The 55,074-nt window shown below is 70.7% G+C and carries 36 protein-coding genes; 14 read left to right on the plus strand and 22 right to left on the minus strand.

Features of this window, described 5'->3' with window-relative positions; genetic code table 11:
* From BL253_RS45415 to BL253_RS40355, 3 genes are all read left to right on the plus strand, one after another.
* Window positions 1-97 (plus strand): sugar transferase (locus BL253_RS45415; RefSeq protein WP_198946302.1); only part of this gene is annotated, 97 nt, incomplete at its 5' end.
* 710 nt (window positions 98-807) lie between these two features.
* Complete coding sequence (locus BL253_RS18205; protein WP_198946303.1) at window positions 808-2,475, plus strand: sugar transferase; 1,668 nt, start codon at window positions 808-810, stop codon at window positions 2,473-2,475.
* A gap of 353 nt (window positions 2,476-2,828) precedes the next feature.
* On the plus strand, window positions 2,829-4,547 hold the full coding sequence (locus tag BL253_RS40355) for a lytic murein transglycosylase (RefSeq protein WP_076818327.1): 1,719 nt from the start codon (window positions 2,829-2,831) through the stop codon (window positions 4,545-4,547).
* A gap of 113 nt (window positions 4,548-4,660) precedes the next feature.
* Here the strand turns inward: BL253_RS40355 and BL253_RS18215 are convergent, their stop codons facing one another.
* The 3 genes from BL253_RS18215 to BL253_RS18225 all read right to left on the minus strand — a co-directional run bounded on the left by BL253_RS18215 (window position 4,661) and on the right by BL253_RS18225 (window position 8,516).
* Window positions 4,661-6,010 carry a UDP-glucose dehydrogenase family protein gene (locus BL253_RS18215; protein ID WP_420801684.1) on the minus strand — a complete coding sequence of 450 codons (1,350 nt, stop codon included), beginning with the start codon at window positions 6,008-6,010 and terminating at the stop codon, window positions 4,661-4,663.
* A gap of 137 nt (window positions 6,011-6,147) precedes the next feature.
* Window positions 6,148-7,212, minus strand: a complete 1,065-nt coding sequence (gene galE, locus BL253_RS18220) for a UDP-glucose 4-epimerase GalE (RefSeq protein WP_076818328.1) — start codon at window positions 7,210-7,212, stop codon at window positions 6,148-6,150.
* A gap of 350 nt (window positions 7,213-7,562) precedes the next feature.
* Window positions 7,563-8,516: a UDP-glucuronic acid decarboxylase family protein gene (locus BL253_RS18225; RefSeq protein WP_076818350.1), complete on the minus strand. Its 954-nt coding sequence runs from the start codon at window positions 8,514-8,516 to the stop codon at window positions 7,563-7,565.
* Between the two features lie 681 nt (window positions 8,517-9,197).
* Between BL253_RS18225 and rfbA the strand changes: the two genes are divergently transcribed.
* Together rfbA and BL253_RS18235 are read left to right on the plus strand one after the other, a co-directional pair.
* Window positions 9,198-10,061: a glucose-1-phosphate thymidylyltransferase RfbA gene (rfbA, locus tag BL253_RS18230; protein WP_076818329.1), complete on the plus strand. Its 864-nt coding sequence runs from the start codon at window positions 9,198-9,200 to the stop codon at window positions 10,059-10,061.
* Between the two features lie 141 nt (window positions 10,062-10,202).
* Window positions 10,203-11,129 carry an SGNH/GDSL hydrolase family protein gene (locus tag BL253_RS18235; protein ID WP_241834906.1) on the plus strand — a complete coding sequence of 309 codons (927 nt, stop codon included), beginning with the start codon at window positions 10,203-10,205 and terminating at the stop codon, window positions 11,127-11,129.
* Window positions 11,130-11,312: 183 nt separating this feature from the next.
* On the opposite strand, the gene BL253_RS18240 is transcribed toward BL253_RS18235, so the two are convergent.
* The 4 genes from BL253_RS18240 to BL253_RS18255 are packed head-to-tail and all read right to left on the minus strand — an operon-like array spanning window position 11,313 to window position 15,129.
* The gene (locus BL253_RS18240) at window positions 11,313-12,035 is read right to left on the minus strand and encodes a NeuD/PglB/VioB family sugar acetyltransferase (RefSeq protein ID WP_081438432.1); all 723 of its coding nucleotides are present in this window, start codon (window positions 12,033-12,035) and stop codon (window positions 11,313-11,315) included.
* On the minus strand, window positions 12,036-12,980 hold the full coding sequence (locus BL253_RS18245; RefSeq protein WP_076818331.1) for a glycine betaine ABC transporter substrate-binding protein: 945 nt from the start codon (window positions 12,978-12,980) through the stop codon (window positions 12,036-12,038).
* On the minus strand, window positions 12,977-13,732 hold the full coding sequence (locus BL253_RS18250; protein ID WP_076818332.1) for a class I SAM-dependent methyltransferase: 756 nt from the start codon (window positions 13,730-13,732) through the stop codon (window positions 12,977-12,979). The genes BL253_RS18245 and BL253_RS18250 overlap by 4 nt, the downstream gene beginning before the upstream one ends.
* Window positions 13,729-15,129 carry a glycosyltransferase family 4 protein gene (locus BL253_RS18255; protein ID WP_241834907.1) on the minus strand — a complete coding sequence of 467 codons (1,401 nt, stop codon included), beginning with the start codon at window positions 15,127-15,129 and terminating at the stop codon, window positions 13,729-13,731. Before BL253_RS18255 ends, BL253_RS18250 begins: the two co-directional genes overlap by 4 nt.
* A gap of 266 nt (window positions 15,130-15,395) precedes the next feature.
* Here BL253_RS18255 and BL253_RS18260 point away from each other — a divergent pair, with 266 nt between their 5' ends.
* The 3 genes from BL253_RS18260 to BL253_RS18270 are packed head-to-tail and all read left to right on the plus strand — an operon-like array spanning window position 15,396 to window position 20,589.
* Window positions 15,396-17,771 carry a glycosyltransferase gene (locus BL253_RS18260; RefSeq protein WP_081438441.1) on the plus strand — a complete coding sequence of 792 codons (2,376 nt, stop codon included), beginning with the start codon at window positions 15,396-15,398 and terminating at the stop codon, window positions 17,769-17,771.
* On the plus strand, window positions 17,771-19,687 hold the full coding sequence (asnB, locus tag BL253_RS18265; RefSeq protein ID WP_076818333.1) for an asparagine synthase (glutamine-hydrolyzing): 1,917 nt from the start codon (window positions 17,771-17,773) through the stop codon (window positions 19,685-19,687). Before BL253_RS18260 ends, asnB begins: the two co-directional genes overlap by 1 nt.
* 26 nt (window positions 19,688-19,713) lie before the next feature.
* Window positions 19,714-20,589: a glycosyltransferase family 2 protein gene (locus tag BL253_RS18270; protein WP_158230373.1), complete on the plus strand. Its 876-nt coding sequence runs from the start codon at window positions 19,714-19,716 to the stop codon at window positions 20,587-20,589.
* Here BL253_RS18270 and BL253_RS18275 read toward each other — a convergent pair.
* The 4 genes from BL253_RS18275 to BL253_RS18290 all read right to left on the minus strand — a co-directional run bounded on the left by BL253_RS18275 (window position 20,563) and on the right by BL253_RS18290 (window position 24,176).
* A complete protein-coding gene (locus BL253_RS18275; protein WP_076818334.1) occupies window positions 20,563-21,081 on the minus strand; it encodes an acyltransferase in 519 nt (172 codons plus the stop codon). The genes BL253_RS18270 and BL253_RS18275 overlap by 27 nt on opposite strands.
* Before the next feature lie 62 nt (window positions 21,082-21,143).
* Complete coding sequence (locus tag BL253_RS18280) at window positions 21,144-22,451, minus strand: O-antigen ligase family protein (RefSeq protein WP_096336033.1); 1,308 nt, start codon at window positions 22,449-22,451, stop codon at window positions 21,144-21,146.
* 122 nt (window positions 22,452-22,573) lie between these two features.
* Window positions 22,574-23,548 (minus strand): hypothetical protein, encoded by a 975-nt coding sequence (locus tag BL253_RS42330; RefSeq protein ID WP_076818336.1) that lies wholly within the window; start codon window positions 23,546-23,548, stop codon window positions 22,574-22,576.
* A gap of 64 nt (window positions 23,549-23,612) precedes the next feature.
* Window positions 23,613-24,176, minus strand: a complete 564-nt coding sequence (locus tag BL253_RS18290; RefSeq protein ID WP_076818337.1) for a hypothetical protein — start codon at window positions 24,174-24,176, stop codon at window positions 23,613-23,615.
* A 620-nt stretch (window positions 24,177-24,796) separates the two neighbouring features.
* Between BL253_RS18290 and BL253_RS18295 the strand changes: the two genes are divergently transcribed.
* The 4 genes from BL253_RS18295 to BL253_RS18310 all read left to right on the plus strand — a co-directional run bounded on the left by BL253_RS18295 (window position 24,797) and on the right by BL253_RS18310 (window position 34,848).
* Window positions 24,797-26,086: a glycosyltransferase gene (locus BL253_RS18295; protein ID WP_131831516.1), complete on the plus strand. Its 1,290-nt coding sequence runs from the start codon at window positions 24,797-24,799 to the stop codon at window positions 26,084-26,086.
* Entirely contained in the window at window positions 26,083-27,972 is a 1,890-nt protein-coding gene (locus BL253_RS18300; protein WP_081438436.1) for a DUF4082 domain-containing protein, read from the plus strand. Before BL253_RS18295 ends, BL253_RS18300 begins: the two co-directional genes overlap by 4 nt.
* A gap of 551 nt (window positions 27,973-28,523) precedes the next feature.
* Window positions 28,524-33,473, plus strand: coding sequence for a DUF4082 domain-containing protein (locus tag BL253_RS18305; RefSeq protein ID WP_131831517.1), 4,950 nt, complete (start codon window positions 28,524-28,526; stop codon window positions 33,471-33,473).
* 124 nt (window positions 33,474-33,597) lie between these two features.
* Window positions 33,598-34,848 (plus strand): glycosyltransferase family 4 protein, encoded by a 1,251-nt coding sequence (locus BL253_RS18310; protein ID WP_076818340.1) that lies wholly within the window; start codon window positions 33,598-33,600, stop codon window positions 34,846-34,848.
* Between the two features lie 61 nt (window positions 34,849-34,909).
* On the opposite strand, the gene BL253_RS39400 is transcribed toward BL253_RS18310, so the two are convergent.
* The 6 genes from BL253_RS39400 to BL253_RS18340 form a co-directional block, all read right to left on the minus strand.
* On the minus strand, window positions 34,910-36,670 hold the full coding sequence (locus BL253_RS39400; protein WP_158230374.1) for a lipopolysaccharide biosynthesis protein: 1,761 nt from the start codon (window positions 36,668-36,670) through the stop codon (window positions 34,910-34,912).
* A gap of 577 nt (window positions 36,671-37,247) precedes the next feature.
* The gene (locus BL253_RS18320) at window positions 37,248-37,886 is read right to left on the minus strand and encodes an acyltransferase (protein ID WP_274535220.1); all 639 of its coding nucleotides are present in this window, start codon (window positions 37,884-37,886) and stop codon (window positions 37,248-37,250) included.
* A gap of 1 nt (window position 37,887) precedes the next feature.
* Window positions 37,888-39,039 (minus strand): DegT/DnrJ/EryC1/StrS family aminotransferase, encoded by a 1,152-nt coding sequence (locus BL253_RS18325; RefSeq protein WP_076818341.1) that lies wholly within the window; start codon window positions 39,037-39,039, stop codon window positions 37,888-37,890.
* 13 nt (window positions 39,040-39,052) lie between these two features.
* Window positions 39,053-40,234: a DegT/DnrJ/EryC1/StrS family aminotransferase gene (locus tag BL253_RS18330; protein ID WP_076818342.1), complete on the minus strand. Its 1,182-nt coding sequence runs from the start codon at window positions 40,232-40,234 to the stop codon at window positions 39,053-39,055.
* Complete coding sequence (locus tag BL253_RS18335) at window positions 40,231-41,280, minus strand: NAD-dependent epimerase/dehydratase family protein (protein WP_076818343.1); 1,050 nt, start codon at window positions 41,278-41,280, stop codon at window positions 40,231-40,233. The genes BL253_RS18330 and BL253_RS18335 overlap by 4 nt, the downstream gene beginning before the upstream one ends.
* Complete coding sequence (locus BL253_RS18340) at window positions 41,277-42,326, minus strand: Gfo/Idh/MocA family protein (RefSeq protein ID WP_076818344.1); 1,050 nt, start codon at window positions 42,324-42,326, stop codon at window positions 41,277-41,279. The genes BL253_RS18335 and BL253_RS18340 overlap by 4 nt, the downstream gene beginning before the upstream one ends.
* Before the next feature lie 452 nt (window positions 42,327-42,778).
* Here BL253_RS18340 and BL253_RS18345 point away from each other — a divergent pair, with 452 nt between their 5' ends.
* Together BL253_RS18345 and BL253_RS42935 are read left to right on the plus strand one after the other, a co-directional pair.
* Window positions 42,779-44,251, plus strand: a complete 1,473-nt coding sequence (locus BL253_RS18345; RefSeq protein WP_076818345.1) for an MFS transporter — start codon at window positions 42,779-42,781, stop codon at window positions 44,249-44,251.
* Complete coding sequence (locus BL253_RS42935; protein ID WP_241834908.1) at window positions 44,248-45,432, plus strand: TolB-like translocation protein; 1,185 nt, start codon at window positions 44,248-44,250, stop codon at window positions 45,430-45,432. The genes BL253_RS18345 and BL253_RS42935 overlap by 4 nt, the downstream gene beginning before the upstream one ends.
* Window positions 45,433-45,457: 25 nt before the next feature.
* On the opposite strand, the gene lysS is transcribed toward BL253_RS42935, so the two are convergent.
* The 5 genes from lysS to BL253_RS18380 form a co-directional block, all read right to left on the minus strand.
* On the minus strand, window positions 45,458-46,954 hold the full coding sequence (gene lysS, locus BL253_RS18355) for a lysine--tRNA ligase (protein WP_076818347.1): 1,497 nt from the start codon (window positions 46,952-46,954) through the stop codon (window positions 45,458-45,460).
* Window positions 46,955-47,299: 345 nt separating this feature from the next.
* The gene (locus BL253_RS39405; protein ID WP_158230375.1) at window positions 47,300-49,990 is read right to left on the minus strand and encodes a glycoside hydrolase family 27 protein; all 2,691 of its coding nucleotides are present in this window, start codon (window positions 49,988-49,990) and stop codon (window positions 47,300-47,302) included.
* Window positions 49,991-50,251: 261 nt separating this feature from the next.
* Window positions 50,252-51,199: a substrate-binding domain-containing protein gene (locus BL253_RS18370; RefSeq protein ID WP_241834909.1), complete on the minus strand. Its 948-nt coding sequence runs from the start codon at window positions 51,197-51,199 to the stop codon at window positions 50,252-50,254.
* 146 nt (window positions 51,200-51,345) lie between these two features.
* A complete protein-coding gene (locus BL253_RS18375) occupies window positions 51,346-54,669 on the minus strand; it encodes a PQQ-dependent sugar dehydrogenase (protein WP_076818348.1) in 3,324 nt (1,107 codons plus the stop codon).
* Between the two features lie 97 nt (window positions 54,670-54,766).
* A partial coding sequence (locus tag BL253_RS18380) for an IS66 family transposase (protein ID WP_158230376.1) occupies window positions 54,767-55,074 on the minus strand: 308 nt, incomplete at its 5' end.

Consider the following 55,074-nt stretch of genomic DNA (forward strand, 5'->3'; position numbering starts at 1 on the left):
CGACCTGCGCTACGTCGAGAACTGGTCGCTCGCCATGGACCTGATCATCCTCTGGCGCACCGTCTTCGCCGTCCTCAAGCGCGAAGGCGCCTACTGAAGCCTCCCCACCGATCCGCCGGCTTGGTGCTTGTCCCATAGGTCCTGGCTGGGAGGGACTCCGGGAGGCGGATCGGCGGGGACCCCTGGCCAACCACTCCTGGAGACCACCCCACGCCGCAGTAGACGTGGCCGCCGAGCCAGGCCGGTCCGAGCCAGGCCGGTCCGAGCCCGGCGAACCAGCCTAGGCGGAGCGGTCAGGGCCGTATCAGGCCGATTGGTGGTGGCCTGACCAGTCGGCGGATGTGGTCCTGCCCACGTGGAGCGGGGATTGCCTGGTCCGGGCCGATGCCGCCGTGACTGGGTCCGGTTTCCGCTGTGTCCTCGCCCGGGCTCTCGCGGGCCTGGCAGGGATGCCTGTCCCGTAAGCCCAAGGGCGAGAGCCGCCGCCGCGACCCGTTCCCTCCAGCCCGATGATGACCGGGCGTGGTCAGCCACGGCGATGTCCGGAAGAAGACTATTTGTCCGCCTACAGATGAAATCCGGGAAGGATGCCTCAACGCCGGGGATCAGTCAGACGTTGGTATTTTCGACGCGCGTGTCACGCCAGCCCCGCAGGCGGCCCGGCGAGGTGCGCGTGGGCTGATGCCCGGGGGCTGCGTTCGGCGGAGGGGTGCGCATGGGTGCGAAGCGGGTCATCCCGCGCGCCGACCCGCGGTCGGCCGCCGCTGGCCGGCCGACCGGCCCAGACAGCCCAGAGAGGACGCACCGGTGACCGCGACGACGACCCGCGGGCCAGCCGGGAACGCGGGCCCCGGCGACGGGAGTGGCAGTGGTGACGGCGAGGCGACGCTACGCGTCTCGATGCGCAACTTCCGGGCACGTCTGGCCGGCCGTCCGCCGGAGCGGCGTGCTCACCCGCATGCCACCACCCGCAGCGCCGCCGAGCTCGCGGTCCTGTCGAACACTCCGCACGAGGGGGTACGCGAGCCGTACCGAGCCCAGCTCACCTGGGAGCGCGACTACGCGCGGGCGGCGGTGTTCGCCGACCTCGCCGCCTGCCTCGCCGGGACCGGTCTCGCCTACCTGATCCGCTTCGGCGGGATCATCGACTTCAGCCAGACGCCGCAGTCGTCGCGTCCCTACCTGTTCTTCACCCTCGGGCTGCCGCTCGTCTGGATCGCCGCGGTCGCCCTCAACCGGGGCTACGAGCACCGTTTCCTCGGCGGCGGGTCGGAGGAGTTTCGCCGCGTCCTGAACGCGGCCGTCCGGCTGACCGCGCTGGTGGCGGTCGCGTCGTACGCGACCAAGGCGGAGTTCGCCCGCTCGTATCTGCTGGTGGCGTTCCCGATGGCGACGCTGCTGACGCTCGTCGGCCGAGCCGTGGCCCGTGCCCGGCTGCACCGCATGCGTCGCGCCGGCGAGTGCCAGCACCGGGTGCTGGTGGTGGGTGCCGGCGAATCGGCCGCGTCGCTGGTACGGATCGCCCGGCGTGACCCCACCGCGGGCTGGAACGTCGTCGGCGTGTGCCTCGACCGGGCACCCGGAATGCACAGCTCCGAACGGCCGGACCGCGCCGGCTTCGACCTGGCCGGCGTGCCGATCGTGGGCACGTCCGACACGTTGGTGGAGGCGATCCGGCGGACGCGGGCGTCGGCCGTCGCGATCAGCCCGCAGATCGACGGTGAGCGGCTGCGCCGAGCGCTCTGGGCGCTGGAGGGCTCCGACGTCGACGTGCTGGTGTCGTCCGCGATCACGGACGTCACCGGGCCGCGCATCCACCTGCGTCCGGTCGCCGGCCTGCCGCTCCTGCACATCGAGGAGCCCGAGCTCTCCGGTGCCCGCCGGCTGATGAAGGGCATGCTCGACCGGAGCCTCGCGCTGACAGGCGTGCTGGTCACGCTGCCGCTGTTCGCGGCGCTGGTGCTGGCGATCCGGCTGACCAGCAAGGGCCCGGCGTTCTTCAGGCAGACCCGGGTCGGCATGAGCGGCCGAGAGTTCACAATGTTCAAGTTCCGCTCGATGTACGTGGACGCCGAGGCGCGGCTGAAGGAGCTGCGGACGAGCAACGAGGGCCAGGGTCTGCTGTTCAAGATGCGCGACGACCCGCGGGTGACCGGGGTCGGGAAGTTCCTGCGCAAGTGGTCGCTCGACGAGCTGCCGCAGCTGTTCAACGTCCTGAACGGCACGATGTCGCTGGTCGGCCCGCGCCCGCCGCTGCCCAGCGAGGTCGCCCAGTACGAGACGGACGTGCACCGCCGGCTGATGGTCAAGCCGGGCCTGACCGGCCTGTGGCAGATCAGCGGCCGAAGCGATCTCGACTGGGAGGAGTCGGTCCGCCTCGACCTGCGCTACGTCGAGAACTGGTCGCTCGCCATGGACCTGATCATCCTCTGGCGCACCGTCTTCGCCGTCCTCAAGCGCGAAGGCGCCTACTAACCGCCCTACCTGGTCCGACGCCCGGCCCACCCCCCGGCCGCACCAGCCACAACGGCGCCAGGGGATCCGGGACGACGGCGGGAGGCGGCCGTCGAGGCGGGCCCATCCTGGTAGCGAGTTCACTCGGCTTCCATATTTCGTACCCATAAGGGTCGTTCCCGGTAAACGAGGTCCGGTACATTCGCCGGGTTGGCGCGGCGCCTCAGGCCCGTCGGCGGCGGTAGGTACGGCTCGGTTGGTACGGCTCGGTCGCACGACTCGGTCGGTACGGCTCGGTCGGCACGACTCGGTCGTCGAGGCCGGCCGTCGCGTGCCCGGACTACGCGCCGGGGGGCGACCGGGACGGGGAGAGAGTGGCGAACCGGACAGGCGGGGCGGCGGGCGATGGCCGGGCGGACGCGGTGAGCGAGGCGCCGGCGGCTTCCTCACCGTCGACGCCGGAGACTCCCGCGGCGTCCACGGCGTCCCCCGCGTCCGCGGCCTCCGCTCGCCCCCGGCACCGGCACCGGCGTGCCAAGCCGACACGGCGGGAGAGGCGTCAGGGCAACCGCGCCCTCAGCCTCACCCGCGTCGTCGCCGTCCCGGCGGTCGGCCTGTTGCTCCTGCTCGGCGGTGGGCCCGCGAGCCCGCACGACGACGAGGCCGCGGCGAGCTCCCCCGGGAACCAGCCCGTACGAGGCAGCGACTACCCCATGCCGCCGCTGACACCGGCCGGCGTCGGCGGCGACGACGGCGGGGTTCTTGTCACCGCGAGCCCGAGCCCCGGCGAAGGCGGCGAGGTCAGCACGGACGCGCTGGCAGCCGCCGCCGTCGGCGCGGGTGACAGCGGCCTGGTTCGTCTCTCCGGCGCCAACAACCAGATACCCGACAGAGTCCTCGCCGCCTACCAGCGGGCCGTGGCGACGATGAGTGGCGAGCTGCCCGGCTGCCACCTGCGCTGGGAGCTGCTCGCCGGCATCGGCAGGGTCGAGTCGAACAACGCGAATGGACGCTCTATCACCGCCGACGGCGTCGTCACGCCGACGATCATCGGTGTCGCGCTGGACGGCAAGGGCGGCCGAGCGCTGATCCGCGACACCGACGGCGGCTCGTTCGACCAGGACAAGGTCTACGACCGCGCGGTCGGCCCGATGCAGTTCATCCCGAGCACGTGGAAGACCAGCGGCCGCGACGGCAACTCCGACGGCCGCAAGGACCCGAGCAACATCAGCGACGCGGCACTCGCCGCCGGCGGCTACCTGTGCGCCCGTGGCCGGGACATCACCGATCCGGCGCGGCTGCGGGCGGCCATCTTCTCCTACAACCCGTCCGACGCCTACGTGCGCGCCGTGCTCGGCTGGATGGACGGCTACATCAACTCCAGCCCCACCACCGTGCCCATCCCCGTCGTCGCCCTCACGCCAGGCCCCGGCGCGAGCAGCTCCCCTGCCCCGGCCGTCACGCTGGCGGCGGGGCTCCCCTCCCCGTCGGCAGGCGCGAGCGCGAGCGCGAGCCCCACCAGCGCGGCCTGCGCCACGATCGCCATCACCGCCAGCAGCCTGGCGGCCAGCGTCAACCAGTCCGCCACCGGCACCGGGCTGGAGGTCACCGGCACTTACACCGCCGCGGCCGCGAACGCCACCGGCAACGTCTCGATCCACGCGGAGGCCCGCGCGTCCAGCGGTGGCACCGTGCTCGCCCAGGGGGACACCAGCGTGCCGGCCCAGCCGGCCGCGGGCTCCACGCCGCTCGCGCGCCTGAGCCTCACGCCGGCCACCGCCAGCTCGGTCACGGTCGCTCTCACCACGACCCCGGCCGGCTGCGCGGCGCGGACGCTGACCACGATCGTCATCACCGGCATCCCCACCGCGACGCCCACACCGACGCCCACACCGACGGCCAGCGCGACGCCGACGAGCAGCCCGACGCCGACCCCGAGCCCGGTGCCCACGACGGCGGCGTCCACCTCGCCGCCGACCGCCAGCCTGGCCCCCTCGCCGACCAGGACCAGCGACGCCCCGGCCTCGGCCAGCACCCCGCCCCCGAGCGCCACTCCCACGGCCGGTACCACCGCGAAGAGCAGCGCCGGCTGACCCGCCAGCAGACCGGCCCAGCAGACCGGCCCAGCCGCGGACCGACAGCGGGCGGACGCCGATCGGGCGGTGCCCGGCCGCCGTGAAGGCGGCGGCCGGCACGCTGTCTCCCGTCAGGCCCGGGAAGTGACCTCGGCCGGGAGCCGCCGGGGAGGGGGAACGGCCACGGTCATGCTGTCGGCCTCCGGGTCCGCCGGCCGGCTCGCGGGCCGGCCCGGGGCCAGGTAGGTCCATCCGGCGTCTCGCCACCTGACCGGGTCGAGGGCATGCCGCCCGTCGACCACGCTCCGGCGCGCGACCACCTCGGTCAGCGCCACCGGGTCGAGGTCGCCGAACTCGGCCCACTCAGTGAGCAGGACCGTGACCTCGGCTCCTTTCATGGCCCTGAGGGCCGAGGTCTCGTAGCGCAGCCGCGGGTTCGCCCGGCGCGCGTTCTCGACCGCCATCGGGTCGTAGACGGTGACGGTGGCGCCCTCGCCGGCGAGCAGCCCGGCGACGGCGAGCGCCGGGGAGTCCCGGATGTCGTCCGAGTTGGGCTTGAACGCGGCGCCGAGGACGCCGACCGCGCGGCCGGTCAGGCTCCCGCCGGCCGCCTGGCGCGCGAGCTCGACCATCCGGTGGCGACRCCGGATGTTGATCTCGTCGATCCCGCGCAGGAAGCTCAGGCTGTGCCCGATGCCGAGCTCGTCGGCACGAGCCACGAACGCCCGGATGTCCTTGGGCAGGCAGCCGCCGCCGAAGCCGACGCCGGGGCGCAGGAACTTCGCGCCGATCCGCTCGTCGAGCGACAGGGCCCTGGCCAGGGTGGTCACGTCGGCGTCGACGGCCTCGCAGACCTCGGCCATCGCGTTGATGAACGAGATCTTGGTGGCCAGGAACGAGTTGGCCGCTACCTTGACCAGCTCGGCCGTGGCGAAGTCGGCGACGATCACCGGAGTGCCATACCGGTCGATGACCGGCGCGTACACGGCGCGCAGCGCCGTCTCCCCCGCCGCGGAGGCGACGCCGAAGACCAGCCGGTCCGGGCAGAGCGTGTCGCCGACCGCGAAGCCCTCGCGGAGGAACTCGGGGTTCCAGGCGAGCTCGACGCCCTCGGCCGGAGCCTCGGTGGCCAGCCGGGAGGCGAGGACGGCGGCGGTGCCGACGGGAACGGTCGACTTGCCGACCACCAGGCTGCCCGGGCGCAGGTGCGGCGCGAGGGCGCTCACCGCGCTGTGCAGGTAGGAGAGGTCGGCGCCCTGCCCGCCGGGCAGCTGGGGAGTGCCGACGCAGAGGAAATGCACGTCGCCGAAGGTCGCGGCCTCCTCGAGGGAGGTGCTGAACCGCAACCGGCCGGCGGCGAGGCTGGACCGCAGCAGGTCACCGAGACCGGGCTCGAAGAACGGGACCTCTCCCCGGGCGAGCCGGTCGATCTTCGACTGGTCCACATCGACGGCCAGTACCTCGAAGCCCAGCTCGGCCATGCAGACCGCGTGCGTGGCACCGAGGTAACCGGTCCCGATCACGGTCAGCCGCGGCCGGCCGTCACCGGCACCATCACCGGTCCCGGGCGGCCAGGCCCCTTCGTCAGCCCCGGTCGCCCCTTCGTCAGCCCCCGTCGTCACTTCCCTGTCCCCCCGCTGTCTGTGTCGTCGTAGCCGTCAGGGTTGAGTCGTTGGAAGTTCCAGGCGTCCCGGCACATGTCGGCCACGTCGCGGGTCGACTTCCAGCCGAGCAGCGCGGCCGCCAGTGACGGATCCGCCACCAGCTCGGCCACATCCCCGGGACGGCGCGCGACCACCTGGCTGGGCAGCCGCCGTCCGCACGCCGCCGAGAACGCGGTCAGCAGCTCCCGCACCGATGTGCCCCGCCCGGTCCCCAGGTTGATCACACGGTGGCCGGGGGCCTCGTCGAGCCGTTCCAACGCCAGCCGATGCCCCTCGGCGATGTCCACCACATGGATGTAGTCCCGGATGCCGGTGCCGTCCGGCGTCGGATAGTCGTCCCCGAAGATCGACAGCTCCGCCCGCCGGCCCACCGCGACCTGCGCGATATACGGCAGCACGTTGTTCGGGATGCCGCGCGGGTCCTCTCCCAGCAGGCCCGACGGGTGCGCGCCGGCCGGGTTGAAGTACCGCAGCGACGTCACATGCCAGCTCGGGTGGCGATGACAGATGTCGGCCAGGATCTGCTCGCACATCCACTTCGTGCGGGCGTACGGGTTCGTCGGCCCCGCCGGCGCGTCCTCGCGCAGCGGCACGGTCCTGGCGTCCCCGTAGATCGAGCACGACGACGAGAACACCAACCGGCTCACGCCTCGGTCGAGCATCGTCGCGACCAGGCCCAACGTCGCGTTGACGTTGGTGTCGTAGTACTCCAGCGGAGCGTCGACCGACTCGCCCACCGCCTTGCGCGCGGCGAAATGGATCGCGGCATCCACCGGCCGGCGGCGCAGGAGGCCGGTCAGCGCGGCGCGGTCGCGCAGGTCCAGCTCGACGAACTCGAAGCTGCCCGGCCCATCCGCCAGTCGACGGATCCGCTCCACGGCACCGGGGGAACTGTTCGCGAAGTTGTCGACGCCGACGACGTCGTAGCCAGCGGTCACCAACTCCACGGCCGTATGTGAACCAATGAATCCAGCGGCACCGGTCACCAGGACCGTCCGGGCATCAGACGGAGTGCTCACAGCGAGTCCGCCCCTCTCACCATGTCGAGGACGTTCGGGTGGGCGTCTTGGCGGCGGATCCCCGGCCGGTCATGGCGACGACGCCGAGACCGCCGGCGGGAGAACCAGCGCGGCGGCACGGCGATCGTCCCGACCGGCTGGCTCGCCTCCCGACCGACCCGGTGGATCTCCTCGTCTTCACGCGTGCGTCGCGGCGACGAAGAGGAGAACAAGCGGATGGCTCAGCCCCGCGAGAAGGCTGAGCGAAAGGAGCGGGCGCGGCGTCCGGCCACCGGTGGGCCGTGCTGGCGGCACGGCGCCGCGCCGCGCCGCGCCCGCGGCTGGCCAGGCGACCTGGGCGGGCGACCTGGTCAGGCGACCTGGGCGGGAACGAGGAACTGGGACGCGAACCACTCGATGGTCCGGACCAGTCCGTCCTCCACGCCGATCTTCGGCTCCCAGCCGAGCCGCTCGCGAGCGAGCGTGATGTCCGGCTGGCGCACCGACGGGTCGTCGACAGGGCGTGGGATGAAGGTGATCGGGGCGTCCGAACCACACAGCCGCAGGACGAGCTCGGCCGTTTCGAGAATGGTCAGCTCGTGCGGGTTGCCGATGTTCACCGGGCCGCACTCGTCCGACCACAGCATCCGGACGATGCCCTCGATCAGGTCGTCGACGTAGCAGACGGAGCGGGTCTGCGAACCGTCACCGGCGACGGTGATCGGCTCGCCGCGCAGCGCCTGCGCGATGAACGTCGGGATGGCCCGGCCGTCGTGGGCCCGCATGCGCGGGCCGTAGGTGTTGAAGATCCGGACGATACCGGTGTTCACATCGCGCGAGTTCCGGTACGCCATCGTCAACGCCTCGGCGAACCGCTTGGACTCGTCATACATGCTGCGCGGGCCGACCGGGTTGACGTTGCCCCAGTAGGTCTCCGGCTGCGGGTGCACCTTCGGGTCGCCGTAGGCCTCCGAGGTGGAGGCGAGCAGGAACCGCGCGCCCTTCGCCCTTGCGAGCCCCAGCGCGTGGTGGGTGCCGACGGAACCGACCATCAGCGTCTCGACCGGCAGCCGGGCGTAGTCCACCGGGGACGCGGGCGACGCCAGATGGAGCACCGCGTCCAGCGGCCCCGGCACGTGCAGGTACTCGGTTATGTCCCGGTCGATCAGCCGGAAACGGCGGTTGGTGAGCAGGTGCTCGACGTTCTCCGGCCGGCCGGTGACGAAGTTGTCGACGCAGATGACCTCCGCGCCGTCGGCCAGCAGTCGTTCACACAGATGGCTGCCCAGAAAACCGGCGCCACCGGCTATCGCAACGCGTGCCACGATCCCCCCGTTCTCATTCACGTTCGCCCAGTCAGCTCTCGTTCCGGCGCAAAGCCAGACGGAGAGTAAGACACCAAAGAAGATGAACACACGGTTCGCGGCGCGTTTTCGACTGTCGCCAGAACGTGGGCGCCCCGCTGGGGGAACCGCCGACAGGTCGCCGTTACCGAAGTTCACCGATCGTTGTGCTACTCCGGTTACCCGGCGCGCGGATCATACCTCACCCCCGCTACAGGATAGACGGCTTGGGCGCACAGGTCACATGCCACCCACCCATCTGAGCTTGTCGTTCAACCTCCGGGTGTCACGCTGCGCAATAGGAGCAGGTGGCCTGAGTGGTCTCGCGCGCCACCTGACACGAAACAGCGCTTTGGCGATCATGGATTCTCGCCAAAGGACCCGAGAATGGTGGCGGTACGGATCTCGGGGCCCGGCATAGCGCTCAGTCCCTGGCCGGCCAGCACACACTCTGGGTTGATCGCGTCAGACCGCTCCCGCCGAGAGGGTTCTTGAAGGCGAAGCCGACCGCGCGCCCGGCGCCGCTAGGCTGGACCCCGCGGTCGCCGCCCCGGAACGCGGCCGGCTTCCGGATCGGCGGCCTTTCCCAGGGCCACCAGGAGCACGGACAGGCACGCGGCAGGGCCGGAGCCATCGGGCTCCGCACGACCCCGGAAGGACGGCATGAAGGGCATCATCCTGGCCGGCGGTACCGGCTCGCGGCTCTACCCGATCACCCAGGCGGTCTCCAAGCAGCTGATGCCGATCTACGACAAGCCGATGATCTACTATCCGCTGTCGACCTTGATGGCCGCCGGGATCCGCGAGATTCTGATCGTCACCACGCCGGGCGACCAGGCCCAGTTCCAGCGGCTCCTCGGCGACGGCGGCCGGCTCGGCTGTCAGTTCTCGTACGCGACCCAGGACTCGCCCCGCGGACTGGCGGACGCCTTCATCGTCGGCGCGGACTTCGTCGGCGGCGACAAGGTGTGCCTGATTCTCGGCGACAACATCTTCTACGGCGTCGGCCTCGGCGACCAGCTCAAGCAGTACACCGACCCGGACGGCGGCGTGATCTTCGCGTACCACGTGTCCGACCCGGAGCGCTACGGCGTCGTCGAGTTCGACCAGGACCGCCGGGCGGTGTCGATCGAGGAGAAGCCGACCCGGCCGAAGTCCAGCTATGCCGTCACCGGCCTCTACTTCTACGACAACGACGTGCTGGAGATCGCCCGCGAGACCAAGCCGAGCGCCCGCGGCGAGCTGGAGATCACCGCCGTCAACCAGGAGTATCTCGACCGCGGCCGGCTCGGGGTACACCTGCTCGACCGCGGCACCGCCTGGCTCGACACCGGCACCTTCGCCTCGCTGATGCAGGCGTCCCAGTTCGTCGAGGTCATCGAGGAGCGGCAGGGCCTGAAGATCGGTTGTGTCGAGGAGGTCGCCTGGCGGGAGGGCTTCGTCACCGACTCCGAGCTCGAGGCGTTGATCCACCCGCTGGCGAAGAGCGGTTACGGCGCGTATCTCCAGCGCCTGCTCGCGCGGTGAAGGCGGCACCGCGTGCGGGGGGCGCACGCCGTGCCCACGCTCGCCTCGTCGCCCATCTGACATTTTCCGCCGTGGGGGCCGCCGCGAAGTGACGGCCGACCGGCCGCTCTGTGGTTACGCTCCGATGTCATGCAGCTCCGCATGTCCGCGTCGACGCGGGCGCGTCGCCTCGCCAGCCTGGGCGTGGCCGGTCTGTTCGTGACGCTTACCGTCCTGCTTTCCGGTTGCCAGCCACGTACCGACCTGAGCCCGGTCGGCGCTGACCAGCCCCGGGAACGGACTGGCGTAAAACCCGTGAGCTTCAGCAAGCCGCCCACAATCGTCGCGCTCGGTGACTCGTACTCCTCGGGAGAAGGCACTCCACCGTATGACCCGGACGCCCCGGGCTGTGCCCGCGGCGCCTCCGCCTGGCCCCGTCTGCTCGGCCAGCAGATCACCGGCTCCACCGTCATACTGCTGGCCTGCTCGGGCGCCAAGACGACAGCACTCACCACCTCGTTCCACAACCAGTCGTCCCAGGTCGAGGCGCTGCGCGCGCTGGTCGTGGGCAAGCTGAAGCCGGACATCGTGACGATCACGATCGGCGGCAACGACGCCGGCTTTGGGCCCACCATGACCAGTTGCGTGATCTGGCGCTGTTTCTGGACCGGCCGGGATGACCGCACCCGCGAGTACGTCACCGAGCAGCTGCCCTCGCTGCTGCAGACGGCCTACTCCCAGGTGAAGGCCGCCGCGGGCGACGCCCGGGTCATCGTCGTCGGCTATCCGGATCTGTTCCCCAGCAGCACCGCCAATACCTGTAAGTGGCTGGACAACAATGAACGTGTCCAGCTCACTGGCCTGAACAACGACATCAATCGGGTGGCTCGCCGCGCGGCCAGCAAGGCCGGCGTCGACTTCCTCTCCATCGACCGTGTGCTCGACAAGCACAAGCTGTGCACGAAGGACGCGTGGATCTACCCGGTCGCGTTGACCGGCGCGGGTCTGCAGGCGAGCGGCCACCCGAACGCACTTGGTCAGCGCGCGATCGCGGACGCCGTCTACGACTACCTCGCCAAGGGCGACTAGTAGGGTCCGAATTCCCTACCGGTGTCCATACCGAGTCAGGGTCCGCATCCCCGTCGCTGGCGGCCATCCGTGACAGCAAGAGGGCGGCGACGTGGGATGGCTGGCACGGGTACGCACCGCCGCGGGGCTTTCAGGCGGTGTTCTTCCGGCGAACGCATCGGAAAGAGGAAATCGCTCCCGGAGTTACCGGCTCCTTCCTGGTGATCCATCGGGCAGGATCGCCGCGGTGGCCGCGGCGGCCGAGGCCGCGTCGGCCGGGGTGTTCGCCGGGCGCAGGTAACGCGCCGGGTTACCGACCCAGACCTCCCTGTCCCCGACGTCGCGCAGGACGACGGCGCCCATGCCCACCGTCGACCAGGCGCCGACACGCAGGTTCTCCCGGACCAGCGCGCCGGCGCCCAGGTACGCCCCGGCGCCGATCCGCACCCCGCCGGCGAGGCTGACCGACGCGCACACGGTCGCGTAGTCCTCGACCAGGTCGTCGTGGGTAAGCACCGCGTTCGGCATCACCACGGCGTGGCGGCCGAGGCGTACCGACGCGGTGAGCACGACGCCGGCGAGCAGCACGCAGCCCTGGCCGACCTCGCAGGACGCGTCGACGCTCGCCGCCGGGTGGACGACGGTCGCGTACCGCTCCGCCGCCACGCCCGCCTCGGTGAGGCGTCGAGCCAGCCGCGCCCGAACCCACCCCGGGCCGGGGCAGAGCACGATCCGCGCCTCGCCGACGGTGTCGAGCGCGTCCAGCCCGCCGAGCACCGGCAGGCCGTCGACCACCGTCCCCCACCGGTCGGGGTTGTCGTCGACGAAGCCCACCACGTCGTACCTGCCGGTGGCTCGGGCGGCCCCGGCGGTCTCCCTGGCCAGGCCCGACGCCGCGACCAGGACCACCCGCTCGGTCGCCGGCACCTAGCCGGTCCGGGCGCGAGTGCGCGCGAGGTAGTCGTCGACGGCCTGGTCACGCCTGTCCGGGGCAGCCGCGACCGTCCGCCGCAACGCGATCACGTTGTCGTTGGTGACGACCTGGTCGACCCTGCTCAGCAGGCCCTCCAGCTGGAGGCTCGCGATCGGAAGCCGCACCACCGGCAGGAGGTTGTTCGTCGGCAGCGCCCGCCGGTCGTCGGCCAGCATCACCAGCTTGTTCGCCGGGACCGCCGGGTCCCAGCGGTAGACGAGCGCGACCTGCGTGTCCCCGTCGAGCAGGGACCGGATCGTCCCCGGCCCGCCGTCGTCGAGCGCCTTGGCCCGGGCGAAGTTCGCTCCATACGTGTCGCGCAGCGCCGACACGGCCGACCCGCCGCCTGGGGCACCCAGGGTCAGGGCCCCGGCCACGTCCGGCGCCGCCAGCCCCGACAGGTTGGTGAGGTGGAGCTTCGCCGCCGTCGCCTCGGTGACGGCGAAGGCCGGCGAGCGCCCGGCGGGAGCGGTCGGATACGCGATCAGCCCTCGCTGGGTGAGCGCCGTGAACAGGCCCTGCACCGACGCGGCGGTCGAGGTGGTCGCCGGCGCGGTCTGCACCGCCGCGCCGGGCTGGTCGGCCAGCCCGGCCCGCAGGTCGTCGAGATAGTCGGGGGCGACGTCGACGGTGCCCTGTTCCAGGGCCCACATGAGCTGCTCATGGTTGTCGACGAGGCGGATGGACACGTCGTAGCCCGCGTCGCGCAGTGCGTGCGCGTACAGGTCGGCGACGAGGGAGGTGTCGGGTGCGGAGGTCGAGCCGACCACGATCCTCGGCGTGGCCGGACCGCCTCCGCCACCGGTCGCCACGATGCCGATGACGACTCCCGCCGTGGCGACACACAGCGCGGTCACGATCGCGCCGATCGTCCAGGCCCTGCCGCGTGGCAGCCTCACCGGCCCGCGCCCTCCGCGCCCTCGAGGCCCTCGGCGCGCCATGACCCGGCCGGCGGCGCCCCCGGCGGGGCCGGGGACTTCTCCGAACGGACGGCGATCAACGACTTCGTCAACGGCCCGGTCCGCTCCTCGAGGAGCTCGGAGTCGGGGAAGTAGGCCTTCAGCTCGGTCCGGCCGATCAGTTCGGTCGACATCGTCGCCCGCAGTGCGTCGTCCCGGTTCGGCGACTTCGTGTGGGCCAGCGGCCAGCGCTGGGCGATGGACGCCCGTGCCGCCACCGGCAGGAACTGGAAGCCGGGAAACAGCCAGTGCGGCTCGAGCGGGAAGTACCGGTTCGGTGTCTGCACCCAGTGCAGCGGCGCCAGCTGCTGGGCGACCTCCGCGAACGCCTGCCGCTTGGCGTGCCCACCGACGTGCTCGAGGACCGAGTTGGAGAACACCAGGTCGAAGGTGTCGGCCCGGACCTCGACCGGCGGGTCGCAGGCGTCACCGAGGACGACGGTGATGCCGTCCGGTACCGCCGGGGCGTGCGCCGCCTGGTCCGGCACGTCCAGGTTCACCACGACGACGTGGGCGGGACGGCGGTCCAACCGCGTCCAGAACTGCACGGTCCCGCCGAGGTCGAGCACGCGCATGTCGTCGATGCCCGGGAAGTACGCGCGCACCCGTTCCCATCGCTGCTCACGGCTGCGCGCGCCGAACGAGTTCGGTGACTCGACCAGGCGTCCGCGAACCTTGCCAGCGAGACTCATGGCATGACCGCCTCGCCGCAGGTGCCGTCGGCGAGCCGGGCGCGCTCGGCGCTCTGGACCGCACCGATGGTCGGGATGTCGAGGTCGCGCTGGGCGGGTGGGTGGACCGCGGCGACCCGGCCCGGGGTCGCCTGCTCGATGACGAGATGGCGGGCGACGGGCCGGACGGGAACGGCGGGGCTCGGCTCGGGGACCGCCGGGTAGGCGCGCTTCGCCAGGCCGTGCACCCGGTCGTACACGTCGACGTAGGCCCTGGCCTGCGCGGACCAGTCGAGGACCTCGACAGCCCGGCGCCGGCCCAGCTCGCCCAGCTCCCGCCGGCGGTCTGGGTCGTCGATCACGTCAGAGATCGCGGTGGCGAACCCCAGCAGGTCACCCGGCTCGACGTACACCGCGGCCTCCAGCGCCGAGACGCGCGTCTCGACGAGGTCGAAGGTCACCACCGGCAGCTGGTGCGCCATGTACTCCATGATCTTGTTCATCGTGGAGAAGTTGTTCAGCTCGTTGAGCGGGTCGGGCCCGACGCCGACCGCCGCGGTCGACAGGTAGTCGCGGATCATCTCCGAGTCGGCCCGGCCGGTGAACGTCACGTAGTCGTCGAGCCCGAGCTCGGTCGACAGGGCCCTGAGCTCCTCCAGGCAGTCACCGAAGCCGAGCAGCGCGGCACCGACGTCCGTGCGGCCGAACTTGTGCACGATGATGTCCATCGCCCGCAGGACCACGTCCACGCCGTCCTGCGGCCCCATGATGCCCAGGTAGCAGATGAGGTGCTCGCGCCCGCGCCGAAGCTCCGGCCGTTCCGGCCCCGGTTTCATACGGGTGGTGTCGGGCCCGCTACGCACCACCGTCGTGTTCTCCAGGGTGCGGTGGCCGCGCCGGATCGCGATCGCCCGGTAGGACTCGTTCGTCGAAATCACCTGGTGCGCGGCTCGGTATGTCAGCCGCTCAAGCCCCAGCAGCACCTTGAAGATCTTCTTCGATGGCTTCGCGAACCGTGCCAGGTAGATCTCCGGGCACAGGTCGTGCTGGTCATAGACGAAGCGCACGCCGAAGGGGCGGAACAACAGCGCCAGCGGGGCGTATGTGTCAGGCGGGTTGCAGGCCTGTATCGCCGAGAACGGGCGGGTCGCGAACAGCCGGAACGCCAGGAACGCCACACGGAACCAGCAGTAGATGAACTCGTTCAGATAGCCGAGGAATCCGCTCGCCTGGGCCGGCGGCTCATATTTGTAGATCCAGACTCCGTCGAGCAGTTCTTTCGGGGGATCTCCGGGTCCCTTTGGGCAGATGACGGAGACCTCGTACCCGACCTTCACCAGGGCCTGGCATTCAAGCCATACCCGGCGGTCCAGCGGAACCGGAAGATTTTGAACAATAATCAGGACATGCTTGCGCACAATGCCACTGCTCCCCCCGTAGGTGGCGATGCTACGCCTCCGACGTCCCAGCGACCGACAATCCCCCTAAATTTCTATTCAGTCTGACCGTCTGGTCTGACTGGTGGCCTTGTCTGGCCAGTTGCCGGTGCGCCTGGTCGCCCACTTCTGGGTGACCCGGGGGCRAACTATAGCGTATGACCCCCCTGATGTACAACCGGGCCGCTACGGGTAGCGTGTGCCCGGCCACGACGCTTGCCTCGCGGGGGGCGATCCAGATGCGTTCGATGGCTTCAGGGGGAACGGTGGGTGTTCGCGAGGTAAGCCCGGTCTCACCGGATAGTGTTCTTGCCGGATCTGAGCAGGCGCTCGTCTCGATCGTCGTTGTTACTTTCAACAGTGCCGCTGTGCTGGCCGAATGCCTCACCGCGCTGCCGAACGCCGCGGGCGGGACACGAACCGAGACGATCGTCGTCGACAACGCTTCCCGCGACGAAACTCTCGATGTGGCGCGCGGTGCCGTTGACGGTGTCCAGGTCGCCTCGACCGGCGGCAACGTCGGCTACGCCGCCGCGATCAACCGCGGGATCCGCCTGGCCTCACCCGACGCGGACGCGGTGCTCATCCTCAACCCCGACATCCGGCTGCGCCCGGGCGCCATCCCCGCGATGCTGGCGGCGCTGCGCACCCCGGGTACGGGCGTGGTCACCCCCAGGCTGGTCGACGCGAATGGATCGCTCGCCCTCTCACTCCGCCGTGAGCCCTCGATCACCAGAGCGTGGGGCGAGGCGCTGCTCGGCGGCCGGGCCGGCCGCCTGCCGGCGCTCGGCGAGGTGGTGACCTCCGCCGCCGCCTACTCGGCCCCGGCGGCCGTCGACTGGGCCACCGGCGCCGCCCTGCTCGTCTCGCGCCCCTGCCTGGAGACCGTCGGCGCATGGGACGAGTCGTACTTCCTGTATTCCGAAGAGACGGACTTTCTGCTGCGCGTCAAAGCGGCGGGTTTCGCGTCGCGGTTCGAGCCGAGCGCCGTCGGGGTGCATCTGGGCGGTGAATCGGGCACGTCGCCGAAGCTGTGGGCGCTGCTGACCGCGAACCRTATCCGGCTTTACCGCTCACGCCATGGCGCCCTGGCCACGGCGGCGTTCACCGCCGGAATTCTCACCGGAGAGCTGGCGCGTGCCGCGGCCGGCCGCCGCACGAGCAGGGCGGCCGTGCGGGGAGTGCTGACCACCAGCCACGCGTCCCTGGTGGCGGCCGCCGGCGGTCAGCCGCCGGAGACGGCGCCAGCCATGCGGGGCACGCCGGTGCCGGCCGCGCGCCGCGGGGTGACCGGCCGCCTGCCGGTGGTGCTCGGCGCCATCCTCCCTGGTGGGAACGGCCGGGGCGGTGGAGCCCCCTCCGAGGTGGCGCACGGTCGGCCGCGGCCCGGGAGCACGGCCGCCCCGGCYAGCCCTCCGCCGGTGGTGTGCTTCTCCGGCCAGGACTGGTGGTACCACAACCGGGCACATTCCGATTTTCAGCTCATGACCCGGGTGGCCGCTGACCGCCCAGTGCTGTTCGTCAACAGCCTGGCGATGAGAATGCCGCTGCCCGGCCGCAGCACACAGCCGTTGCGGCGCGTGGTAAGAAAAGCGAAAAGCATGTCCCGGGGAGTGCGCCAGCCGCGCCAGGACCTGCCCGGCCTTCACGTTTTCTCCCCGGTTCTTCTGCCCTTCTACGGCAGCCGGGCGGGGCGAGCGCTGAATGCCTGGGCGGTTCGCCGCCAGGTCGCCGCCCAGACGCGCCGGCTCGGCATGACGGAACCGGTCCTCTTTGTGACGATGCCGACCGCCTGGGACGTGGCGAAACCGCTTCGCCGTGCTGCGCTGGTCTACAACAGGTCAGACAAGCACTCCGAGTTCACTGAAAGCAACGCCGCCGTGGTGAGCAACCTGGAGGACGAGCTGCTGCGGCACAGTGACAGCGTCCTGTACGTCAACCACGAACTGATGTCCATCGACGCCGACCAGGTGGGAGACCGGGCCCACTTCCTCGGGCACGGCGTCGATCTGGCGCACTTCCGCGCCGAGAAACGGCCATTTCCCGAAGATATCGCGAGCATTTCTGGTCYGCGTATCGGGTTCTTCGGCGCCCTCGACGACTACACCGTGGACTTCGACCTGCTGGAGCGGGTGGCCGCCTCGATCCCGGAGGCCAGCCTGGTCCTCATCGGCGACGCGACGTGCTCGATGCGCCGGTTCGAGGCCTACCCCAACGTCCACTGGCTCGGCTTCCGCCCGTACGAGACGATCCCGGCCTACGGCTCGGCCTTCGACGTCGCGATCATGCCCTGGCTCCAGAACGAGTGGATCAGGTTCTGCAACCCGATCAAGCTGAAGGAGTACCTCGCCCTCGGGCTCGCGGTGGTGACCACGGACTATCCGCAGGTCGCCGGCGACCGCGGGATCGTCCGGGTCGCGGACAGCCCCGAGCACTTCGTCGAGCTCGTCAGGACGACCCTGGCCGACGGCGGCCCGGGCGACCCGGCCAGCCGTCGGGACTACGTCGCCGGCGACTCCTGGGACGCCCGCGCCGCCGAGCTGGTCGAGCTCATGGACAAGGTGGCCGGCTATGCGCCGCCCACCCAGCGCCAGGCGGCGCACGGGCTGGACGTGAGCCGCTGATGTGCGGAATAGCGGGGATCTTCCGGTTCGACTCGGAGCCCGTGGACCCCGCGCTGCTGGCCGAGATGACCGGCCTGCTGGCGCATCGAGGCCCCGATGACGAGCGGTTCTGGGCGGCTGGCCCGGTCGGCTTCGGGCACCGCCGACTGTCGATCATCGACCTGTCGGGCAGTGCCCAGCCCATGGCGTCGGCGGACGGCCGCCACCACATCTGCTTCAACGGCGAGATCCTGAACTACCGCCGGCTGCGGGAGCAGACGTCGTACCCGTTCCACACCAACGGCGACACCGAGGTGGCGCTGGCCCGGTTCGTGACCCGCGGGGTGGACGGGCTGAGYGACCTCGCGGGCCAGTTCGCCTTCGCCGTGCACGACGCCGAGCGCAACCAGCTGTACCTGGTGAGGGACCGGATCGGGATCCTGCCGCTCTATTACCACCTCGACGGCGGCCGGCTGGTGTTCGCCTCGGAGATCAAGGCCATCCTGCCGGCGCTGTCCGGGCCGCCCCGGGTCGACCACGCGTCGGTCGCGGACTATCTCGCCGCGCGGTCGGTGCCGGCCCCGCGCACCCTGTTCGAGGGGATCCGCAAACTCCTGCCCGGCCACGTCCTGGTCGTCACGGGTGACGGCAGGATCAGTACCCGGCGCTACTGGCGGCCACCGACGCCCGCCGACATGCTCACGGTGGGACCGGAGGAAGCGGTCGACCTGGTCGACGAGACGCTGCGCCGGGCGGTCGAACGCGCGACCGTGGCCGACACGCCGGTGGGCGCCTACCTGTCAGGCGGGCTCGACTCGAGCCTGGTCGCGGCTCTGATGACCAGGCAGACCGCGGAGCCCGTCCACACCTTCTCCGTGGGGTTCGGCTCCGGCCCCTTCGACGAGCTGCCCATCGCCCGGTCGGTGAGCGCCCGGCTCGGCACCCGGCACCACGAGCTCGAGGTCGGGCCGAACGACTTCTCCGACCTGTGGCACACCGCCACCTGGCATCGGGACGCGCCGGTGTCCGAGCCGGCCGACGTGGCCGTGCACATGCTGGCCCGGCTCGCTCGCGAGCAGGTGCGGGTCGTGCTCTCCGGCGAGGGAGCCGACGAGCTGTTCGGTGGCTATCCCAAGTACCGGCTGGCGGCCCTCACCTCCCGGATCGGGGCTATCCCGGCCTGGATGCGCGGACCCGTGTTCGACCGGGCCCAGCAGGCCCTGCCGGCCGGCGCCCATCGGCTGCGCATCGCGCTGCGGGCCCTGGGGGAGCCGGACGAGCGCGCGCGCCGGGAGGGCTGGTTCGCGCCCTTCACCGAACGTGAACGGATGCGCCTGCTCGGCCGGCCTCGGTTCGAGCATGGCCGGTTGCTGCCCGCCACCGACAGCGACCCGCTGCGCGGGATGCTGGAGGCGGACCTGCTGGGCTGGCTGCCCGACAACCTGCTCGAACGTGGGGACCGGATGACGATGGCCGCCTCGGTCGAGATGCGCCCGCCTATGCTCGACCACGAGCTCGTCGAGCTGGCGTTCCGCCTGCCCTCGGCGGTGAAGGTGCGTGACGGCCGGGGCAAGTGGGTACTCAAGGAGGTCGCGCGCCGGTACCTCCCGGACGAGATCGTGGACAGGCCGAAGGTGGGGTTCCGGGTCCCGATCGGCGAGTGGTTCCGGGGTGGGCTGTCCGAACTCGCCCGGGACATGCTGACCGGCGGCGGGTCGTTCGTAGGGGACCTGCTCGGACGGCCGGCGGTTCGGCGGATGCTCGACATGCACGAGAGCGGCCGCCGCAACGAGGAGATCCGGATCTGGACGCTTCTGTGCCTCGAGGTGTGGCACGAGGTCTTCTTCCGCCAGGCGACGCCAGGGAATGGGGGGAACAGCAGGTCATGGGTGGGAGGGACGGGGGCTCGAGGGAACGCCCAGTTCTGGCGAGCGTAGTGATACCCGCGCACAACGAGGCGAGGGTGATCGGGCGGCTGCTGGCCGAGATAGTCCGCGCCGACACGGTCGGTGCGGACATAGCCGGCGCGGACACGGTTGGTGCGGACACGGTTGGTGCGGACACGGTTGGTGCGGACGCCGCGGCCGGGCCGCTGTTCGACATCGTCGTGGTCTGCAACGGATGCACCGACGGCACCGCGGAGGTCGCCGCGCGCTTCGGCCCGGCGGTGCGGGTGCTCGAGACGGACATTCCGTCGAAGATCAACGCCTTGCGGCTGGGGGATGCCGCCACCGACGTCTTCCCGCGCATCTACGTCGACGCCGACATCGAGATCAACGCCGTCGGCCTGCGCGCGCTGGCCGCCGCGGTGGGTGATGGCGGCCACCTCGCGGCCGGCCCGGAGCGGGCGCTCAACCTGGCCGGCTGTCCCTGGCTGGTCCGCGCCTACTACTCGGTGTGGGCCCGGCTGCCGGCGGTGTCGTCCGGGCTGGTGGGCCGGGGAGTGGTCGCGGTGAGCGAGGCGGGGCATCGGCGCATCGCCGTTCTGCCGAACGTCGTCAACGACGACCTGTATCTCCACCTGGCCTTCGGGCCGGACGAGCGCACGGTCGTGACCGCCGCGCGGGCGACGATCCGCCCGCCGCGGCGCGTGGCCGACCTGCTCAGGCGCCGTACCCGCGCGTCCCTGGGCAACGCGGAGCAGGCCTCCGCGCGACCCGCTGGGGAGACGACGTCCGCGAGCGCGCGCACCGTTGGCGGGCTCCTGCTCAGCAACCCCCGCCAGGCCCCCGCCGTGGCCGCGTTTCTCGCCATCACCGCGGGTGGCCGGGTGTCGGCGCGGGCCAGGAGCCGGCGCGGCACCGTTGGCTGGCTACGCGACGACAGCAGCCGCGCCTGACCGGGGCGGGAGGTCCCGGACGCGGCGGGCCGGGATGCCGGCGTACAGCCCGTCGGGTTCGCAGTCGCCGGTCACCACCGCGCCGGCCGCGATGACGCAGCCATCCTTGATCGTGACGCCGGGCATGACCGTCACACGCGCGCCGACCCAGCAGCCGTCGCCGATGACGATGGGCCTGCCGGTGACGGCGCCGGCGCGCGAGGGCCCGTCGCCTGGCTCGTGAGTGCTGGTGCAGAGCAGCACCTGCATGCCCAGGTGGCAGTCGGCGCCGATGGCGACGTCGGCGAGCGTGTCGAAGAAGCAGCCGCGGTTGACGTAGGTCCGCGGGCCGATGGAGACGTTGCGGCCACCGAACCAGCATCCGGGCGAGATGGCGGCCGCCTCGACGCGCATGCCGGTCGCGCGCAGCAGCCTCGCCCGCAGCGGCCGAGGCGCGAGCGGAGTGGCCGCGACGCCGTTCAGGACGACGTCGCGGGCGATCTCCCGGGCCATCTGACGCACCCGATCGGCGCGCGACGGCCCGCCTGTCGGCCTGGTACCGGTGCTGTCCCGAGTCATGGCGCCAGCCCGCGGCCCGTCGGCGACGACGCCCTGCCGCCGGTCTCCGGCTCAGGCTGTTTGGACAGCCGCCAGACCGCGCCGCAGCACCCGAGCAGGAGAAACGTCRGGCTGGCGATCAGCGAGAAACTCATCGCGTCGAAGGTCGTGTAGCTGAGCATGACCGCGAGGACGCTGGCGCTCAGCGCGCGGATCAGGCTCGCGTACCGGGGGTCGGGCACCCGGCGCAGGGCGATCACGGCGCAGGCCAGCGGCAGCACGAACAGCAGGATCAGCGCGATCAGGCCCACCACGCCGATCTCGATCAGTGCGCCGAGGAACTGGTTGTCGAGGGTGCGGTAGACCGAYGGGATGAACGTCCGGAACCCGCGACCGAACAGCGGGGCCTGGCTGACGTAGTGGTCCACCGTCGAGTAGTCACTGGTGCGACCCGAGGTGCTCGGATCGTTGGCGATGCCGGAGAACATGCTGCGCACCGTGCCCAGCAGCCCCGGGATGGCCAGCCTCATGAGCACGAGGAAGACCGGCGCGATGATGAGCGCCCGTATCCGGGTGCGGGACGGCCAACCGATGAACATGACGATCATCGTGACTCCCCCGGCGAGCAGCCCGCTCCGGGACAGCGTCATCGGCAGCGCCGTAAGCAGCATGATCACGCCGAGCCAGCGGAGGCGCTGGCGTGCGCGGCTCGCCGAGGGCAGCATCGCGAAGTGGAACGCGAACGGCAGGATCGCGGCGAACACGACGCCGGCCTCGATCGGGTGGCTGGCGGTCGCCTTGATCCGGACGAAGTCGGACCGCGTGCTCAACTCGTCGAAGGCGGCGATCGCCTGGAGGCCGGGCGGACGGATGGCCGCGAGCGGGTTGAACCCCGTGTAGAACTGCACCAGCCCCAGCAACCCCAGCAGCCCGCCGCCGATGGCCAGGCGCCGAAGCAGCGTCTCCATCCGCTCCAGGCTGGTGATCCCGTCGCAGGCCAGCAGCATGATTCCCAGCCAGCACATCGTCGCGATGAGGCCCCGGTCGGCGGCACGCACCTCCACCGAGGAGGTCACCCGGACGTTGGCCGCGACATAGCCGGCCAGGATCGCCATCAGAAAGACGAGAGCCGCCACCCGAACCGGGTTGGCCGAGCGATCCAGGCCCAGGCTTGGGTGAAGCCGGCCCGCGAGCCACCACAGCAGGCCGACGAGGCCGATGAGATTGGCCGGCGTCGCGGCCGAGCCGAGCGAACCGATGACGAGCTGGGCGGACAGGCCGAGCAGCAGGACCAGGAAGACCGTCAGCAGCGTCACCGCGTCCATCGGGGCGCCCGCCGCCCTGGGACCCCCTGGCGAGACCGAGCCACCGTCGATGATCGCCCGGCCGCCGTCAGGCCTCCCGGCCCCTGGCCGTGGACCGGCCAGGGTGCTAGCGGTACCCGTGGTCACCGAGGCCGGCCGCTTCCCGACCCTCGACGGTCGAAGCCCGGCCGGTCCGCGTCGGTCATCGTGCCCACCCGGCGCGGCGGCTCGACCGCGTCATCCGGTTGGCCACTGGTCGGCCGGCGGCGGGGGAACTCGGCGGTGTAGTCCAGGTCGGCCGGCCGCGACGCCCGCCGGGCCGCCTCGAACGCACCGTCGCCCTGGTTCTCGGAATCCTCGCGATCGACGTCGCCGCGGTTCCTGCCGGGGTCCGGCCGCGCGGCGGTCGTGGGCCCGGTCGCCGAGCCGCCCCGTGGGCCCGCGCCGGTCGCCGTCCCCGCCGCGGTCCGGGACGCGGCGTCGTCGGCACCGGCCGCGAACCCGGCGCCGCCCCGGCGCCGCGAGCGGGCCCGGTCGAGCAGGATGATCCCGAGCAGGCTGAGCACGGCGAACACCGCCAGCGCCCCGGCCGCCCGGGTGTAGCGGGCCTTCTGGTCCACCGTGACGATCGGCGACTCGGTGATCGGGTTCAGCACGAACCACGACGAGCGGGGGGCACCGCCCTTGCGCTGTTCGTCGTCCAGCAGGGTGCCGAGCTGGGCCGCCACGTAGTTGACGGTGGTGACGACCGCCCCGCGGTCGGGTCCCTTCGCCACGATGTTGAGGACCGGCCCCGCGGCGTCGGTGGGGATACCGACCAGATAGCCGGCCGTGGCGCCGTGCTTCTTCGCCTCGCTCGTGGCCTCGGCCGTGCTCACCAGCCGGCTGAGCACCTCGGCGGTGATGCGCAGGGACTGGCCGAACCCGAGGTAGGGGTTGTTGACCTTCCCGGTCTCCGCCGACACGGCCGAGGGAAGCAGGAACACCTGCGCGGAGCCGCTGTAGCTGACCGGCGTCACCGCGTAGGCGCCCGCGGTGGCGACGAGTGTGACGACGGCACAGACGGCGGTCAGCAGCCGCAGGCGGCGCAGGATCGCCAGCAGGTCGTTCAGGCGCATCGCGAGCGCATCCTCTCCAGTAGTCCGACGGCGTGCGGTGATCCGACGACGTGAGGCCGGGGCGTCACCGTGAGCGCGCCCGGGTGACGCTCGTCCCCACCGCCGCCGACGCCAGGGCCGCGACCGCGAGCACACCGAGCGCCGCCCGAGGCCGACTACCGCCCGCGTACGAGGTCGAGGTCACCGGGTCCAGGGAACCGCGCGGCAGCGTCACCAGGACGATCTTCATTGAGTCGGGAATGCCGGTCTGCCATTCGTCGAGCTTTTCCGACAGCTTCGTGACCACCGCATTGACGGTGTTTCGCGCAATCTCGCCATTACCGCTCGCGGCAACGATGTTGATAATGGTGCTTCGCTCGAGGACGTCCGCGTAGGGTTCGGTGCTGTTGTGCAGGAACGCCAGCTGGAAGTCGGTGGCCCGCTCGGTGTCCAGCGCGCCCGGTCGGGTCAGCTCGGATCGCGCGTAATAGATCAGTAGCTCGCCCGTGAACTGCGCGTTGATCGCGTCGTCGCGTCCAAGGTCGACCCGCAGGACGACCGACGCCGTCGCGGCCTGAGGCGGCGGGCTGAGAAAAAGGGTGACCGCGCCGACCAAGGTCCCCAACGCCAACAGGGCGACCACGGCCACGCGTGTCCGACCCATCCTGTTGTCCCCCCACAACCACCCCGCCGTTACCGGCGGTGCACATGTCCGGCCTGAACCTTCCCCCGACACGACCGGTGCTGTCCAGCCGTGCCTGTTCAGTCCGAGTGGGTCCCCCCGGACCTGCCTGGCCGCCCGTCTCTGGGCACCGGCTCGGCTGGCGGCGATCCCCCGATCTTGCCATGCCGCCGTTGCACCATACGCCACCCGTTCCGGACAGATGCGACCGGTGCGCCTACGGGGCATATCAGTCGGTTATCATCAGCCCGCATCCGCGCGTTCGGGGGGCGCAGCCGGGAGGGGGACGACGGGCGATGACCGCCCGGTAACAGCGGCCACGCCGATTGCCGCATACCAGCCTGAGTTCGCCACGGCGCGCGCGACGAATCGGTGAGAAGGCGTCAAGCCGGACGATCGCTTACTCGTTGAACAGCTGACACGACTGACAGATGCGACCGGTGCGTCTACGCGCCATATCCGTCGGTTACGATCAGCCCGCATCCGCGCGTTCGGGGTGCCCAGTCGGATAGGGGGCCGATGGGACGATGATCCGCACGATATCTGCAGCCGCACCGATAGCCGCGCACTGGCAGGAGTTCGTCACGGTGTGCGCGACAAATCGGTGGGAAGGCGTCAAGCTCCACGACCGCTCGCTCACCGAACGGCTGGCGCGGTATGTACCGGTGCTCTATGTCGATCCACCCATTTCACCGGCGACCCCGCGACGTCGGGCCGACATCGACACACCCGCCCGGCCTCGGGTAAGAATGCTGACCGAAAATCTTGCGCACCTGGCGCCGGTCGTACTGCCCGGCCTCCGTAGGCAGGGCGTCGCGGTGGCCAATGCCGAGATCGTTCGCCGCCAGATCCGGCGCGCCGTTCGCGAGCTGGGCGCGCCCGCCGCCGCGCTGGTCGAGGCCGACGTGCTCCTGCCCGCGTTCGGCGTCGGCGAGCGGGTGAAGGTCTACTGGGCGCAGGATGACTATGCCGGCGGCGCCGAGCTGCTCGGCCTCGACCCGGTCCGCGTACAGGTCGCCGAGGTGAAGGTGGCGGCGCGGGCCGACGTGGTCATCGCCGCCAGCCCCGTCGTACACGCCAAGCTCGCGGCCCTGGGCGCGAACCCGCTGCTCATTCCTTACGGCTGTGATCCGGAGGCGTTCGCCTCCGTCGACTCCGCGCCCCTGCCCACCGATGTCGATCTGCCCGCGCCCGTCGTCGGCCTGATCGGCCACATCAACGAACGCGTCGACGTGAGCCTGCTGGAGGCGGTGGCCGACGCCGGGCTCTCGCTGTTGCTGGTCGGCCCGATCGACCCCGCCTTCGAACCCGAGCGGATGCGTGTGCTGCTCGGCCGGCCGAACGTCGTCTCGGTCGGGCGGAAGCCGGCCGAGGCGCTGCCGTCCTACCTTCGGATCATCGACGTCGGGCTCGTGCCCTATGCCGACACGCCTTTCAACCGCGGCAGTTTCCCGCTCAAGACGCTCGAGTACCTGGCGGCCGGTCGCGCGGTCGTCTCGACGGACCTGCCGGCGACCCGCTGGCTGGACTCGCCGTTGATCGTCAGCGCGACGACCCCGCGCGACTTCGCGGCCGGGGTGGCCGAGCAGGCACGGACGGACCGGACCGACCCGCTGGTCGCGGCCCGGCGCGCGTTCGCGGAGAGCCACAGCTGGGACCGGCGGGCACGGGACTTCGCCGCGGCGATCCAGGTGCGCCGACGCGACCCGGTCGCCCGAGCGGACCGGCTCGATCCACCTACCCGGCTCGATCCACCCAACCGAACCGATCCACCTGACCGAACCGACTCATCCGGCCGATCCGATCCACCCGCTCCTTCTGATTCGCACGACGGTTCTGTGTTCACTTCCGGGGGGGACCGGGAGGCACTTCAATGACCGTGAAGCCCACCTCGGACGCGCCGTTCGGCGACGTTCGCGGGCAATCCATGCCACCGCTGTCCGACCCGGAACTGTCCGATCCGAGGTTCTCCGACCTCGATCTCKACACCGAGTTCGACAACGACCTTGACCCCGATACCGACACCGGCCCGCGGCCCGGCGMCGATCTCGGCCTTGACCCCGACGCTGACCCCGACGCTGATCTCGACACCGATCTCGACACCGAAATGGATGCCGGCGGTCGTCGAACGTCCGCCGCTCGTCGAACGTCAGCCAGTCCAGCCAGTCCAGCCAGATCGGCCAGGGCGGGCGGGCGTCGCCAGCGCCAGCGCGAGTCGAGCCGGCAGCTGCGGCGCTGGATCGCCGTAAGTCTGATCTTCGTGCTGGCGGCCAGCCTGGTCGGCGTGGTGATCGGGCTGCGCGCCAACCGGGGCCACGTGGCCGCCGTGACCGCCGCCGACAGCACGGCGGTCGGCGAGCCGATCAGCCTGTGGAACACGGGCGACATCCCACCCGTGGTGCCCAGCGACGACACCCGGCGGGTCGTGCTCGGGCTCCGTTTCCGCGTCGACACGTCCGGCCAGCTGTCCGGTCTACGTGTCTACCGCGCCAAAGCCGGTGGCGGCCCGAACCGCGGCTGGGTGTGGAGTTCCGACGGTCGCGTGATCGGCACGCTGACCATCCCCGACAGCGATCAGGGTGGTTGGCGGCGGGCGTCCTTCACCACTCCGCTGGCCCTCCGCGCCGGGCAGACCTACGTCGCCGGATATCAGGTCGAGACCGGCGGCTACAGCGACCAGGTCGACTACTTCAGTTCGGGCAAGGTCCGCCAGGTTGGTCCGCTGGTCGGGTTGGCCGGCGTCTACAACTATCGATCGGCCGGGTTCCCGAACCAGACCTGGCGTTCCAGCAACTACTACGTCGACGTCGAGTTCCGTCCGACCAAATCGGGTGCGGCCGCGCCGGCGAGTGCCTCGGCGCCGCCGGCCGCGACGCCGAGCGCCGCGGGCACTCCGAGCGCGATCCCGACCGGTACCCCGGGGCCGGGCGCTTCCAGCACCGGTGGAACCAGCGCGGAGGCACCGGGCGGCGGCGCGAACGGCGCATGGCCCGGCTCGAGCAACACCGGCGTTCGCCCGGGCGTCTCCCTGCGTTCGTCCGGCTCCATCGCCGTGACCACCGACAACGCCGTGATCAGCGGGCTGGACGTCAGTGGCACGATCACCGTTCGGGCGCACAACGTCACGATCAGAAACGTCCGCGTGCACGGTTGTGGTGACGGCGGCGCGATCGACACCGGCTACATGCAGGACAAGGTCGGGCCGACGCTGATCGAGGACGTCGAGGTCAGCGGGGACGGTCTCCGCTGTGACCGGTCGGGCATCGGCAACTCGAACATGACCATCCGCCGCGCGAACGTCCACGGCTTCCGGGCCGGGATCTACACGGACGGCAGCACGGTGGTCGAGAACAGYTGGGTGCACGACCTGTACTCGAACCAGTCGTCCCACATGGACGGCTTCATCTCCAACGGTGGATCGAACTTCACGCTGACTGGCAACAACATCGAGTGCGCGGTGCCGGACGGCAACGACTACTGCTCTGGATCGATCGGCCTGTTCGGCGACTTCGCGMCCATCCAGAATGTTCTTATTCAGCACAATCTTTTCAACACCCAGGGTGCCTACTGCGTCTATGGCGGCTCGGGGGATTCCAAGCCGTATCCGGTCGCCAGCAACGTCCGGATCCTCGACAACACCTTCGGCCGCCGCTATCACCCCACCTGCGGGACGTACGGCACGGTCGCCGGCTTTGTCAACAAGAATGGAAACGTCATGTCGGGCAACGTCTGGGCCGACACCGGCCAGGCGATCACGACCTGACGGCCTGACGCCTGACCTCGGCGACCCGCGCACCGGCTCCATCTGGTGCGCGGGTCGCCGCGTCTGGCAGGGCGTTGGCGTCGCCGGCCAGGGCGACGATCAGATCAAATCGATCACAACGGGCACCCTATTCCGGGTCGGGTGTGAGCGGCGAATTGCCCGGCTCTACGGCATCGGCTACTGTCAGCCCGTCGTGGCCGGCTCAGTGGGGACCTGTGCCGGTCGGCCTGGGGGGTAGGGGAATGGGCGCGCATCGTCCGTTGTGGGAGTCGTGGGGCTTTCATACGCGCCGTGACAGACGTGACAGAGCGGTGTCTCTCGGCACGGATTGCGTCGGGCACCTCGGTCAGTTGGGCTCCGGACGCACCACCCGGCCGTGACCATGACCGTGCGTCGCGGCGTTATCTAGGCCTTTTTCGCACGAATTTTGCTGCTTCTTCTTACTTTTTTTAACTTTTCTTCCTCGTCGTCCTCGTCGGACACGCGCGACCCCAAGCCCTCGGGTCCACGGCGTCGCGGCGTGCGCGACCGAGGAGCCCGGGGGGATCGGGATGAACGCTCGTCGGTCGATGACCGAGTTCTGGCGGCGTGGGGTGGCTGGGACGGCATGGCACCAATGGGGTGTGGGCCGTTCCGCCCTGGCGGTACGGCGCGCGCCTGGCCGGGTCGTCCTGCTGGCGCTGCTGGTCGCCGCCGCCGTGGTCGGCCTGTCGCCGGTGCCCGTGCCGATGCCGCTCGCCGCGCCGACGGCCGCGCACGCCGCCGGTCCCTGCGATCCGCCGGTCAACCCGATCGTGTGCGAGAACGACCAGGACGGCACGGCGCCGAACGAGTGGCGCATTCAGGGTGCCGGCGACCCCACCATCCAGGGCTTCGCGACGAGCACCAGCGTCAACAAGGGCGAGTCGATCCACTTCAAGATCAACACCGACGCCGCGTCGTACAAGATCCACATTTACCGGATGGGCTACTACCGGGGCAGCGGAGCGCGGCTGATCCAGACGATCTCCCCGACCGCGACCCTCCCGCAGACCCAGCCCGACTGTCTGACCGACGCCACCACGCACCTCATCGACTGTGGCGACTGGGCGGAGTCGGGCTCCTGGTCGGTCCCCTCGACGGCGGTCTCCGGCATCTACTTCGCGATCCTCGATCGCGACGACACCCATGGCGAAGGCCAGATCACCTGGGTCGTGCGGGACGACTCCAGCCACAGCGACCTGCTGGTGCAGTCGTCCGACACGACCTGGCAGGCCTACAACTGCTACGGCGGCTACAGCCTCTACTCGCTGAGCCCCACCTGCCAGCAGGCGACGAAGGTCAGCTTCAACCGGCCGTACGCCACCCCGCAGAACAAGTTCCAGGACTGGGTCCTCAGCTCCGAGTACCCGATGATCCGCTTCCTCGAGTCCAACGGCTACGACGTGAGCTACATCAGCGGCATCGACGTCGACCGCGACGGTGACTCCTTGCTGCGCAACCACAAGACCTTCGTGTCCTCCGGTCACGACGAGTACTGGTCGGGGGCGCAGCGGACCAACGTCGAGGGCGCGCGTGACGCGGGCGTGAACCTCGCCTTCTTCTCAGGCAACGAGGTCTACTGGAAGGTCCGCTGGGAGCCGAGCATCGACGGCGCGGCGTCGGCGTACCGCACGATGGTCTGCTACAAGGAGTCGCGCAACAACGCCAAGACCGACCCGTCGCCCGACTGGACCGGTACCTGGCGGGACACCCGCTTCTCGCCGCCGTCCGACGGCGGCAAACCCGAGAACGCGCTGACCGGGACCTACTGGGCCGTCCAGAGCGACTACCACGACATCAAGGTGCCGGCCGAGGACGGCAGGATGCGGTTCTGGCGGGGCACCAGCGTCGCCGATCTCGCCTCGGGTGACGTCGCGACCCTCGCGCCGAGCACGCTGGCGTACGAATGGGACACCGACGTCGACAACGGCTTCCGCCCGGCCGGTCTGTTCCAGGTCGCGCATTCCACGGTGACCGACGCGACGTCGGTGGTGAAGGACAGCTACGGCAACGTCGTCCAGCCAGGCACCGCCTCGCACGCGATGACCATGTACCGGGCCRCCAGCGGCGCGCTGGTCTTCGGCGCGGGCACCATCCAGTGGGCCTGGGGGCTCGACCAGTCCAACCCGGACAACAACCCGCCTGACCAGCGGATGCGGCAGGCCACCGTCAACCTGCTCGCCGACATGGACGCGCAGCCGGCCACCCTGATCTCCGGGCTGACCGCGGCGACCAAGTCCACGGACACCACCGGCCCCGCCGTCACGATCACCTCACCCGCGTCCGGCGCGGCGCAGGCGAACGGCGCGACCGTCACCGTCACCGGAACCGCGGCCGACTCCGGCGGCGGAGTCGTCGGCGGCGTCGAGGTGTCGATGGACGGGGGCGCCAGCTGGCACCCGGCCACGGGCCGTGAGCAGTGGAGCTACAGCGGAACGGTCGTCGGGATCGGCTCGGTCGCGATCAAGGTCCGGGCATCCGACGACAGCGGCAACATCGGCGCGGTGGCGCAGGTGGCGACCACCGTCTCCTGCCCCTGCACGATCTTCCCGACGAACGCCACCCCGCAGAACCCGGCGACCACCGACGGCGCGTCGATCAACGTCGGCGTGAAGTTCACCTCGACGGCGGACGGCTCCATCACCGGCGCCCGGTTCTACAAGGGCCCCGGCAACACCGGGACCCACACCGCCACGCTGTGGACGTCCGACGGCACCCAGCTGGCGACCGCGACGTTCGCGAACGAGACCGAGTCCGGCTGGCAGACGGTGACCTTCCCGCAGGCGGTGGGCGTGTCGAAGGACACCACCTACGTGATCGCGTACAACGCGCCGGCCGGCCACTACGCGGCCGACCCCGGGTACTTCGCGAACGCCGGCACCACCGGCCTGCCACTGCGGGCGCTCCCCGGAGGCCCGGGCGCCTCCAACGGCCTGTACAAGTACGGCGCGGCCGGCCAGTTCCCCGACCAGCACGCCAACCCGGTCGTCGGGCAGCTCAACGCCCAGTGGAACTACTGGGTCGACGCCGTCTTCGCCGACCAGTCCGCCGCCGACGTCACCCCGCCGACGGTGGGCGCCAAGACCCCGGCCGCCGGCGCGACGGGCGTCGACCCGGGCACGACCGTCACCGCGACGTTCTCCGAGGACATCACCGCGGGCAGCGCCTCGCTGGTGCTGCGCGACGCCACCAACGCGGTCGTCCCGTCGCAGACCGCGTACAACGCCCAGAACCGCCAGATCACCCTGACGCCGACCGCGGTCCTGCCGACAGGCAGCACCTTCACCGCCACGCTGTCCGGCGCCACCGACGCCGCCAGCAACGTCATGAACCCGGTGGCCTGGCAGTTCACCACGGCCGGCCCGCGCACCTGCCCGTGCACGATCTGGGACGCCGCCGCGGCCCCGGCCGTGCCCGCGGCCAACGACTCCGCGGCGACCGAGGTCGGCGTGAAGTTCCAGGCCGACACCAACGGCTGGATCTACGGCCTGCGCTTCTACAAGGGCACGGGCAACACCGGCAGCCACGTCGGTTCGCTGTGGAACGCGGCGGGCACCAAGCTCGCGTCGGTGACCTTCACCGGTGAGTCGACCACTGGCTGGCAGCAGGCGGCGATCTGGCCGCCGATCGCGGTCACCGCCGGCACGACCTACGTCGCCTCGTACTACGCCCCCGCCGGCCACTACGCCTACACCAGCGGCGCGTTCGCCACCGCGGGCGCCGGTAGCTCCCCGATCCGGGCGCTGTCGAACGCCGCCGCCAGCGGCAACGGGGTGTTCAAGTACGGGACCACCGGCTTCCCGACCAGCAGCGCCCAGAGCTCGAACTACTGGGTGGACGTCGTGTTCGACGCCACCGCTCCCAGTGACTCCGTGCCGCCTGTCGTCGCGGGCGTCACCCCGGCGCCCGGGGCCACCGGCGTCGCGTCGAACGCTCCGATCACGGTGACGTTCAGCGAGCAGGTGCAGGCCGCCACGGTCTCCATGGTCATGAAGGACGCGTCCAACAACACCGTCGCGGGCTCGGTCAGCTACGACGGCCCGACCCAGACCGCCCGCTTCACCCCGAGCGCCTCACTGGTGACGAGCGCGACCTACTCGGTGACGGTGTCCGGCGCGCAGGACCTGTTCGACAACCCGATGGCGGCACCCGAGACCTGGAGCTTCACGGTCGCCGGGCCGTCGTGCCCCTGCACGGTGTTCGGGTCGACCGCGCCGACGCAGAGCTCCAGTGAGACCCAGGCGATCGAGGTCGGCATGAAGTTCCGGGTGGACCAGCCCGGCTACATCACCGGTGTCCGGTTCTACAAGTTCGCGGCGAACACCGGCACCCACGTGGGCAGCCTCTGGTCGGCGACCGGTACCCGGCTGGCCGCGGCGGTGTTCGGCGGTGAGACGGCGTCCGGCTGGCAGACCGTCACCTTCGACGCGCCGGTCGCGGTGACGCCCGGCACGACCTACGTGGTCTCGTACCACACCAACGCCGGGTCCTACGCGGTGACGAGCGGCTACTTCGCCAACCCGCCGGCCGCCCCGTCACCGCTGGTCGCGCTGGCCGGCGGCGTGGACGGCCCGAACGGCGTCTACCACTACGGCGCCACCGCATTCCCGGACAGCTCCTACCAGAACTCCAACTACTGGGTCGACCCGGTGTTCGGGCTGACAGGAACGCCGGACACCGCGCCGCCGTCGGTGGCCACCGCCAACCCGCCGCCGGCGTCGACGTCCACCCTCGCCTCGGCTCCGGTCAGCGTGACCTTCAACGAGGAGATCAACCCCTCGACGCTGACCCTGACCCTGACCCTGAAGGACGCGGCCAACAACGCGGTCGCGGGGACCGTCGCCTACAACTGGGACACCCGCACCGCGACGCTGACCCCGGGCGCGGACCTGGCCTCCGGCCAGCAGCACTCCGTCACCGTGTCGGCGAAGGACCTCGCCGGCAACCAGATGAGCACCACCACCTGGTCGTTCACGCCGACGGTGAGCTGCCCGTGCTCGATCTTCCCCGCGACGGCGACACCGGCCGTCCCGGTCGCGAGCGACACGGCCGCCGTCGAGGTCGGGGTGAAGTTCCGGGCCGACCAGAACGGCTACATCACCGGAATCCGCTTCTACAAGGGCTCGACGAACACCGGCACCCACATCGGCAACCTGTGGAGCGTCGGCGGGACTCAGCTCGCCAGCGCGACGTTCAGCGGCGAGACGGCGTCGGGGTGGCAGACCGTGACGTTCAGCTCTCCGGTCCCGGTCATAGCGGGGACCACATACGTCGCTTCCTACTACTCGTCCACGGGCCGATACTCGTACACGTCGAACTACCTCGCGTCGACCACCACGAAGGCACCGGTGCGTGCCCTCGCGAACGGGGTCGACGGAGCCAACGGTCTCTACAAGTACGGTGCGTCGAGCTTCCCCAATGGCAACGGCAACAAGACGAACTACTGGGTGGACGTCGTCTTCACCACGACGRCTCCCTGATCGGCTGCCGCCGGACCCTTTCGGCCGGACCCTTCAGTGACCGATCCCGCTGATCTCGGTCGCTGAAGGATCCGGTTGTCCGGTTGTCCGGGCCCCGAGCCACTGACCCTCGCGGAGGAACGCCGTGAAGATCCTCGTCTATCCCCATCACCTGGAGATCGGTGGCAGTCAGACCAACGCCATCGATCTGGCCACCAGGCTGCGGGACGGCCACGGGCATGAGGTCGTGTTCTTCGCGACCCCGGGCCCAGCGGCCAACCTGCTGCACGAACGGAAGATCCGGCTGATCCCCGCGCCGTCGGCGTTCCGCGCGCCGTCGGCGCGGATGGTCACCGGCCTGGTCCAGGTGGTGCGCGACCAGCGGCCCGACGTCGTGCACGCCTGGGACTGGCCGCAGTGCATCAACGCCCTGGTGGCGCTCGGGCCGCTGGGCGTGCCGTTCGTGGGCAGCGACATGAACAACCTGTCGGTGTCGGCGAATCTGCCGAAGAGCGCCCCGATGACCTTCGGCACCGAGGAGACCGTCGACGTCGCCCGCTCGCTGGGGCACCGCCGGGTAGCGCTGTTGGAGCCCCCCGTCGACACCGGCCGCGACGATCCCGCGGTGGTGGACGGGGCGGCGTTCCGGGCCGAGCACGCGGTCGGCGACGGCGAGCTGCTGGTGGTCGCCGTCTCGCGCCTGGTCGGCTGGCTCAAGCTGGAGGGGCTGGTCCGGGGCATCGAGGCGGTGGCCGAGCTCGCCGGATCCCGGCCGGTCCGGTTCGTCATCGTCGGCTCAGGCACCGCCCGCGACGAGCTGCTGGAGCGGGCGGCCACCGTGAACGCGGCCGCCGGGCGCGAGGTGGTCAGCGTGCCCGGCCCGATGCTCGACCCGCGGCCCGCCTACGCCGGCGCCGACGTCGTGCTGGGCATGGGCGGGTCGGCGCTGCGCGGCCTGGCCTTCGGCAAGCCCGTCCTGGTCACCGGTGAGAACGGCTTCTCGACGGTGGCCAGTTCCGAGACCGTCGAGCCGTTCTTCTGGCGCGGCTACTACGGCGTGGGCGACGGGACACCGTCCGACCTCGCCGGGCAGCTCGCGTCCCTGCTCGACGACGCCGGCCTGCGCGAGCGGCTCGGCGAGTGGGCGCGTGACCTCGTCCTGCGCCGATACTCGCTGGCCGTGGCCGCCGGTCGCCTCGAGGAGTTCCTGACCGACGCGGCGGTCCGACCGACCGCCCGCGCCGACCTGCTGCGCGACATCGCGGCGATCGGGCCGCGGGCCACCGCGAGCCGGGTGCTGCCGACCGGGATCCGCCAGCGGCTGCGCCGCGGCGGCGCGTCCGGAAGCTGGGCCGACGTGGCCGTGGCCCGCGGCACCCAGGACCGCTCCTCCTGAGGACCGCTCCTCCGACGAGGACCGATCCTCCCTCCTGAATCCCAGCTCAGTTCCCGAGTTCCTACCAGGACTCGTGCGACTCCGACGGCCGGGGCTGGCCGTCGCGGCGCTGCCGGACCAGCCAGCGCATCGGCGCGACGAAGACCGCGTACACCGCGATGGCCGCGACGGCGCCGACCAGAAGCTGGACCGGTGGCGGCGAGGCGACCCACGGGCCGACTCTCGTGACCAGGGCGAACGCGATCCCACCCAGCGCCGGCCTGACGAGGATCATCGCGATCCTGACCAGCGGGAACCCCAGCGCGCGCAGGGTCAGGCAGAAGGCGGGGGCGACGATCCCGACGGCGACGACCAGGTGCCCGATGGCCACGCCCCGGATGCCGTCGAGATGGGCGCCGATCGTCAGGGCGGGGATGAGCGCCACCAGCCACAGCGTCTGGATCCGCACCATGATCCGTGCCTTGCCGAGGGCGACCAGCAGGTCGTCGGTGATCTCGATGGCGACCCGAACGATGGACAGCAGAGCGAGGAAGCGCAGCGCCTGGTCGGCCAGCACCCACTTCGTGCCGTAGACGGTCTCGATGACCTCCTCGCCCAGGGTCGCCAGCAGCACGCACACCGGTACCGTGACCGCGGTCAGCAGCGCCAGCGAACGGGCGTAGACGAAGCGCAGCCGGGACGGCTCGGCGCTGAGCTGGGCGAACCCGACCAGGCTCACCCGGCGTACCGCGAACGAGAACATGTTCACCGGCCAGCTCGCCAGGTTGAACGCCATCGTGTAGTAGCCGAGCGCGATCGGCCCCAGGATCCGCCCCGTGACGGCCGTGTCGACGTTGATCATGCAGAAGGTCAGGAAGCCGGAGCCGGTCAGCGGCAGCCCGTCGGCGGCCAGCCGCCTGGCCAGCACCGGGTCGAAGCCCGGCCGCGGCCGGCGCGGCGCGAGCGCGAAGATGACCAACGCCGTCACCAGGTTCCCGATCAGCCGGCCCCAGACGAGGGCCCAGACCCCGAAACCGGCGGCCGTCAGGCCGATCGACAGACCCGCCCACACCACCAGGCTGGAGGTGTCGGCGATGGTGCGCTTGCCCTGGGAGAACGACCGGGTCAGCAGCGCGGTCGGCACCGCCGCCGTCGCGTCGATGATGATCGTGAGCGCGAGCAGCCGCAGGACGCTGGAGGCCTCCGGGATGTGCAGCGCGGCGGCGAACACCGGCGCGGTCACGAAGAACACCCCGTACAGCAGCGAGCTGAAGCAGAAGATCATCGTGACGCCGGTGCGCTCGACCTCCTCGATGTCCCCCTGCCAGCGGATCAGCGCCGAGGTCATCCCCGCGTCGTTGAGGCTCATCAGCAGCTGCATCGCCAGCAGCGCCACGGCGAACACGCCGAACTCGTCGGGCGCCAGCATCCGCGCCAGGGCGATCCCGATGATCAGTACGCCGGCGCGCGAGATGACGTTGTTGAGGAAGCTCCAGCCGAGGCCCTTCTTGACCTTGCCGCCCAGTTCGTCGACCGCGGCCTGGCTGGTCGCGGCCTCGGGGGCGGCCGCCGCCCTGGCCGGAGACCCGGTCGCCGCCGACCGCCGGCCGGCGGGGACGCCGTCATCGCCGTCGAGCGGCCGCACGATCTCCAGCCCGGACAGGCTCGCGGTGATGACGGCGTCGGAGCCCGCGTCCATCCGGCCGCCCGCGCCCCGGGTGGCCAGGCCCATCCCGAACGACACCCCGGTCAGCCGGGTCAGGGTCGGGCCGTCGACCTGGGTGGAAAAGCCGTTGGCCCCGTGCAGGTGGTACTCGCGCGACGACGGACGACCGATGATCATGGTCGAGTCCTGGTCGCCGGCGACCGCGGCCGTCGGGGCGGGGCCGCGAGACGGCGCCGGCCCGGAGGATGAAGCAGGTCCACGCGGGCCCGGGTCTCGCGACCGGCGCCCCAGGGCCCGCAGCGTCATCGTCCGCTCGACGTCGGCGGAGGATCCGCCTGACGCGGCGCTCGCCCCTCGACTGGGGTTCACCTCGTCACGGCCCGGCCTGTCACGGCCCGGCTCGCGAGAGCGCGTCTCGCCAGAGCGCGTCCTGTCGGCCCGCGTCCCGCCAGAGCGCGCCTTGACGACCTGTGTCTCGTCGCCCCCTGTCCCGCCGGCCGGCGTCTCGTCGCTCGCCGCCCGGCGGACTCGTGCCCGCCCGATCCACCGCGTGCTGTCGCTGTCCCCGCCAGCCCCGCCAGCCCCGGCGTTCCCGCCGGTCCCGGCGTGACCGGCGTTCCCGCGGTCCCCGGCACCAGGGTTGGTCCGGGGGATGTAGACGGTGCGGTCCCGCTCGCCGTCGGGGTATCGCGGCTGGCCGGCTCGATCGCCCCCTGGCGACTCGGAGCCGGTCGGGCTGTCCTGCCCGGACCGGTCAGGCATCGTCCGCGACGATGCCGCCGGTGGTCGGGTCCGCCCCGTGGTGGGTGCCGCACGCGCAGGCGAGGTCGGCGTCCAGACGTCGCCCGCACGCGCACATCCAGCCGATGTGCCTGGCCGGGTTGCCCACGACCATGGCGCCGGGTGGCACGTCGCGAATCACCACGGTGCCGGCGCCGATGAACGCGTTCTCCCCGATGGTGACGCCGCAGACGATCGTGGCGTTCGCGCCGATCGTCGCGCCGTCGCGGATGACGGTCGGCAGCAGGTCGTCCTCGGTCTTCTTGACCGACGCCCGGGGGTTGTAGTCGTTCGTGAACACCGCGTTGGGGCCCAGAAAGACGTCGTCGCCCACGGTCAGACCGTTGAAGAGCGCCACGTTGTTCTTGACCGTCACCCGGTCACCGAGCCGGACCCGCGACTCGACGAAGGCGTGGTCGCAGATGTTGCAGTCAGCGCCGACCACCGCGCCGGGCAGCACGTGCGCGAACGCCCACACCCTCGTGCGCGGACCGATCTGGTCGCTCTCGCACAGCGCCGCCGGATGGACGAACACCTCGTCCGGCGTGCCCGCCGGGGCGGCACCGGCCGGGCCGGCCGTCGTGGATGGCTCGGTGGACAGATCAACCGACACGTCAGCCGCCATTCTCGATCAGCGCCTTCATCAGGGTCTCCACCACACGCTGCTGCTGCGCGTCGGAGATCTCCGGGTAGAGCGGCAGGGAGAGGATCTCGGTCGCGAGCTTCTCCGTGACCGGGCACGGCGACGGGGCGCGGTCGGCGAACGGCGGGCAGTGGTGGATGGGATAGGGGTAGTGGATACCCGCGCCGATCCCCTCGGCGCGCAGCCGCTCCAGCAGCCGGTCGCGGCCGGCCACCCGGATGACGTACAGGTGCCAGACGTGGACGTTGCCGGGCGCCACTCTGGGCCGGACCACCTCGACGCCCAACGCGTCGGCCGCCTCGCCCAGGTAGGCGTCGTACCGGTCGGCCGCGGCGCGGCGAGCCTCGTTGGCGCCGGCCAGCCGGGCGAGCTTGGCGCTCAGCACCACCGCCTGCAGGGTGTCCATGCGCGAGTTGAAGCCCAGGTGGGTGTGGGTGTACTTGGTCAGGCTGCCGTGGCTGCCAAGAGCCCGGACCGTGGTGGCGATCGTCTCGTCGTCGGTCAGCACCGCGCCGGCGTCACCGTAGGCGCCCAGATTCTTGCCCGGGTAGAAGCTGGTGGCGGCGGGACCGGCCGAGCCGATGCCGGCACCGTGGCGGGTCGCGCCCTGAGCCTGCGCCGCGTCCTCGACGATCACGATGTCGCGGCCCGCGACGGCCTCGCTGATGGCCTCCACCGGCGCCAGCTGCCCGTACAGGTGCACCGGGACGACGGCGCGGGTGCGGGAGGTGATCGCGGCCGCCACCGCCTCGGGGTCGAGCAGGTGGTAGGCCTCGTCCGCGTCGACCAGCACCGGCCGCGCTCCCGCCCGCGCCACGGCCTCGGCCGTGGCGACGAAGGAGTTGGCCGGCAGGATGACCTCGTCGTCCGCGCGGGTGCCGACGCCGAGCGCCCGCAGCGCGAGCTCGATCGCGTCGGTGCCGTTGGCGACGCCGACGCAGTGCCGGCGCCCGCTGAACGCGGCGAACTCACGCTCGAACGCGTCGACCTGAGCGCCGCCGACGAACGACGTGGTCGCCAGGACCTTGGCGAACCCCGTGGCGATCTCGTCCGCCACGGGGCCATGGGCCGCCGCGAGGTCCACGAGCGGAATTGGATCGTCTGGCCGGGCCAGCTGGGTCATCCCCGTCGTCCTCTCAGGCAGCGCCGCGGCCGGGCACGGCGGCGGCGGACCGCACCGACGACACGACCCGGTCGACGTCGTCCTCGGTCATCTGGTGGAAGAGCGGAAGGATCACGGTCCGGGTCGTGAGCCGGTCGGTGACCGGCAGGTCGAACGGGCCGCCGGCGGCGTAGGCCGGTTCACGGTGCGCGGCCATGATCCCCCGGCGCGCCGAGATCCCGTCCCGCAGCAGCCACTCGAGCAGCTCGTTGCGGGTCAGGGGGAACTCGTCGGCCAGCTCCACCCAGAACGACTGGTAGTTGGTGGTTCCGTACGGCGGGTCGGCGCACACCCGCAGGCCKGGCACACCGGCCAGCGCCGCCTGGTAGCGGGCGGCCAGAAAGCGCCGCCGGCCGATCATCTCGTCCAGGCGGCCGAGCTGGACGAGCCCGATCGCCGCCTGGACGTCGGTCATCCGGTAGTTGAAGCCGGTCTCCGCGTAGTCCTCGATGACGGTACGGCCGCTGCTGTGGCGGTCGGCCGCGCTGACGCTCATGCCGTGCTCGCGCAGCCGGCGGGCCCGGGCCGCCTGGTCGGGGTCGCTGATGGCGAGCGCGCCGCCTTCCCCCGTCGTGAGCAGCTTGCGGGGGTGGAAGGAGTACGCGGAGAGCTCCGCGTCACCGCCGACCGGCCGGCCCCGGTAGGTCGAGCCGATCGCGCAGGCCGAGTCCTGCACGAGGACGAGGCCCCGGTCATGGCACAGCACCCGCAGCGGCTCGATGTCCGCGGGCATGCCGCCCTGGTCCACCGCGATCACCGCCCGGGTGGCCGGGGTGATCGCGGCCTGGACCGTTTCGACGGTGACGTTCTGGGTGACCGGGTCGACGTCGGCGAACACGGGGCGGGCGCCGACGTAACGAGCGGCGTTCGCGGTGGCGATGAACGACAGCGACGGTACGACGACCTCGTCGCCGGGACCGACCTCCGCCAGCACCAGGGCCAGGTGCAGGGCGGCCGTGCAGCTGGACACCACGACCGCGTGCGGCGCGCCGAGCCGCGCGGCGAGCGCCAGCTCGAACTCGGCGACCCGCGGCCCCTGCGCCACCCAGCCCGACGCGACGGCCGCGGCCGCGGCGGCCGCCTCGGCGTCGCCGAGCCAGGGACGCATCACCGGCAACATGGCGGGCACGGCGACCGCCGTCTGGTCAGGGCTCATCGCGTCGGGCCGGCGGCAGAGGGGGCGGCCGAGGTAGCTGGGCTGACTGGGGTAACTGGGCTAGCTGGGGTAGTGGCCGGGGCGGTGGTGCCCAGGGCCCGCCACCAGGAGACCAGCTCGCGCAGTCCTTCGGCCAGGCCGATCGTCGCGACGAAGCCGAGGTCCTCGCGGGCGCGGGAGACGTCGGCCAGCCGGCGGGGAACGGGGTTCGTCTTGCGCTCCGGCCCGAACTCCGGCGCGATGTCGGCGCCCATCGCCTCGCACAGGGCGCGGGCGAGCTCCAGCAGGCTGGTCTCGTGCCCGGTGGCGACGTTGTAGACCCGGTCGGTCACGTCGGCGCGGGCGGCGGCCACGTTGGCGCGGGCGATGTCGACCGCGTGGACGAAGTCCATCGTCTGGCTGCCGTCACCGAAGATCAACGGAGGCTCGCCCCGCTCGATGYGCTCCATCCAGCGGATCAGCACTTCGGTGTAGGCGCCGTGGGCGTCCATTCGCTGGCCGTAGACGTTGAAATACCGCAGCGCCACGTAGTCCAGGCCGTACATGTCATGGAAACTGCGCAGCAGGGACTCGTTGAACAGCTTGGCGGCACCGTAGATTGTTCTGTTGTCGTACGGATGATGACGCTCATCGGTGGGGAAGGTCTCCGCCATTCCGTAGACCGAGGCCGAGGAGGCGGCCACCACCCGGCTCACCCCGGCCGCGGCCGCGGCCTCCAGCACATTGAAGGTCCCGCCCGCCAGAACATCGAAGGCCAGCCGGGGCTCCTGCGCGCACTGGGTGATACGGATCGCGGCCTGATGGAACACGAGATCCGTCCCGGTCATGACCTTGGCGACCGTGTCCGCGTCGCGGACGTCACCCTCGACCACCGTCACCGGGCCGTTTTCCACCGCCCACGCGATGTTCTCGTGCCGACCGCGGGTGAAATTGTCGAGAATGACGATCTCGGCGGGCCGCAACGGTATGAGCTGGTCGACGATGTGCGATCCGATGAGCCCGGCGCCTCCGGTGATGAGAATGCGGCGGCCGGCTATCTCGGTCATGGGGTCGATCCCTCTCGTTCGGTTGTCAGCGCGATGGCCTGGCCGCCGGCCTCGGTGCTGCGGGTGGCCGCCTCGAGCATGCGCAGGACCCTCAGCCCCGCCCAGCCGTCCGTGCGGGGCGGCCGGCCGGACCGGATCGCGTCGGCGAACTCGGTGACGACGTTCTGCAGCGCCTCGGTCTCGACGAGCGCCGGCGCGATCATGTCGCCGACGCGGTAGGACACCAGCCTGCGGGTACGGGCGTCCTCGGGAGCGTCGACGACGTCGACGCCCTTGTCGTAGACGCTCACCCGCTGGGAGGGCTCCAGATCGTCCCAGACGATCATCTTGCGTGAGCCGCCGACGACCGTCTTCCTGATCTTCGTCGGGCTCAGCCAGTTCACGTGGATGTGCGCGATGCCGCCATTGAGCAGCGGCATCGCGAGGAAGCCGACACAGCTGCGACCGGCGTTCACCGGGTCGGCGCCGACCGCGGCGACCGACAGCGGAGCCGCCTCGGGCGGCAGCACGAAGTCGAGGATGGACAGGTCGTGCGGCGCGAGGTCCCAGAACACGTCGACATCCGGCTGAATCAGGCCGAGATTGATCCGGACCGAGTCGACGTACTGGATGTCGCCGAGCTCGCCACCATGGGTGAGCTCGTGGATCTTCGCCACCGACGGCGTGTAGCAGTACGTGTGGTCGCACATGAGCACGACGCCCGCCGCGGCCGCGGCCTCGACCACCTTGACGCCGTCGGCGGCCGTGGCGGCCAGCGGCTTCTCGACGAGAACGTGCTTTCCCGCCTCCACGCACGCGAGCGCGAGCTCGGTGTGGGTGGCCGCCGGCGTCGCGATGGCGACGGCGGCGACGTCGGGATCGGAAAGCACATCAGCGATGTCCGCCGTTACCCGGACGTCGTCAAGATGCCGCACAATGGCCCGCGCCCGTTCGGTGTTGAAATCGCACGCCCACCGCAGGCGCCATAACGGCGAGGTCGCGAAGTTACGAACCAGGTTGGGGCCCCAGTAGCCAGCCCCGACCACGGCAACCCCAAACGGCGGCACAGAGTATCTCCTTCACGCGGATTGGGTCTCGGACGACGATGTCGACGTGGGATTCTTCACCCCGACGTCCGCGAGCGGGAGATTTTCGTGCGGGCCGTTTTAGTGCCCGGTCTGGCGAGGCAAAATCCAGGCGAATTGTTCGTATGAATGACCGCCTGGTCGACGTTTCGTATCGGATCTGGCGGCGGTGTGTGGCCGCGTGGCCGCGCCCCGTKGCACGGGACAGCCCTGTCCCCCATGTGCATCCCCCCAAATAGCACCCGTCAAGGCGGCATCGTAGCAGTCGCCCGCAACCCGAGTGGAATCGTTGGGGAACGGGCGGGTGCCGGTCGGGAGACGTCCAGGTTCGCCACGGTCCCGACGGTGTCCTACCATGTCTGGGCGCACTGCCCTCGCGTAGCGATCGGGTGGGGCGCGACGGGGGCGCAAGGGGGGAGCCGCTGTTGTATACCGTGCCGCGGGCTCCCCAGTTCGATGTCGTCGACGTCACTGACGCGGACGTCGCTGACCCGGACCCCACTGGCTCGGACACCACCGATGGCGTGGGTGTGGCCATTGGCGGCGGCGACGTCGGTGTCCGAGACCCCGGCGGCCCAGGCGTCGCGACCCGTCGTGGTCCGGCTGTCCGCGCCGTCGGCGCGACGGTGGTCCTGCTTGGCCTGACCAGCCTGCTGACCGACCTGTCCACCGAGATGGTCACCGCGGTCCTGCCGCTTTACCTCGTCAGCACGCTGGGCTTCACGCCGTTCCAGTATGGCCTGGTCAACGGCCTGTACCAGGGCGTAAGCGCCGTCACCCGGCTGGCCGGCGGGTTCGTGTCGGACCGGTTCCACCGCCACCGCGACGTCGCCGTCGTCGGGTACGGTCTGTCAGCGGCCGCGAAGGTGATTCTGGTGGTCGGCGGGCCGAGCACAGCCGCGCTGTCGACGTCGCTGACCGCGGACCGGATTGGCAAGGGCATCCGCACCGCCCCCCGCGACGCCATGTTGTCGCTGGCCGCGCCGCCGGCCGGRCTCGGGCGGGTCTTCGGCGTGCATCGCGCGATGGACACGCTCGGCGCGATGCTCGGACCGTTCACCGCCTTCGCGCTGCTCGCGGTGTCGCCTGACTCCTTCGACCTGGTGTTCGTGCTCAGCGCGTGTGTCGGACTCGTGGGTGTCGCGGTCATCGTCCTGCTCGTGCGGCAGCCCATCGGCGCCAGCGCCAGCACCGCCGCCGCCGGCGCCGGTCCAGACGCCGGTCGCGGTCGCGGGGCGCGGTCACGCCAGGCCGGCCCGAGCATGGCGGCGACGTTCAGCCTGCTGCGGTGGGGGCAGTACCGGCGGCTGACCATCGTCGCGGTCGGCCTCGCGCTGTGCACCATCGGCGATGGCTTCGTGTACCTGCGGCTGCAGCAGCAGGTCGACCTGGCCACGAAGTACTTCCCGCTGCTGGCCGCGGGTGTGTACTGCGTCTATCTGCTGCTCGCCATTCCCCTTGGCCACCTGGCCGACGCCGTCGGCCGGCGGCGGGTGTTCGTGGGCGGATACCTGGCGTTGACGCTGGTGTACGCGGTGCTGTGGCTGCCCAGCCCCGGCACCGCCGGGCTGCTCGGCGCGCTCGCGCTGCTCGGCGTCTACTACGCCGCGACCGACGGCGTGCTGGCCGCCGCGGTGAGCGCGTTGGTGCCGTCGATGTCGCGTACCGGTGGGCTGGCGCTCACGCAGACCGGCGTGGCGCTGGCCCAGCTCGCCGCCTCCGCGGCCTTCGGCGCGCTGTGGATGTGGCGCGGGCCGACCGTGGCCTTCGGCTGGGTCACCGCGGCCGGCGTGCTCTCGGTGGGGCTGGCCACCGTCGCGCTCCGTCGCTCCGGCGGGAGCGGGCCCCAGGCCGGGCGCCCCGCCCCCGCGTCGGGGCTCTCCTACGCGCCAGAAGGCGGGACATGACCAAAGCGGTCGGTGGACGACGGGCGGCTGGTTCGGCGACCGGGGGCGCGACGCCGCCGGCGAAGCCCGGACCGAAGCCGCCATCGCCGCCGTCATCACCGTCGACGCCGTCGACGCCGTCGACGGCACCGGCACCGGCACCGCCGTCGTCGCCGTCGTCGCCGTCACGCCGGGCGGTGATGGCGTTCATCGCGGTCGTGGTCGTCTGCGCGGTGGTGGGTGGCGGCTACGTCGTGCACGTGGTGCGTCGCGACGCCGAGCCGGCCGCCGCGGTGGACACCCGGCCGGCCCGGCTGGACCCGACGACGTTGCGTGGCGCGCCGAGGGTGGTGTTCAGGTCCACGGCGCGCGACAGCACCCACGGCCGGGTCGCCATGGTTCCGCTCGACGACCCGGGCGGTGCCCCCGCCATCACCTCGCTCAACTGCGACCGCGTCGACGTGCGCGCCGGCATCGGCCTGTGTCTGGCGGCGAGCCGCGGCCTGGTCACCACCTACCGCGCCTACGTCTTCGACGCGKACCTGCGCACCCTGCACTCCTTCACCCTGAGCGGGGTGCCCAGCCGCGCGCGGCTGTCGACGGACGGGAAGCTGGCYGCGGTCACCGTGTTCGTCACCGGGCACTCGTACGCCGGCCCCGGGTTCTCGACCGCCACCACGCTCTATGACGTGGCCACCCGCCAGGAGCTGGGCAACCTCGAGCAGTTCGCGGTGTACCGGGACGGTGAGCGGATCAACCCGGTCGACCAGAACTTCTGGGGCGTGACCTTCGCGGCGGACGACGACACGTTCTACGCGACGTTGTCGACCGGTGGGACCACCTATCTGGTGCGCGGCTCGCTGCGGGAGCGAGCGGTGCGGACGATGACCACGAATGTGGAGTGCCCGTCGCTGTCCCCGGATGGCACCAGGATCGCGTTCAAGGAACGGGTGGCCGGCGGCGGGCCGGTGCGCTGGGTCGCCACGGTCCTGGACCTGAAGACGATGCGGCGGACACATCTGGCCGACACTCGTTCCGTCGACGACCAGATCGCCTGGTATGACGACCACACCATCGCCTACGGCCTGCCCAGGGCCGGCGCCGACGCCGCGATCACCGACACCTGGGTCGAACCCGCGGACGGGTCGGGCTCACCGCGCGTTCTCGTGTCCGGCGCGTGGTCACCCGCCTTCAGCCGCTGACGGGCGGCCGGTCAGGCCTTGTGGATCAGATATCCGGGACGCCGGCCGCCTCGGGGCGCGTGCCTTCGCCCTCGCCCTCGTCGGTGGACGCGGCTCGGCTGTCCGCCTCCGGCCCCTTCGCGCCCCGCATGGACGGGAAGAGGACGACGTCGCGCAGCGTCGGAGCGTCGGTGAGCAGCGCGACGAACCGGTCGATGCCGAGGCCCAGCCCCGACATCGGCGGCATGCCGTACTCCATCGCCTCGATGAAGTCCTCTTCCAGCATCATCGTCTCGTCGTCGCCGGCTGCCCGCAGGTCCGCCTGCTCCTCCAGCCGGACGCGCTGGTCGACCGGGTCGACCAGCTCGGAGTACGCCTTGACGATCTCCCATCCGTTCACGACGACCTGGAACATGTCCAGGCGCGTCGGGTCGTCGTCGTTGCGGCGCGCGAGCGGCACCAGCTCGACCGGGTGGCCGACCAGGAAGCAGGGCTGTATCAGCTCGGGGCGCACGGTCTTCTTGTAGAGCAGGTCGACCAGGCCGGCGTAGGAGGCGGCCTTCGTGACGTCAAGGCCGAGCTGGGCGCACTTCTCCTTGAGCGTCTCGAAGTCGCGGACGACGCGCAGGTCGACACCGGTACGCTGCGCGACCGCCTCGCGGTAGTCGACCACGGGCCAGTCCGCGCCGAAGTCGAGCTTGACGCCCTCGTAGGTGACGCACCGGGTGCCGAACACGTCATCCAGTACGGCCAGGACCAGCTCGCGCACGAAGCTCATGTTGTCGCGGTAGTCCCAGTACGCCGCATACCACTCGAGCATCGTGAACTCCTGCAGGTGCGAGGGGTCGATTCCCTCGTTGCGGAAGTTCCGGCCGATTTCGTAGACACGGTCGAACGAACCCGCGACCACCCGCTTGAGATAGGTCTCCGGCGAGATACGCAGGTAGAAGTCCTCGCCGAGGGCGTTGTGCCGGGTGACGAACGGGCGTGCGGCGGCACCGGAGGCGGCCTCGGTCAGGATCGGGGTCTCGATCTCCAGGAAGTCCGCCTCGTCGAGGAAACGGCGGATCCTGCTGATCACCCGCGAGCGGGCCTGGAACCGCTCCCGCGACTCGGGGTTCGCGAGCAGGTCCAGGTAGCGACGCCGGTAACGGGTCTCCACGTCGGCGATGCCGTGCCACTTGTCCGGCAGCGCCCGTACCGCCTTGTTGAGCACGGTGAAGTCGCTCGCGCCAACCGTCCGCTCGCCCCTGCGGGTGGTGTAGACGGTGCCGGTCACGCCGACGAAGTCACCGACCTTCGCGGAGCTGTGCCACGCCTTGAACGTCTCCTCGCCGAGGTCGTTCTTCGCCAGCGAGATCTGTACCCGGCCGGAGCGATCCTGGATGTGCCCGAAGACCAGGCCGCCCATCCGGCGCCACAGCACGAGGCGACCGGCGATCCGCGCCGGAGTGCCGTCTGGAGCGGTCTGGACGTCCCGGGCCACCGTGTCGGTCTGGTAGCCGGATCGAGGCATCTGCGCCCCGGACCCGTCGGCTGTCATCGAACCCGCGCTTTCTCGCCGTCGTGGCTGGTCGTTCTCGCCGTCGTGGCTGCTCGCCGTCGTGGCTGGTCACCCGGACCGTCCGAGCACGCCCGCCGCGCCCGCCGTCCGGTCCTTGGCCAGGGTCAACCTGGAGGTCGCGACGGGCCGCCTCGCCGCGCGTGCGCGAGAGGCCGCGGGCGGCGCGAAGGTGGCTACCGACGGCACCTGTGTTCAGCCTACCGATCCGGCGGCCGGCGCCACGTCCCGCGGCCAGCCGGCTCGATCACGCCGATCGGCTCGATCACGCGGACCGGAGCTCGATCACGCGGACCAGAAAGGGATCGATCATGCCGTCGCTGGTTGTCAGCTCCCCGCCACGCGCAGCATCACGGTTCCGTGGGCAGGCACGTTGACGGTGTAGCCGGTTCCTGACGGGACCAGGTCCGCGTGGCGCCACAGGTCTCGCATGGCGCTCACCTTCGCCCAGGCGAGATCACTCCACGACAGCGTCATGGTCGTGGCCGCGTCCCGGGTGTTGACCAGTGCCACCGCCTGGGTGCCGCCCGCCAGCGGCTTTCGCCAGATCTGCAGCCCATCGTCGTCGCGTGCCTTCGTGGCCATCACCGACCGCGAGTCCTGGTCGACCGCGATCACCTCGGTGTTGAGCAGAACGCGGCTCGCGTCGTCGGTACCGTTCATTCCCCGCGGGTCGTTGCCGGCCAGCAGCGGCGCGGACCACATGGCCCAGACACTGAAGTGGGTCTTGGCCTCCTCGAACGACAGGCCCGCGTTGCCGACCTCGAGCATGTCGGGATCCGCCCAGTGACCTGGGCCGACGAACGACGCGTTCGCCGGGGTGTTGCTGGAGAGGTAGTCCCGGATGCCGGCCGACTGGCGATTTCGGCAGTCAGACGCCGGATCGGGCGATCGGGTCTGGTTGTACCAGCTCGCGCAGATGTCGTCGCCGGTGCGCCACAGGTTCACGATCCTGCTTGCCCACGGCGGGACGTACAGCGTTCCGCCGGCGTTGATCGACAACACCATCGGCCGGCCGCTCCTCGCTATGGCGTCCGCCCATTTCCTGGCGATCGCGGCGGCGCCGTCCGGCGAGTAGTCGGCCCCGCACCAGTCGAGCTTGATGTAGTCGACCCCCCAGGCGGCGAACGACCGCACGTCCTGGTCCTCGTGCCCCTCGCTGCCGACCCGACCGGCGCAGGACCTGGCCGCCGGTGTCGTGTAGATACCGAGCTTCATGCCCCGGTCGTGCACATAGTCGGCGAGCGCCGCGATGCCGCTGGGAAACTGGTCGTTCGTCCGGATGTTCCCGTTGGCGTCGCGGCCGCCCTGCCAGCTGTCGTCGATGTTGACGTAGACGTAGCCGGCCGCGCGCATCCCGTTCCGGACCATCGCGTCCGCGATCTCCCGGACGGTCGCCTCAGTGACGCCGTTGCCGAAGTGGTTGTAGTGGTTGAAGCCCATCGGAGGCCCGGCCGACACCCCGGCGCCCGGTGCCCCCGGCCCGGTCGGCGACGGCGAGGACGTCGACGGCACATCCACCGGGCCGGACCCGAGCGGGATGTCGTGAATTCTCGCGAGCGTCGGGTCGGTGGGCAGGATGCCGTAGTCGCACCCCTCCGGGCTGGGTGTCCAGTTCCAGACGAGAAAACCTGAGATACCGTCGCTGAACTGCGCCGTCATCTTCGCCTCGAACAGGCCGGCGCGACGCGTGGTGGACGGGCAGTCGGYCGCTGGCCCCGCCTTCATGCCTGCCTCGCCGACCACCAGCGGCTTGCCGAGAGTCTCCATCTGCCTGAGACGCGAYGCGACCTCGGAGGACAACGGCTCGCTGTCGTGGTTGTAGTCGTGAAAGCTCAGCACGTCGATCGCCGGGCTCTCATGAACCGTCACGTAGTCCTGGTCCCGAAGACCGCACTGGGTGCCTCCGATGACCCCGGATCCGAGCAGGTGGACGGGGTCGACGCGCTTGAGCTCGCCGCCGACCACGTCGAAGAACCTGCGCAGCACCGGCGTGGAACCGCAGGCGATCTCCGGCTCGTTGAGCAGCTCCCACATGCCGAGCGCTGGCGAGTTCTTGTAGCKCCCAACGACCTCGTGAAGGTAGTCCCAGTACGAGGCGCGCTGGCCGCTCTGGGCCTGGCGATACCCGCCGTCGAACCAGTCCGTCCCCTTTTTCTGGTCGCAGTCTCCCCAGTAGTTGCCGATGGTGAGGATCAGTCGTTGGCCGTTCTGCTCGGCCGCCCGCACCACACRGTCTATCCCGGTCCAGTCCCGCGCCCCGGTGTTCTTGTTGGTCGCCAGGTCCTGAAACACCCACATGCGGACCATGCTGTCCGGCCGCAGCGAGCCGAAGAACGCGTTGAGATCGTCGACCTGCGCGCCGCACCCGGCGTTGACATCCCAGTAGGTCGCGAGCTCGTAGGCGTTCACCCCGGTGAACCGATAGGTCCGGCCGTCGAGTCTCAGCGACGTCCCGTCCGCCCTCACCACGCCGTCGCCGGGCTGGCCGGGCGGCTCCGGACCCGTTGTCGGGCTCGCGCTCGGCGGCGAGGCGGGGCCGGTGGTGACCGTCTCCGCGGTCCCCTCGATGTCGACGCGGTCGGCGGTGATGATGTAGTCCTCGGACAGCGGGTTCTTTCTGCCGCTGACCGTCACCGTCAGTTCGTGCGTACCGTCCGCGAGATCGTCGACAGACAGCAGCTCCGCCTGGTCCTCGCGGGCGGCGGCGTACAGGTCGACGTCGGGACGGTCCTTGCCGTCGATCCGCACCTCGGCTATTCCGTGCCAGGGGGCGCGAGCTCCGAAGAGCGTGACGCGCGGGCCCGAGAACTCCATGGAGAACCGTGCGCCGGTCGTGCCCGAATAGTGGTCACCCTGCTGGAACTTCTCGGCTCCCCCGGACGACGTCCATTCGCCGGAGAAGTCGAACTGGTTCGGCGCCGTGCCGACGGCGGAGTCGTCGATGGAGACGACGGCCGGTTCCGGGCGGCCGGCACCCGGGCTGTCCGGCTGGCAGCTGACCACCGGCAGCAACAACGCGCCGGCCCCGATGAGGAGGCACAGTTTAGGGGCCGCCGCGCGACATCTCGCCCATGCGCCGACCGGAGAACTCATCACGGAACCGCCTCGGTGGGCTGGCTGTTGTTCGTCTCAACAGAGAGCCTAGTAGTGGCCTCTCGGGGATTATCTCCGGGGGTCAGGCACTGCTCGGACCGACGGGAAACCGAGTAAACCCCAACAAGGAGACGGGGCTTTGGTTCTTGTCGGAGAGAAGTTCCGTGCCACCGGCGGACGCGCCTAGCCCCAACAGTCCGAAAGCCCGGTCGCGACGTCGGCGGACCTGACCCCGGACCGGGGCGTGGCGGCTATCAGCGTGACGCCGGTGTCGTGGAAACCGGACACGTTCTTGCCATCCCGAACCGACGCGACAACCGCTTCCACCCCCTGGCGCGCCATTGTCCGCGGATACTGCTGTGACGTCGCCGCGGCCCACCCCTCGCTGACGGCACGGACGCCGGCGCAGCCGCCGTCCGCCGAGACGACGACGACGTCGCGCCCGCCGGCGGCCTGGATGGACGTGTGCGCGTCCAGCGCGGCCTCGTCGCTGCCCGCGAAGACCACGTTCACCTGGGGATGCGCGGCAAGGCAGGCCGTGGCGGGCGTGACGGCGGTAGCCGGCGCGGCGGTAGCCGGCGCGGCGGTGGCGGGCGGGTCCGGTGCCGGCTCGCCACACACCACGCCGGCGGCGGTGGCCCGCTCGGTCGCGCCGCTGTCGACGTCGACCAGCCCCAGGCCGGCCAGAAAGCCGTTCTCCCGTTGCACCCCGGGTCGGCCCCCGGATGCCGGATCCAGCATCGCGACCACCGGCGAGCGGCCGCCGAGCGTGGCCCTGGCGTACTCGCCCACGGCGAGGCCGGCCCTGAAGTTGTCAATGCCGAAAACCGCGTCGACGGCGGTGCCCAGGTCGGTGGACGAGCCGAGAGCGATCACCGGAATGCCGGCCGCCCGCGCGTTCTGAAGCGCGCCGACCACGGCGGCGTCGGGGATCGGCGAGATCAGGATGCCGTCGACCTCGGAGTCGATCATGGTCTTGATCGCGGTGACCAGGCTGGCCGCGTCCCCGTCGAACCTGCCGGCGGCCGTCATCAGCGTCGCGCCGTGCGCCAGGGCGGCTCGTTCGGCGCCGTCGGTCAGCTTCAACGCGAACGGATTCGTCTCGCTTGACGTGACAAGCCCGACCTTCACGGCAGGGCCCGGCTCGTCGGGAGTCTCGCCGTCGGAACGATCGCAGGACGCCGTCGCCGCCACCATCGCGACCGGGACCAGGAGCCCGGCGACCCGGCGTCGCCATGCGCCCGCCGACAGGGGGCGCGCACCAAAGCACGGCATGGCTACGGGGTGACCGTGACATTGGTGAAGGTGGATGTGTTCAGCTGGGACCCGTTGTGTGAACAGACAAAGAGCCCAATCGTGACATTAGTGGCCATATTGATGGTAGCGGAGCCGACGTTCGTCCACGTCGTTCCGTCTRCCGACTTGTAGGCCGTGATCACGTTGCCTACCCGGGTGAKGCGCAGCCAGGCGTGAGGCAACGCGTACACGCCCGCGTCGTCGCTATGGACAAACTCATGCTGGAACACCAGGTTGTGGACGGGAGTGAGGGCGAGCAGGGCGTAYGGCGAACCGCCCACCGTGGATGATTTGATCATCACGCCGGCTTTGGCCCACCCATCGGTCTGGGCCTCCTGGCTGGTCACCCTGGCGACGATCTCCCCGTCGCCGTTCAGCGRCTGACTGACGTAATGGAACTGGTCGGCGTCCGCCCAGATGTCGTTGCCGGCCCCGTTGATCGTGAAGGTGCCGTTGGCATAGGTCGCGGAGCCGCCGAGCGCCGGGGATCCCACGTCGCCGCCGATCCAGGGGTTCGGCAGGCTGGAGAGGCCCGAGTTCTGGACTACTTCGACGTGGTCGAAGGTGGCGGTCCCCATGACCGCGCCGTTGTGCGAGTTCACGAAGAGCCCGGCCGTGGCGGCCGTAGCCATCGGCACCGTCGCGGAACCCACCAACGTCCAGGTGATCCCGTCCGTCGACCGGTAGGTGGTGAAGGTGTTCGCCTGGCGTTTCACCCTTATCCAGGCGTTCGGGAAGGCGTAACCACCGCCGCCGACGCTCCCGTTGAAGTTGTACTGCATGTTGAGGCCGTGCAGCGGCGTGGTCGCGAGCATGACGTAGGGCGCGCCGGCCGTCGCCGAGTCCTTGATCATGACTCCGGCCTTCGCCCAGCCGTCGGAGTTTGTCGTCTGGCTCGTGATGCGAGCGGTGATCTGGCCATCGCCCACGAGCGGCTGGTAGTTGTACTGGAACTGGTCGGCGTCCGCCCAGATGTCGTTGCCGCCGCCGTTCAGGGTCCACACGTCGTTCGCGACGCTCGACGAGCCCGCCAGGGCGGGAGCCCCGATGTCGACGTTCGTCCAGGCCGGCTGCGCCGATGTGATCGAGACATCATCGAACACGGTCTGGTTCAGCGTGTTGTTGTGAGACACCACGTACAGACCCGCGGTGACGTCACTGCCCATCGGCAGCGAGGTCTGCCCGGTCTGGGTCCAGGTGACGCCGTCCGGCGAGCGGTACGCCTTGAACAGGTTGCCGACGCGTTCGAGCTTCATCCACGCGTTCGGGAGCGTGAAGGGTGTCGAACCGCCGTCACCGGTGAAGTTGTACTGGAACGTCATGCCGTGCTCCGGCGTCGCGCCGAGCAGTACATACGGCGCGCCCTGGACCGCCTCCTGCTTGATCATGATTCCGGACTTCGCCCAGCCGTCGGTGTTGTCCTGCGAGACGACGCGGGCCACGATGGCGCCGTCGCCGCGGAATGGCTGGTAGACGTAGTGGAACTCGTCCGTATCGGCCCAGATATCGTTGCCGCCGCCATGGACGGTGAAAGCACCGCCGTCATAGGAGGAGAAGCCGGCAACCGTMCGGGAACCGATGTCCTTCTCCAGCCAGGGAGTCGGCGGCAGCTGGCTCTGGGCGAAGTTGGCGACGTAGCTGGCGTCGGTGCCGGGCGTGACGATCGTGTGCGACTGGGCACCACCGTCGGACCAGTTACTGAACTGGTACTGGAAGGTGCCGTCGTACTGCGGCGAGGGCGCGTTGAGCACCCGCTGCACGCCGACCACCGCCTGCTCGGTGTACGTACCGGTGTGCGGGATGCCGTCGACGGTGTACTGGGCCGTCGGGTTGTTCGCGCTGAAGGTGAGGTTCACCAGCCGCGGGTAGATGTTCACCGAGGTGGTGTTCTTCAGACCGCCGGCATCCGTCACCGTGAGCCGGACCTCATACCAGGTCGAGGCGATGTTGTCCTCGGCGGTCGGAATGGTGAAGGTCCCGCCCCGAACCCCGTCAATATCGTTGAGGAACGGATGGATGTGTTCGGCGTGGTGGAACACGATGTCCCAGCTGAACGCCGAGTCGGGCAGCGTCCCGTCCTCCGGGTCGGTGCCGTTCCCGCCGAAGGAGACCTGGTCGCCGGCGCTGTATTTCGCCAGGTTGGTGGGCGCGGTGATGGTGGCCGTCGGCAATCGGTTGCCGACGGTTATCGGGACGGTCGCGGTGCTCGACTTCTCGCCGTCGCTCACCGTCAGGACCGCGTTGTACGTGCCGTTGGTGACGTACTCGTGCGAGGGGCTCGCCTCCGTCGACGTCGCGCCGTCGCCGAAGTTCCACGAGTACGTGACGGGGACGCCGTCCGGGTCTCCCGAGCCCTCCGAGCTGAAGTTGACGGCAAGCGGCGCCAGGCCGGCGGACTGGTCAGCGGACGCCTGGGCGACCGGGGCGCGGTTGCCACCCGACAGGCCGATCTTGTACAGCTGGCCCGGGTAGACGTTCAGCTGGTAGATGCTGCCGTCCGGCGCCTGGCTGAGCTGGACGGGGGTACCGGCGTCGGACTCGAAGTCGTGCTCTTCGATGGCCGAGGTGTAGGTGTGGTCGAAATGCAGGTACTTGATGAAGTGCAGGGTGTAGTCGGCGTAGAAGACCGCGCCGTCGAACTCGTCGCCGAGAGCGTCGCCGTCATACCGCAGAATCGAGGTGATCGAGCCCGCCTTGTCCGGCGGCGGCGTGTGGTGGTAGGTGTAGACCGGGTTGACGTAGGGGCATCCGGTGCAGACGCCCTCGGCGAGCGGCCAGCCGTAGTTGCCGCCCCGCTCGACGATGTCCACCTCTTCCCACTGGTCGCCGCCGACGTCACCGGCGATGATCCGGCCGTCCGGCAGGAATCCGAACCGGAACGGGTTACGCAGGCCGTAGGCCCAGATCTCCTTGCGCGCGCCCGGCGTGTTGTAGAACGGGTTGTCCGTCGGTACCGTGCCGTCCTTGTTGATCCGCATGATCTTGCCGTGCAGGTTGCCCAGGTTCTGTGAGTTGGGGTTGTAGGTGTTCATCCCCATCGCCCAGTAGAGCTTTCCGTCCGGTCCGAACCGGATCTCGCCGCCGTGATGGAAGACATTGCCGARCTGGTCGGACTCCAGCAGCACGAGCTCGCTCGCGGGGTCGGCGACGTTGCCGACCACGGTGACGCGGGACAACCGGTCATGGTTGGTCGCCGTCGTGTACGAGACGTACAGGTAGCCGTTGGTGGCGAAGTCCGGGTCGGGCTCGATGCCGAGCAGCCCGCGTTCCGCGTCGGTGTCGCTCGGCAGCGTGATGGTAAACATTCACCTGGTTTAGGGATCTTGCTGTGGGTGGCGGTTCGGGGGCGTGGCTGTGGGCCGTGCCGGTGGGTCGGCGCGGCGGGGTCAGGCGGGTGGTTGGTCAGGTGGCAGTGATCGCTGGGGGCGGCATCCAGGGGGTGCCGCGGAACGCGAGCCGTAGGGCCTGCAGGGCGGACACGCCGTGCTTGCGGGCGGTAGAGAGGTAGCTGGCGACCTGGAGGCGGCAGGCGGTCGCGGCCGCGGAGGTGAGCCGCCCGCTGATCTTCTGCTGGGTCTTGAAAGGCCGAAGATCGCGCTCTGACAGGTTGTTCGTGGGCCACACGTCGAGGTCGAACACGAACCGCAGCACGTCGTCGTGCCGGTCACGCAGGCATTCGAGCAGGCACCGGCCGACCGGCTGCTTCGTGC

The sequence above is a fragment of the Pseudofrankia asymbiotica genome (genome assembly GCF_001983105.1).
In the GTDB taxonomy this organism is placed as follows: Bacteria; Actinomycetota; Actinomycetes; order Frankiales; family Frankiaceae; genus Pseudofrankia; species Pseudofrankia asymbiotica.

Bases quoted from the DNA above. Each gene is read 5' to 3' on its own strand.
- rfbA (WP_076818329.1), top strand. From the start codon at position 9,198: ATGAAGGGCATCATCCTGGCCGGCGGTACCGGCTCGCGGCTCTACCCG.
- BL253_RS18275 (WP_076818334.1), bottom strand. From the start codon at position 21,081: ATGGCCCGGGAGATCGCCCGCGACGTCGTCCTGAACGGCGTCGCGGCC.
- BL253_RS18250 (WP_076818332.1), bottom strand. From the start codon at position 13,732: ATGAGTCTCGCTGGCAAGGTTCGCGGACGCCTGGTCGAGTCACCGAAC.
- BL253_RS18235 (WP_241834906.1), top strand. From the start codon at position 10,203: ATGTCCGCGTCGACGCGGGCGCGTCGCCTCGCCAGCCTGGGCGTGGCC.
- BL253_RS18325 (WP_076818341.1), bottom strand. From the start codon at position 39,039: ATGACCCAGCTGGCCCGGCCAGACGATCCAATTCCGCTCGTGGACCTC.
- BL253_RS39400 (WP_158230374.1), bottom strand. From the start codon at position 36,670: ATGATCATCGGTCGTCCGTCGTCGCGCGAGTACCACCTGCACGGGGCC.
- lysS (WP_076818347.1), bottom strand. From the start codon at position 46,954: ATGACAGCCGACGGGTCCGGGGCGCAGATGCCTCGATCCGGCTACCAG.
- BL253_RS42330 (WP_076818336.1), bottom strand. From the start codon at position 23,548: ATGCGCCTGAACGACCTGCTGGCGATCCTGCGCCGCCTGCGGCTGCTG.